The organism is Actinomadura xylanilytica (genome assembly GCF_030283145.1).
GTDB classification, from domain to species: Bacteria; Actinomycetota; Actinomycetes; order Streptosporangiales; family Streptosporangiaceae; genus Spirillospora; species Spirillospora xylanilytica.
Window position 1 is genome coordinate 57,279 of record NZ_JASNWE010000006.1, and the last position, 55,109, is coordinate 112,387.

Genomic DNA, 55,109 nt, shown 5'->3' on the forward strand with positions numbered 1-55,109 from the left:
TTGACGAGCAGCACCCAGACCTGCCCCGTGGCGAAGGGCATGGGCTTGCCGTCCGGGGTGGTGAAGGTGGTGCCCTTGTCCTCGGAGGGCCTCGACCACTTGGCGCTGTAGGCCTTGCCGTCGCGCAGCACGGTGGCGCGGCCCGTACCGGTGGTGTGGATCAGCGGGGTGTAGCTGCCGAGGAAGTCATGGAACTTGGACCGGGTGGTCTTGGCGTACTGGACGACCACGGTCCGGCCGCCCAGCACGCCGCCCTCGGCGGCGCGGTCGGGCTGCCCGCCCCAGGATGCCAGCCAGCGGCTCTGCTTGGCCGACCAGGTGAACCCCATGGTGGTGGCGGGCCACCTGGCGGTGAAGCCCTTGGTCGGCTTGCCGCCCTCGGGCGCGGGCCCGAAGTGGAAGCCGATGTCGCGCGGCGGGGCGGCCTTGGGCGCCTGCTTGAGCAGGTTCTTGGGGTCGGCGTAGAGGTTGTAGGGGATCGGCTTCGGCCCGGCCCGGAAGTAGGCCGAGCCCGCGCTCTCCTGCGAGATGTCGTACACCGGCGCCTTGCGGATGTACTTCTTCATCTTGCTCTGCACGCCGGAGAAGGCGAAGGCCGGCCGGCCGAACTGCGGCAGGATGTGCAGGTCGGAGATCCGGGCGCTGCGGACGGGGCCGACCCGCTTGGGCAGCTTGGACGAGTACACCGCCATCAACCGGGTCTCGCCGCCCTCGACCTGCTCGACGTAGACGATGTCGGCGGAGCCCACGCCGCTCTGCGGCAGCGCGGGGCGGGTGTTCTCGATCTTGACGGCGAGCACCGGGTTGCGCAGCCCGCGCTTCCCGCCAGTGAACGGGTGGGTGGCGGGCGCGGTGGGCGCGGGAGTGCCGGTGTCGCCGCCGGTGGCGCTCGGCGGCTCGGCCCTGCCGGGTCCGCCGCCGTCGGAGCAGGCCGCCAGGGCGCCACCGAGGACGGCGACGCCGAGTCCGGCGGCCATCCGTCCCCGGACGGATCGATCCCAGACGAAGCGCACGATGTACCCCTTCTGTCAGCAACCCGCCCGAGGGTAGCGAACCCGGGCCGGAGCTTTGTCCCTGTTTGAAGGCTGAAGGGGGATCAATCGACTTCTGTCCGGCCTGATCCGGGACGGAGCGCGCGGGGCGCACCGCCGGGGCGGGCCGGGGGGCCGGACAGCGGTCAGATGCCCGGCGGCGCGTCGTCGATCTCGAAGAAGCCCGGCAGCGGCGCCCTCCCGGCGAGCGGCAGCACCCGGATGAGCAGCTTGCGGCGCGCGATCCGGGCGGCGGCGACCGCGTCGTTGTAGAACCGGCGCGCGTACGCGACCTTGGCGGACGCCGACGACAGCTCCTCCAGCACCGCCTGGCCGTCGCTCTTGGCCTCCAGCGTGCTGGCGAACTCCGGCTGGTCGACCACCGCCCGCAGCGCCCGCGACAGGTCGCTCTCGGCGAACTCCCGGTTGTCGGCGTCGGCGGTGCGGGCCTCGTGCGCCGCGGTCGCCAGCACCAGGCTGGTCGCCGGGTCCAGCAGCCGGGACGCGGCCAGCTCCAGCGCCGCCGCGGCCCGGCGCACCAGCGCCGCGTCCAGCGCCGCGCGGGCGGTCTCCACCCGCACGTGCAGCCGGTCGAGCCGCGTCGCCCGCCACGACACGTAGACCGCGGCCAGGAAGGCGACCGCGACCCAGAACAGCACGTCGATGATCCAGTCTGGGAACATCCGCCCGCCCCCCTAGGCCCCGAGCCCGGACTCGACGACCACGGCACTGTCGACCGCGACCGTCTCGTACACCCGGACCACGTCGCGGGCCACCGACGACCAGTCGTAGGCGCGGACCGCCGCCCGCGCCTCGGCCGAGAGCCGCTTGCGCCGGGCCGGGTCGTCCAGCAGCGCGCCCGCCGCGGCGGCCAGCGCCGCGGCGTCGCCGACCGGGAACAGCGCCCCGGCCCGCCCGCCGAGCAGCACCCGGTCGAACGCCTCGATGTCGCTGGCCAGGATCGGGGCGCCGGCCGACATCGCCTCGGCCAGCACGATCCCGAAGCTCTCGCCGCCGAGGTTGGGCGCCACGAACACGTCCACCGAGTGGTAGGCGCGGATCTTGTCGGCCTCGCTCACCATGCCGAGCACCACCACCCGCGGGCGCAGCTCGGGCGGGACCCGGGCGATCACGTCGTCGGCGTCACCGGGCCCGGCCAGCAGCAGCCGCAGCCCCGGACGCTCGCGGCCGAGGATCTCGAACGCGCGCAGCAGCGTCTGGAGGCCCTTGCGGGGCTCGTCCATGCGGCCGAGGAAGCCGAGCGCGCCGCCGGCGTCCGGGCGGGCCGCGCCCGCGGCGGCGCGGCCCGGCCAGCCCGGCAGCGGCTCGGCCATCGCGTACCGCTCGGTGTCGACGCCGTTGGGGATCAGCACCGCGTCGCCGCCCAGATGCTCGACCAGGGTCTTGCGGGCGGCCTCCGACACCGCGATCCGGCCGGTGATCTTCTCCAGGGCGCTCTGCAGGATGGGCGCGGTCACCGACACCACCCGCGACTTCTGGTACGAGGCGTGGAAGGTGCCGACGATCGGCCCGGCCGCCGCCCAGCAGGCCAGCAGGCCGAGCGAGGGCGCCGCGGGCTCGTGCACGTGCAGCACGTCGAACCCGCCGTCGTTGATCCAGCGCCGGACCCGGGCCGAGGACAGGAATCCGAACGCCAGCCGGGCCACCGACCCGTTGTAGGGCACCGGCACGGCGCGGCCCGCCGACACCGCGTAGGACGGCAGCCGGGCGTCGTCGTCGGCCGGCGTGATCACCGAGACCTGGTGGCCGAACCCGATCAGCGCCTCGGCCAGGTCGCCGATGTGCTGCTGGACGCCGCCCGGGACGTTCCACGTGTAGGGGCAGACGATGCCGACCTTCACCGGCGCGACACCGGCGGGTCGTCCACCCAGACCCGCTGGAGCATGTGCCAGTCCTCGGGGTGCGCGGCGATGCCCTCCTCGAAGGCCCGCGCCAGCTCCTGCGTCATGGCCTGGATCTTCTCCTGTCTGCCGCCCGTGCCGGGCACCCGGACCTCCTCGTGCACCCGCGCGCCCCAGTCGTCGCCCTCATACCAGAGGGTCACCGGGATGAGCGCGGCGCCGGTCTGGACCGCCAGCGCGGCGGACACCGCCGGCATCCGCGCGGTCGCGCCGAAGAACTCCACGTCGACCCCGCTGTCGGTGAGATCCCGGTCGACGACCAGGCAGACCGCGCCGCCGGCGCGCAGCCGCTGGGCCATCCGGCCGTACGCCGAGGCGCCCTTGTGCGCCAGGACCTCCATCCCCAGGCTCTCACGGAATGCTACGAAACGGTCGAAGAGGGACTCGGGTTTGAGCCGCTCGGCCACCGTGGTGAACGGGTGCCCCTGGTGCACCAGCCAGGCGCCCGCGTGCTCGTAGTTGCCCATGTGCGGCAGCGCCAGGACGACGCCGCGGCCGGAGCCGAGGTTGGCAAAGATCTTCTCCTGCCCGGTGATCCGCATCCGGCCGACGATCCGGTCGCGGTCGTACTCGGGGAGCCGGAACACCTCCAGCCAGTAGCGGAAGTACGAGCGCAGCACCTTCTTGCTGAGGACGCGGACCTCGTCGTCGACGGCGTCCTTGCCGAGGACGCGGCACAGGTTGCGCTCGAGTTGCCGCACGCCGGGACCGTGCCGCTGCCAGGTCCGGTCAGCCAGGGCGGCGAAGGCCGCCCGGGCCGCGCGCTCGGGCATCTTGCGGACCACCGTCCACCCGAAGGCGTAGGCGGCGTCCATCACCTCGTCGCGCACCTCGGCGGGACGCGGGGCCCTCGGCCGCACGCTCACGCGCGCCGCTCCGGCTCCGACTCCTGCTCGGGGACGGGCTCGGGGCCCGGCTCTGCGGCGGCCTCCGGCCCCGGCCCGGAGGCGGGAGCGGCGGTGGACGGCGGCGCGGGCGCGGAGGGGGGCGCGGAGGGGGGCGTGGGGGCGGGGTCGGCGAGCGCCTGGGCCCGGACGGTCGCGAACCGCTGGCCCACGGTGACGGTGCTGAGGGCGGCCAGCACCCACAGCGCCAGCGCGAGGATGTAGGGCACGCCCAGCCCGTCGAACCCGGCGGCCACCAGGGCGATGATCAGCCGCTCGGCGCGCTCGGCGATGCCGACGTTGCAGGTGTAGCCCAGGCCCTCGGCGCGGGCCTTGGCGTAGGACACCACGACCCCGGCGACCAGGCAGAACAGCGCGACGCCGGCGAGGGTCTGCCGGCCGTCCCGGTAGAGCCCGATCATCAGCCCGGAGAAGATCGCCGCATCGGCGACCCGGTCCATCGTGGAGTCCAGGAACGCGCCGAACTTGGAGATCTTGCCGGTGACCCGGGCGACCGCCCCGTCCAGCATGTCGAACAGCACGAAGGCGGTGATCACCATGGTGCCCCAGAAGAACTCCCCGCGGGGGAAGAAGCCGAGGGCGCCGGCCATCACACCGGCGGTGCCGACGACGGTGATGGCGTTGGGCGAGACCCCGGTCCGCGCGACCCCCCGGCCGATGGGGGTCAGGACCCGCCCCAGGGCGGGCCGCAGTTTGTTGAGCATCGCCGTCCGTTTCTTGTGGTGTCGAGTGAGAGGGCCCGCGGGCTGCACGGCCCGCCCATCGTAGTGCGGCTGCCCGCGCCCGGTGGCGATGCCGCCGGTCCGCCCCGCCGGGGCCGCGAGACGGCGCGCGTTCGGCGTCCACCCCTTGTGATACGGGCCGGCACGAGAAAGGCTGTGGGGACACGGGTGTGACGTCGGTCACGCACGTCGCACAGGCCGGGCGCCGCACTCGGACGTCAGGGCCGGGCCCCACCGGGGTCGGGCCCCAGCCGTACGCGGGCCTCCGCGGGGAGGCCCGTCCGAGGAGGTAGTCATGGCGGACAAGGGAGGCCACCCGGGAGGCCCTGGCAGGGCACCGGAGGCCGGCTCGTGCGACAGGGTGCGCAACGTCGCGCTGGTCGGCCATTCGGGGGCGGGCAAGACGACGCTGGCCGAGGCGCTGCTCGCCGCGACCGGCACGATCCAGCGCCGCGGCCGGGTCGAGGACGGCGGCACGGTCAGCGACTTCGACGAGGTGGAGGTGCGCCAGCAGCGCTCGGTCAACCTGGCCCTGGCCCCGTTCGTGCACGACGGCGTCAAGGTCAACCTCATCGACACCCCCGGGTACGCCGACTTCGTCGGCGACCTGCGCGCCGGGCTCCGCGCCGCCGACGCCGCGCTGTTCGTGATCTCGGCGGTGGACGGCGTGGACGGCCTCACCCGGATGCTCTGGGAGGAGTGCGCGGCGGTCGGGATGCCCCGCGCGGTCGTCATCACCAAGATCGACCAGCAGCGCGGCGACTTCGACGCGGTGCTGCCGGCCTGCCAGGACGCCTTCGGCGCGGGCGTGCTCCCCTGCTACTTCCCGGTGGGCTCCGGCGACGGGCTCAGCGGCCTGATCGGGCTGCTCACCCGGCGCCGCCTCGACTACTCGTCCGGGACGCGGGCCGAGTGCGCGCCGGGCCCCGAGTTCCTGGACCGGATCGCCGAGCAGCGCGGCGCGCTGATCGAGGGGATCATCCAGGAGAGCGAGGACGAGACGCTCATGGACCGGTACCTAGCCGGCGAGGAGCTCGACGTCGAGGCGCTCATCGCAGATCTGGAGACCGCGGTGGCGCGCGGCACCTTCTTCCCCGTGCTGGCGACCTCGGTGCCGCACCGCGGCCACCCGGGCCCGGTGATCGGGATGCTGGAGCTGCTGGAGGTCGTCACCAGGGCGTTCCCGTCCCCGCTGGAGCACGGCATCCCGCCGGTGACCCCGGTGCGCGGGGGGCCGGCCGGGACCATCGGCTGCGACCCCGAGGGGCCGCTGGTCGCCGAGATCGTCAAGACCACCTCCGACCCGTACGTCGGCCGGATCTCGCTGGTGCGGGTGTTCTCGGGAACGCTGCGGCCCGACACCGTCGTGCACGTCTCCGGCCACGGCCTGGAGGACCGCGGGCACGAGGACCACGACGTGGACGAGCGGGTCGGCGCGCTCACCTCCCCGCTCGGCAAGACGCAGCGGACCATCGCCTCGTGCGGGGCCGGCGACATCTGCGCCGTGGCCAAGCTCGTCCGCGCGGAGACCGGCGACACCCTGTCCGATCCCGGCGCGCCGGTGGTGATGGCGCCCTGGTCGATGCCCGACCCGCTGCTGCCGGTGGCGATCCGGGCCCAGTCCAAGGCCGACGAGGACAAACTCGGCCAGGCCCTCGGCCGGCTGGTCGCCGAGGACCCGACGCTGCGCCTGGAGAACAATGCCGAGACCCGCCAGCTCGTGCTGTGGTGCATGGGCGAGGCGCACGCCGACGTGCTGATCGACCGGCTCGCCACCCGGTACGGCGTGGAGGTCGAGCGGATCGAGCTGCGCATCCCGCTGCGCGAGACGTTCGGCGGCAAGGCCAGCGGCCTCGGGCGGCACGTCAAGCAGAGCGGCGGGCACGGCCAGTACGGCATCTGCCACGTGGACGTGGAGCCGCTGCCGTCCGGCGGCGGCTTCGAGTTCGTCGACAAGATCGTCGGCGGGGTGGTGCCGCGCCAGTTCATCCCCTCGGTCGAGAAGGGCGTCCGGGCGCAGATGGACCGCGGCGTGCACGCGGGCTACCCGCTGGTCGACATCAGGGTGACCCTGCGCGACGGCAAGGCCCACTCGGTCGACTCCTCCGACATGGCCTTCCAGTCGGCGGGCGCGCTCGGCCTCAAGGACGCGGCGTCCGAGGTCCCGATCCTGCTGCTGGAACCGGTGGACGAACTGGGCGTGCTCATCGCCGACGAGTACGTGGGCCCGGTGATGTCCGACCTCACCTCGCGCCGCGGCCGGGTACTCGGCTCGGAGGCGGTGCCGGGCGGCCGGACCATGATCAAGGCGGAGGTGCCGGAACTGGAGATCGTCCGGTACGCGACCGACCTGCGCTCGATGTCGCAGGGCACCGGCACGTTCAACCGCGGCTTCCTGCGCTACGAGCCGCTCCCCTCGCACCTGGCGGAGAAGCTCGCCGCCGAGGCCAAGGCCGGCTGACCCCCGCCGCCCGCGCCGCCGTGCCGCGACGCCGCCCCGCGCGCGGGGCGGCGTCGCGGCGCGGCGGATGCCCCCGAGGTCGCGCCTCGGCTCATCCCTGAGAGGGACGGTGAATCGGCCCCGCGGTCGATGGTGCCCGAGCCCGGTCGGTGGAATTCTGACAAAGAGTCGGGCGGCCTGGGGGAAAGCTGATTTGGAGACCATCGGGGACGCGCCGGGGCCGGAGGGTCCGGGACGCCGCAAGGTGATCAAGAGGATCGGCCTGGCCACCGGCGGCCTGCTGGCCGGCGGCGCGGCCGGGATGGCGGCCGAGCAGGCCTGGCTGGAGCGCGACCCGCCCACCCCCGCGTCCGCGGCCTCGGTCGAGTCGTGGGAGCCGCCCGGCCGGCAGGTGGACGTGGTCTGGGCCGTCGACACCACGCGCCGGCTGATCGCCCTCACCTTCGACGACGGCCCGATGGAGCGGTGGACCCCGCGGGCGCTGGACGCGCTGGACGAGGCGGGGGTTCCCGGCACCTTCTTCGTCCTCGGCAGCCGGCTGGCGCGCAACGCCGGGCTGGTCCGCGGGCGGCTGGCCCGGCACGAGATCGGCAACCACACCTGGAAGCACGACGACCTGTCCCGGATGAGCCACCGGGACGCCTACCGGTCGATCCACCGGACGCACACCGTGATCAAGGAGGTCACCGGCACCGAGGCGACGCTGCTGCGCCCGCCCTGGGGCCGGCTCGGCGGGACCACCCTGCACGTCGCCGCCGAGCACGGCTACGACCTGGTGCTGTGGTCGCTCCTGGTGCAGGACCGCAGGCTCGGCGACCGGCCGGCCGAGATGGTCGACGCCGTCGTCGGCAACGCCCGGCCGGGCACGATCGTGCTCGCCCACGACGTCGGCGCGCCGAGCCGGGAGGAGGCCGTCCGCCAGCTCCCGGCCATGATCCGCGGGCTGCGCCGGCGGGGCTTCGAGTTCGTGACCGTGTCCCAGCTCCGCCGGGCCGCCACCGGGACGCGCAACCCGCCCGGACCGCTCCGGGCGGCGGCCGGCGGATCCGGCGCCCCCGGCGAGCCCGGCGGATCCGGGCATTGAGCGACCCGGCCACGATCGCCGGCCGTCACACGCGCGCGACGCCGTCGGGCTTAGGCTGTCCTGATGCATCAGGTGGTCTCCCGCCTGAGCCGGCGCGCCCGGCTCTGGCGGTCCCTCGTCGCGGCGGCCATGATCGGCGGCCTGTTCTACACCAGCGCCTACGGCGCCGACGACGACTTCCCCCTCGGGCCCATGACGCAGTTCGCGTTCTCGGTGAAGAACGACGGCGGCGAGATCCACTCGCACTGGCTGGAGGCCGACACCGCCGCGGGCAGGCACGTCAAGCTGTCCATGGACGCGGTCGGCTCGGGCATGAAGCGGGCCGAGATCGAGGGGCAGATGGACCGGCTCACCCGCGACCCGTCCCTGCTCCAGGGCATCGCCGACGGGCAGCGCAGGCTGCATCCCGACCAGCCCCGGTTGACCAGGATCTACATCGTGAAACAGGTCAGAACCTTGAAGCACGGCAAGGTCGTGGCGTCCACCCAGCAGAACCGCGTCGTCTGGAACGTCCGATGACGCCCCCGCCGGACCCCGCGGCCGACCCCGCGGCCGACCCCGCGGCGGACGAGACCGCGAAGACCGCCGGGCCCGCGTCCGCGGAGGCCGCCCGGCCCGCCGAGGCCCCGGAGACCGCCGCGGTCACGGCGGGGCAGGCGCAGGCGCCGCCCGCCACCTTCTGGGGACGCTGGTGGTACGGCCCGATTCCGCGGGCCCGGATCGCCTGGCTGCGGGTCATCGCCTACGTGTTCCTGCCGTTCGACATGCTGCTGCTGACCAGCAGCTCGCTGGCGCACGCGCGGCTGCCGGCCGACCTCTACCAGCCGGTGCGGCTGGCGCGCTGGCTGCACCTGCCCGCGCCCACGCCGGCCGCCATGTACACGGTGCTGGTCGTCACGATCGCCGCCGGGCTCGTCGCCGCCACCGGGCGGGTGCTCCCCCGGCTGACCGGCTACATCGCGGCGGGCGGGTACCTGTGGTGGGTCACCATCAGCATGTCCTACGGCAAGGTCGACCACGACCACCTGGCCCTGATCGTCGCGCTGTTGGTCCTGCCCTCCGTCGGGCGCGCCGGGCTCGGCGACCGAACGGGCGGCGAGGCGGCGGGCTGGTCGACGCGCATCGTCCAGGTCTCGGTGATCGCGGCCTACTTCCTGTCGGCATGGGCCAAGGTCCGCGTCGGCGGCTTCCCCGGGTGGCCGAACGGCGCCACGGTGCAGTGGGCGCTGAGCCGCCGCGGCACCGCGTTCGGCCGGAGCCTGATCCAGTTCCCGCTGATGCTGAAGGCGAGCCAGTGGTTCACCTTCTTCGCCGAGTTCTCCTCGCCCGCGCTGCTGTTCCTGCGCGGCCGGCCGCTCTACCTGGGCGTGCTGTTCTTCGCCGGGTTCCACGTGGTCACCTACGCGCTGATGACCATCCACTTCCTGCCGCACGCGATCTTCCTGGCCGCGTTCCTGCCGCTGGAGCGGCTCACCGACCGGCTGCCCCGGCGGGTGCGGGACCGGGTGGCCCATGTGCCCGAGGAGACGGCGGTTGGCGACCGCGCGACGCCGGACCAGGCGGACGACCGGCAGCCGCTCCCGTCCTGACCCCGAGCGTGCCCGCCCCTCGGTGCCGGCTCCGTGCGGGCGGTCAGTCCCGCGCGGCGGCGCCCGGACGCTGAGCGGCCGGGAGCATGCAGGCCGCGGTGCCGCCGGGCATCCGCTGCCGGTTGTCGGCGATCAGCCGGTAGACGCCGCGCGCCGCCCAGCTCACCGGGGCCACCCGGATGATCACGCCGAGCGGGCGCCAGGGCCCGCCGGCATCGGTCAGCAGCCGCCCGACCGCCTCGGCGCCGCCCGACACCCGGCCCGCCCGGTCGATCCACAGGACCTCGTGCCCGGCCCGTTCCGCGGTCGTGCCCAGCGCGTCCAGATCGGCGAACTGGAAGGCGACGGCCTCGGCCGAGGTGGGGACGTGCCGTTCCATGAACCGGACCGACGACGTGCAGAAGCCGCAGTCGCCGTCGTAGACCAGCACCGGCCGCTCTCGTCGTCCCATGCTCCTCAGCCGTCCTGCGGCCAGGCGTCGGCGAGGATCTGCCGGGTGTCGCGCAGGAGCTGCGGGAGCACCTTGGTGTGCCCGACGACCGGCATGAAGTTGGTGTCGCCGCCCCACCGGGGCACCACGTGCTGGTGCAGGTGCGCGGCGATGCCGGCGCCCGCGACCTGGCCGAGGTTCATCCCGACGTTGAAGCCCTGCGCGCCGCTGGCCTTGCGCAGCGCGGTCAGCGACCGGCGGGTCAGCACGGCCAGCTCGCCGTACTCGTCCTCGTCGAGCTCGGTGTAGTCGGCGACGTGCCGGTACGGGACGACCATCAGGTGGCCGGAGTTGTAGGGGTAGAGGTTGAGCACCGCGAACACCGAGCGGCCCCGGGCCAGGACGAGGCCCTCCTCGTCGGTCATCTCGGGGATCTCGCAGAACGGGCAGCCCTCGCCCGCGCCGGTGCCGGTGGGCTTGTTCTCGCCCTTGATGTAGGCCATCCGGTGCGGGGTCCACAGCCGCTGGAAGTTATCGGGGACGCCGGCGCCGCCCCGTTCCTCCTCGACCTGGGGGGCGCGGGCGGACCCGGCGCCCGGTTCGGGCGCGCCGTCGCGCGCCTCCTGCACCACGGGCTCGTCCGGCTCTACGCTCAAGGCGGCGCTCTCCTTTGCTCACGGCCTGACCAGCAGCATAGAGAGAGATGCCGGACGGCCTGAAGCCGGGATCCCCGGCGAGCCCCGGGATCGGAGGGTCGCGGGACACCGGGCGCGTCCCTCCGACACCATGGTCCACGAAGATCCGACCCGTGGGGAGCCGATCGATGCCCGAGCTCGACAAGGCGTACACCGGGACCGAGCCGCCGCAGCCCGAGCCCAGGTCCATGCCTTTCTTCCCCGGCCCCGCGGGCGGGCCGGGCGGGGCCCCGCCGCCGGCAGGGCCGGCCACCTCGATGCCGCCGGGTCCGGCGCTGCCCTCGGGCCTGCTGATGCCGCCGGTGCCCGCCCCGGCCGGCCGGCCGTCCGAGGGCGGGTTCGTCGAGCACCCGGGCGCGCCGTCCGAGCACGCGTCCGAGCAGTTCCCGCCGGAGGGCGGGACGGGAGTGGGGGGCCGCATCACCATCGAGGACGCGGTGATCGAGAAGATCGCCACGCTGGCGGCCCTGGAGGCGCGCGGCGTGGTCGCGCTCACCGGCCGCGACGGACGCACCGCGCCGGGCGGCGGCGGCGGCCACGGCGGCGGAGCGGGGCGCGGCCCCGAGGCGGGCGGGCCCGTGGGCGCGGCGGCGCCGGAGGGCACCGGGGTGCGGATCCAGCTCCTGGAGCACGAGGTGTCGATCACGCTCGGCGTGGTGGTGGAGTACGGCAGCGTGATCATGGAGGTGGCCGAGGCGGTGAAGGCGAACGTGGCCCGGGTGGTCGGGCTGATGCTCGGGATGCGGGTCGCCGCGGTGAACGTGGCCGTCGAGGACGTCCGGGCCTGAGGCGGGGCGGCTCAGGCCCCGGGGCGGGCGTAGCAGGACTGCATGGCCGCCCCGACCGAGACCGTGGTGACCTTGACCCGCTGGACCTGCTGCGCGGGCACGCCCTTGAAGCGGAAGACGTGCGGCTTGCCGTCCCTGACCGTCGCCTGCTGCGGGGCGGCGGAGTGGCCGCTCGCGGTGATCTCGGCGCGCACGGCCCCACTGCCCGACACGCGGACGACGACCTCGGTCCCGCCGATGGCCTGCCGGTAGAGGGCCGTCCCGGACGGGCAGGACGACAGGCCGGCGCCCGAGCCCCCCTGCCCCGGCATCGCGGGACCGCCGCCGGGCTGCTGCCCGCCGCCGGGATAGGGCTGGCCGGTGCGGTTCTGCTGGGGTGCCGGGTTGGACGGCCCCGTCGCGCCGGGAACGCCGGCCGCCGGCGCGGCCCCGCCCTCCGGAGTGGCCGCGGCACCGGTCGCGCCGGCGCCACCGCCGCGCCCCTTCTCCAACATGGGGACGAGCAGCACCACGATGGCCGCGCCCACGAGTAGGAGGGCGGCCCCGTAACCGGCGACCCGGCCCCAGACCGACCGGGGCCCCCGGGCCGATCGTGTGGACTTCATCTGCGCTGTCTCCCCGGTCGTGGCACGTGCGCGACGAGGCTACCAACGACCGGGACGGCACCGGATCCGGCCGGCGGCGCGGTCACTCGTCGGACCGCAGCGCCTCGTCGAGCCGGGCGAACATCTCGGCGGCGACCGGATCGCCGGCGTCGCAGTCGCGGCAGTAGGCGACCGCGATCGCGGCCACCCCGATGGTGTCGGGATCGAGGGGAACCGCCGCGTTGACCACGTCGCGACCTCCGCAGACGGAGCACGGCCGGGCGCCACGGGCGTCCGACCTGGCGATGAGCCTGGCCACTTCCTCGATGTAGCGATCGTCCATGACGGTGGGACCCTTCGGAGGGACTCGGCAAAGCGAGAGTCTTCCCTACCGCTGCCCGCCCCGCCCGGCGAACCGGTGAAACTCCGGCGGTCCGCCCGGACCGGACCCGCCCCCGTCCCACCCCCGGGAGGGGAGGGATCGGGAGGCGGGACGGCCACACCGCGAGGCCCCATCGCGCGCGGTCCGCGCCGCGGAGGGTCGCACCGCGGAGGGTCGCGCCGGGTCAGATCTGCACGCGCGCCTCGACCGCCTTGACGATCTCGTCGACGGCCTCGTCGATCGAGACGCCGTTCTTCTGCTCGCCGCTGCGGTAGCGGAACGACACGGCGTCCTTGGCCACGTCGTCGTCGCCCGCGAGCAGCATGTAGGGGATCTTCTGCTTCTGCGCGTTGCGGATCTTCTTCTGCATCCGGTCGGCGGAGGTGTCCACCTCGGCCCGGATCCCGCGCGCGCGCAGCCGGGCCACGACCTTCTCCAGGTGCGGGACGTGGGCGTCGCCGATCGGGACGCCGATCGCCTGCACCGGCGACAACCACGGCGGCATCGCCCCGGCGTAGTGCTCCAGCAGCACCCCGAAGAACCGCTCGATCGATCCGAACAGCGCCCGGTGGATCATCACCGGCTGCTGCCGGGAGCCGTCGGCGGCCTGGTACTCCAGCCCGAACCGCTTGGGCTGGTTGAGGTCGACCTGGATGGTGGACAGCTGCCAGGTCCGGCCGATCGCGTCCCGGGCCTGGACGGAGATCTTCGGCCCGTAGAACGCCGCGCCGCCCGGGTCGTCGGCCAGCTCCAGCCCGGACTCGGTCGCGGCCTGGCGCAGCGCCTCGGTCGCCTCGGCCCAGTCGGCCTCCTCGCCGATGAACTTGTCGGAGTCGTCGCGGGTGGACAGCTCCAGGTAGAACTCGTTCAGCCCGTAGTCGCCCAGCAGGCCCAGGACGAAGGTGAGCAGGCTCTTGATCTCGCCGTCCATCTGCTCCTTGGAGCAGTAGATGTGCGCGTCGTCCTGGGTCATCCCGCGGACCCGGGTGAGGCCGTGCACCACGCCCGACTTCTCGAACCGGTAGACGCTGCCGAACTCGAACAGGCGGAGTGGCAGCTCGCGGTAGGACCGCCCGCGCGCCTTGAAGATCAGGTTGTGCATCGGGCAGTTCATCGGCTTGAGCCGGTAGTCGGTGCCGTCCACCTCGAAGGAGGGGAACATGTCCTCGCCGTACCAGGGCAGGTGGCCGGAGGTCTCGAACAGCTCGCTCTTGGTGATGTGCGGGGTGTTGACGAACTCGTACCCCTCCTCCTCGTGCCGCTTGCGCGAGTAGTCCTCCAGCACCCGGCGGACGACGCCGCCCTTGGGGTGGAAGACCGCCAGGCCGCTGCCGATCTCGCTCGGGAAGGAGAACAGGTCGAGCTCGGCGCCGAGCTTGCGGTGGTCGCGCTTCTCGGCCTCCTCCAGCATCCGCAGGTACTCGTCCTGCTTGTCGCGGGACTCCCAGGCGGTGCCGTAGATGCGCTGGAGCTGCGGGTTCTTCTCGCTGCCGCGCCAGTAGGCGCCGCCGGAGCGCATCAGCTTGAAGGCCGGGATGACGCGGGTGGTGGGCAGGTGCGGCCCGCGGCACAGGTCCTTCCAGCACAGCTCGCCGGACTTGGCGTCGAGGTTGTCGTAGATGGTCAGCTCACCCGCGCCGACCTCCACGTCGGCGCCGTCGTCGGAGCCCGCGGCGCCCTTGATGCCGATGAGCTCCAGCTTGTAGGGCTCGGCGGCCAGCTCGGCGCGGGCCTCCTCGTCGGAGACGGGGCGGCGGGAGAACCGCTGGCCCTGCTTGACGATCTCGCGCATCCGCTTCTCGACCCGCTTGAGGTCCTCGGGGGTGAACGGCTCGGCGACGTCGAAGTCGTAGTAGAAGCCGTTCTCGACCGGCGGCCCGATGCCGAGCCGGGCGTCGGGGAACAGCTCCTGCACGGCCTGCGCCATCACGTGCGCGGCGGAGTGCCGCATGATCGCGCGGCCGTCGGCGGAGCCGATCTCGACCGGCTCGACGACGTCGCCCTCGTCCACCGGGCCGGCCAGGTCGCGCAGCTCGCCGTTGACCCGCGCGGCGACGACGGTGCGGCCGTCGGCGTCCAGGGCCTCTCCGGCGGTCGAGCCGGCGGGCACCACTCGCTCGCTTCCGTCGAGGGTGATGCGCAGCTCAGACACGGTGGACACGGGTACTCCTCGCGATGGTGATGCGGATTCGAAGGGTTCGGGTGGTAGCGATTCGGATGGTAGCGAGTCCGGGTCGGCACCGGACGCGGCAGGTCGCATGGCTGCTCCCGTCGGTCGGGCGGCGGCCCGCGAGCTCCCCGGAAAGCGGTGAGGCCCCGGGATCGCTCCCGGGGCCTCACCGCGCGCATGTCTCAGGTCATGCCGCCGTGGCGCCGGGGGAACCCCGGCGTCGTCGTCTCCAGTACGGCCAGCATGCCGTCCATGGTAACCCACCGGGCCCGTCAGCGACGGCCCGGAAGCCCGATCCGGTCCATGTCCTCCAGCTCGCGTCCCTTGGTCTCGGGCACGGCGCGGAACACGAACAGGAGCGCCAGCGCGGCGAAGAGGGTGTAGATGCCGTAGGCGAGGCCGAGGGAGAACCCGGAGATGCCGGGAAAGGTGGTGGTGATGATCCAGTTGGCGATCCACTGCGCCGCCGCGGCGACGGCCAGCGCGGACGCGCGGATGAAGTTGTTGAACATCTCGCCGAGCATCACCCAGACCACCGGGCCCCAGGTCGCCGCGAACGCGAAGACGTAGGCGTTGGCGGCGACGAGGGCGACCGGGCCCGCGACGCCGCCGAGCGAGGGCTTGCCGTCCACGATCGGCGCGGTCGCGAAGCAGACCGTCAGCAGGCCCAGGGTGAGGGTCATCCCGGCGGCGCCGGCGAGCAGCAGCGGCCTGCGGCCGATCCGGTCGACCAGCGCGATGGCCAGCAGTGTGGAGACCACGTTGACCACCGAGTTGATCACCGAGGTGAGCATCGCGTCGTTCTCGCTGAACCCGACCGCCTGCCACAGCGAGGAGGAGTAGTAGAAGATCACGTTGATCCCGACGAACTGCTGGAACACCGACAGCAGGATGCCGGTCCACACGATCGGCAGCAGGCCGAGCCGGGGCCCGCGCAGGTCGTGGAGATGCACCGGGCGGTCGACGGCGATCGACTTGACGATCTCGCCGAGCTTGACCTCCGCGTCGCCGCGGCCCATCACCTTGGCCAGCACCTCGCGGGCGCGGCCGAGCTCCTTCTTCTTGACCAGGTAGCGCGGCGACTCGGGGATGGTCGTGGCGATCACACCGTAGAACGCCGCCGGGACGATCGCGCTGGCGAACATCCAGCGCCACGCGGACCCGCCCCAGGGGAAGGTGCCGCCCGCGCCGCCGTCGGAGACCCGGGCGATGACGTAGTCGACGACCAGCGCGGCGAAGATGCCGAGGACGATCGCCATCTGCTGGAGCGAGCCGAGCCGGCCGCGCAGCCCGGCGGGCGCGATCTCGGCGATGTAGGCGGGCGCGATGACCGACGCGGCGCCGATGGCGAGGCCGCCGACCACCCGCCAGAAGGTCAGGTCGACGGCGCTGAAGGCCAGCGCCGAGCCGAGCGAGCTGAGCACGAACAGCAGCGAGGCGATCATCATCACCCGGACCCGGCCGATCCGGTCGGCCAGCGGCCCGGCGAACCAGGCGCCGACCGCGCAGCCCAGCAGGGCCGCCGACACCACGAAGCCGACCGCGACCGAGCCCAGGTGGAACCGGTGCTGGAGCGCGTCCACCGTCCCGTTGATCACCGACGAGTCGTAGCCGAACAGGAAGCCGCCCAGGGCCGCCGCGCCGGCGAGCAGCGCGGCGGTGGCGGCGGCGTGCGAGGGCCCGGGCCGGCCCGGCGGCGCGGCTCCCGGCGCCGCGCCCGGTTCTGGGCCGTCACCCTCGGTGGTCATGCTTTTTGATCTTCCCGGAACCGGCGGCCCTATGCGGAGGCCGCCGGGCGCGGGCGGGGTTCAGCCGGTGGTGCCCGGGTAGGGCAGGGCGCCGCGGCGGCGCAGCTCGGGGAGCACGCCCGCGGCGAACCAGTACGCCTCCTCCAGGTGCGGGTAGCCGGACAGGACGAACTCCTCGACGCCGAGCGCGGCGTACTCCTCGATCCGGTCGGCGACCTCGGCGTGGCTGCCGACCAGCGCGGTGCCCGCGGCGCCGCGGCTCACCAGTCAGCGGCCGACTCGGCGGTGACCTCCACCAGTTCCCCCTTCGCATCCACGTCGAAGCGGCGCATGCCGCCGAGCGGCGGCGCGTAGACGTGCACGCTCACCGCCGGGGCGTCGGAGGTGTTGCGGACGTCGTGGACGTAGTCGGGGCCGAACGAGCGCGTCTCGCCTGCGGCGATCCGCCGCCCGGCGTGCACCCGGTGCTCGTCCAGCGTGCCGAGCGCGACCGCGAAGCCCCCGGCGGAGCCGCCGTGGTCGTGGAAACCGGTCGACTGGCCGGGCAGCCAGCTGATCACCCAGATCTCGTGGTCGGCGTCCTGGTGGATCCGCTCGTACCAGCGGCCCTCCGGGCTCAACCGGACCCGGTGCAGCCACTCGCCCGGACGGGCGGCGAGCTCGGCGGCCCGTTCGGCGAGGCGCGGCGGCGCGAAGGCGTCCCGGCCCGCGCCGCTGTCGGCGGGCGGGCCGGCCTGGGCGGGCAGGCCGGTGTCGGCGGTGACGGTCATGCGTTCTCCTCATGGCGGGTGCCGGATCTGGTCGTGCGCGTCAGCGGGACCGGCGCCGACACAGGGCGCTCGCCTGCCTGCGGAGATCGACATGGCGGCGCTCGTGCAGAGGATTACGGAACGTCACGCTCCCGAGGATGGACCAAAATCCCTATTAAGTCAATCGGAAATACCGTGATCGTGTCCGGTACCGGCCGGGCCGGGCTGATACCCAGGGGGCGGATGGGATCTCCCTCCGGGGGGTCAGGCGGCCGGGACCTCGCGCACCCTAGGCTCACAGTCAAATGAACGACCCAGACCTGCTCGAACACCACGGCCGCCCGCGCCTGCTCAGGGGCATGTGGGCCGCCGCCGTCCCGGGCCCCCGCGACCCCGTCGCCACGATGCTGCCGGGCCGGAACCTGCTGCGCGTCCCGATCGTGATCGCGCTGGTCGGGATGACGATCGGCTTCACCGCCGGGAGCATCGCGATCCTGATCAATGTCGAGCATGTCAACACCGGGCTGTCATGGCCGCTCGGCGTCATGCAGGCGGGCCCGCTGCTGTTCGCCGCCCGCTGGCCGCTCCAGGCCTGGCGGGTCGCGGCGGCCGGGCTGCTGGCCGGGGTGGTGGTCAACAGCGGCGGCCTCTGGCCGTGGCCGGTGACCGGGTTCCTCGCGCTGGTGGTCATCCTGTTCTTCAACGGCGTCGGCTGCGACCGCGAGACCACCATCGGCGTCGGGGCCGTCACCATCGCCGGGACGCTGGTCCCCGCGGTGCTGCGCGGCATGCCGGGCTGGTTCGCGATGATCCTGGCCGGCATCGTCATCGTGGTGCTGACCTTCGGCGACGCCGTCGGCGGGCGCTACTCGCTGGAGGAGGAGCTGCGCCGCCGGGCCGAGCAGCACCGGCAGGACCTCGCCCGGCAGGCGGTGCTGGAGGAGCGGGCCCGCATCGCCCGCGAGCTGCACGACGTGGTGGCCCACCACATGTCGGTGATCGCGATGCAGGCCGAGGCGGCGCCGTACAAGATCCCCGACCTGCCGGACGACGCCAAGCAGACCTTCGGGGTCGTCCGGGACGCCGCCCGCGAGGCGCTCACCGAGACCCGCCGCGTCGTCGGCCTGCTCCGGGCCGACGACGAGGGCGCCGAGCGCGCGCCGCAGCCGGGACTGGACCGGCTGGACGAACTGGCCGGCGCGACCCGCCGGTCCGGCCTGTCGGTCACGGTCACGGTCGTCGGGCTGCCCCGGCCGCTGAACGCCGGGGTGGACCTGTCGGCCTACCGGATCGTCCAGGAGTCGCTGAGCAACGCCTCCCGGTACGCGCCGGGCGCCCGGGTGGGCGTCGAGATCAGGTACGGGCCGAAGCGCCTGAGGGTGTCGGTCGACGACGACGGCGCCCGCACCACCCCCGGCCGGTCGGACGGCGGCGGGCACGGGCTGGTCGGCATGCGCGAGCGGGTGACCATGCTCGGCGGCACCCTGACCGCGGGCCCCGCCGACGGGGCCGGCTGGTCGGTCGTGGCCGAACTGCCCTACGGCGACCCGGCCTGAGACCCGCCGGGGGGCCGTAAGGTTCTCACGTGACGATTCGGGTGTTGATCGCTGACGACCAGGTGATGATCCGCGATGGGCTGGCGGCGCTGCTGTCCTCCGACCCCGAGATCGAGGTGATCGGCCAGGCGGGCAATGGCCTGGAGGCCGTGGAGATGGGCCGCGCGCTCGACCCGGACGTCATCGTGATGGACATCCGGATGCCGGAGATGGACGGGCTGGCCGCCACCGCCGAACTGGTCGGCGAGCCGCTCTCCGCCGACGGCGACCCGGCCGGGCTGCGCCCCAAGGTGCTGGTGCTGACCACCTTCGACCTCGACGAGTACGTCTACGAGGCGCTCGGCGCCGGGGCCAGCGGCTTCCTGCTCAAGGACGCCTCGGCCGCCGACCTGGTCAACGGGGTGCGGGTGGTCGCCTCCGGCGACGCGCTGCTGGCCCCGTCCATCACCCGCCGGCTGATCGGCGACTTCGCCCGCCGCCGCCGGCACCAGCGGCCGTCCCCGGGGGCGACCGCCGGCCTCACCCCCCGCGAGCTGGACGTGCTGCGGCTCATCGCGCGCGGCCTGTCCAACGCCGAGATCGCCGCCGAGCTGGTCCTGGCCGAGCAGACGGTCAAGACCCATGTCGGCCACGTGCTCACCAAGCTCGCCCTGCGCGACCGCACCCAGGCCGTCGTCTACGCCTACGAGAACGGCCTGGTGGGCTGAGCCTCCGGCCCCGGCGACCGCGGGTCAGTCCTTGGCCGGCCGCGGGTCGAGCACCCGCGGCGGCCGACCGGGGTCGAGCTTCAGGACCGGCACCAGGTGGTCGGGACCTCCCCTCATGTCCAGCAGGGTGTCGCCGACCTGCCGCCACCGTCCGGAGTCACTGCCGGTGTCGGCGAGCACCAGCCGGATGCGCGGCCTGTCGACCCCCGCGAACAGGACTATCCCGGTGGCGAACTGGCATGTCCCGGCCACCCCGGGACCTTGACATCACCGTCCGGGCGGATCAGCGGGCCGGGTCGAGGACGAGTTTGCCGACGCTGCGGCGGGAGCGGAGGTCCTCATGCGCCCGGCGGACCTCGGCCAGGCCGTACTCGCCGCCGCCGATCACCCGGAGCCGGCCGTCGGCGGCCAGCCCGAACAGCTCGCTCAGCGCGGCGCCCATCACGTCGCCGGGGAGCTGGAAGACGTGCGCCAGCCACATGCCCGCGATCGTGGTGGAGTGCGCCATGAGCGCGGCGGGCTGCACCGGGGTGGGCGGGGTGCGGGACGCCATCCCGTAGAAGGCCAGGCGGCCGAAGGGGGCCAGCACCCGGAGGCTCTGGTCGGTGACCCGGCCGCCGGTCATCTCCAGGACCACGTCGACGCGCCGGCCGCCGTTGGCCTCGATGAGCGCGCTCTTCAGGTCGGGCTCGTTGGCGTCGACCGCGACGTCGGCGCCGAGCTCCAGGGCCAGGTCGCGCTTGTCCTTGGACGAGGCGGTGGCGATGACGCGTCCCGCGCCCCACGCCTTGGCCAGCTGCACCGCGAGCGTGCCGACCCCGCCGGCGGCGGCGTGCACGACGACCGACTCGCCCTCGGCGAGGTGGACGCTGCGGCGCAGCAGCAGCCACGCCGAGGCGCCCTGGACGATCAGGCCGAGCGCGGTGACGTCGTCGATGGCGTCGGGCACGTCCCAGGCCATCGCCTCGGACGCGACGGCCTTCTCGGCGTAGCCGCCGGTGCCGAGCAGCGCGACGAGGCGGCGGCCGTCCGGCGTCAGGCCGACGGCCTCGCCGCCCGGGACGAGGGGCAGGGCGGCCTCGGCGAGGTAGCTGTTCTCGGCCTGGTGGGTGTCGGCGTAGTTGATGCCGGCGCGGGACACCTCCAGGAGGGTCTGCCCCGGACCGGCGACCGGGTCGGGCAGCTCGGCGACGTTCAGCACCTCGGGGCCGCCGAACTCGGTGATCTGGATCGCGCGCATGGTCTGCGGTCCTCTCTCAGCGGGGTCCGGGAACGCCGCGGAACCGGAACGGCTCGGGCGTGCGGCCGGGGACGACGTACCAGGCCTCACCGGCACCTTCCCCGGCGAGGACGGACATGAACGCCTCGACGACGACGTCCACCTCCAGGACGGGGAAGCCGGTCTCGGCCAGGTGGTCCTTCAGCGGGACCAGGATCTCGGTGTCGGCGAACGAGGGGCACAGGGCGTTCACTCGGACCCCGTCGCCCGCGCAGGAGGGGCCGAGGGCGCGCACCAGGCCGACCACCGCCGCCTTGTTGGCGCCGTAGACGGGGTCGAACGGGGTGGCGGTGAGCCCGGCCATGCTGGCGGTCGCGATGATGTCGCCGCCGCCGCGGGCGCGCAGCGCGGGCAGCGCCGCGTGCACGCCGTAGACGACGCCGTCGAGGTTGATGGCCATCGCGCGGCGGTACAGCCCGGGGTCGAAGTCGCCGTCGACGCCGCAGCCGCTGGCGATGCCCGCGTTCAGGAAGGCCAGGTCGAGCCCGCCGAAGCGGTCCACGGCGGCGGCGACCGCCGCCGCGCTGTCGGCGGGCTCGCGCACGTCGCAGTGGACGAACGCGCCGTCCAACTCCGCGGCGAGGGCCTCGCCGCGGTCGGCGTCGATGTCGGCGAGGACCGGCCGGACCCCCTCGCCGGCCAGCCGGCGGGCGACGGCCGCGCCGATCCCGTTCGACCCGCCCGTGATCAGGGCGACCTTGCCCGCGCCCTCGAACGCTCCCATGCCACTCCCCTGCACAAGTAACTGACTCGTCAGTTACTGTAGCGGAATGGACTTCGGTTTGAGCGCGCGAGCCCAGGATCATCTCGGCCGCCTCCAGGACTTCATGAACTCCCACGTCTACGCCGCCGAGCCGGTGTACGCCGCGCAGCGGCGCGAGCTGCGCGCGGACGGGCGCGAGCACACCGTCCCGCAGGTGGTCGAGGACCTCAAGGCCGAGGCGCGCGGACGCGGCCTGTGGAACCTCTTCCTGCCCGACAACGCGGACCCGGCGCACGGGCTGTCGGTCACCGACTACGCCTCGCTCGCCGAGATCACCGGCCGCTCCCCCCAGCTCGCGCCCGAGGCCATCAACTGCGCCGCGCCCGACACCGGCAACATGGAGGTCCTGCACCTGTTCGGCACCCCCGAGCAGAAGGAGCGGTGGCTCACCCCGCTGCTGGACGGCGAGATCCGCAGCGCGTTCGCGATGACCGAGCCGGACGTGGCCAGCTCCGACGCCACCAACATCTCCACCAGCATCGTGCGGGACGGCGACCACTACATCGTCAACGGGCGCAAGTGGTGGATCAGCGGCACGGCCGACCCGCGCTGCAAGGTCATGATCGTGATGGGCAAGACCGACCCGGACGGGCACCCGTACCGGCAGCAGTCCATGGTGCTGGTGCCGATGGACGCCCCGGGCGTGCAGATCGTCCGGCCGCTGCCCGTCTTCGGCTACCAGGACCAGCACGGCCACTGCGAGATCACCTTCACCGACGTGCGGGTCCCGGTGGAGAACCTGGTCGGCGAGGAGGGCGGCGGGTTCGCCATCGCGCAGGCCCGGCTCGGGCCCGGCCGCATCCACCACTGCATGCGCGCGATCGGCATGGCCGAGCGGGCGCTGGAGCTGATGTGCGAGCGCGCGGTGTCGCGGGTGGCGTTCGGCGGGCCGCTGGCCAGGCAGGGTGTGGTCCGGCAGCAGATCGCCGAGTCCCGGATGGCGATCGAGCAGGCCCGGCTGCTGACCCTCAAGACCGCGTGGCTGATCGACAAGGAGGGCGTGCAGGCCGCCCGGTCGGAGGTCGCCGCGATCAAGGTGATCGCCCCGCGGGTCGCGCTGGAGGTGGTCGACCGGGCCATCCAGGTGCACGGCGGCGCCGGGGTCTCCGACGACACCCCGCTGGCCGCGATGTGGGCCGGGCTGCGCACGCTGCGGCTGGCCGACGGCCCGGACGAGGTGCACGTCCGGTCGGTCGCCCGCGCCGAGCTGGGCGGGTACCTCGGCAAATGACCGATCTCACGGGGGACGCGGAACCGGGTGTGCGGCGGCGGATGCCGTACGCCCGGCGGCGCGAGCAGCTGCTCCAGGTGGCGCTGGAGGAGTTCGGACGGCGCGGCTACCACCTGACCCAGATGGAGCACGTGGCGGCGGCGGCGCAGGTGTCCAAGGCGCTGCTCTACCAGCACTTCGTCTCCAAGGAGGAGCTGTTCGCCGAGGTGACCGAGGCGGTCGTCGCCGAGCTCACCGCGCGGCTGAACGCGGCCGTGCTCGCCGAGCAGGACTCGATGGAGGGCATCCGGGCGATGATCCGGGTGCTGTTCGACTACGCCACCGCCGAGCCGGACGCCTGGGCGCTGGTGATACGGCATCTGGACAAGCCCGAGGTCGGGCTCGAGCTGCGCGAACTGCGGGAACGGCTCGGCACCGCGTTCGCCGACCTGCTGCTGCGCCGCCGCCGCGCCGACCCGGCGCTGTCGCCCGCCGCGCTCGCGGTCAACGAGAGCCGGGCGCGACTGCTGGTGCCGCTGATGTACGGCTCGATGCTGTCGATGGTGTCGTGGTGGCTGGAGCACCCCGACACCGCCCGCGACCGCGCCGAGCAGATGGCGGTGGAGTTCATCTGGCTCGGCCTGGACCGGCTCCGCACGGGCGAGCGCCTCGACCGGCCGCAGCACACCTAGCGCGGGTCGGCAAAGACTCGGCCACGCGGCTCCCGCTGGTCACGGTGCTGCCGGTGAGATGACCTGCCCGGAACAATCGTGCGCGGGGTGATCATGCCTCGTGCGGCGGTCCGCACACGGCCGTTTCCCTCAAACGAGAGCGGCGGCCGGGGACGCAATGCGTCCCCGGCCGCCGTCGCGAAGCCACGTGAGGCTTAGAGCGGGTAAACGCCCTCGGCCTGCGGGCCCTTGGCGCCCTGGGTGGTCTCGAACCCGACGCGCTGGTTCTCCTCCAGGCTGCGGTAGCCGCTGCTGGCGATCGCCGAGTAGTGCACGAACACGTCGGGACCGCCGCCGTCCGGGGCGATGAACCCGAAGCCCTTCTCGGCGTTGAACCACTTCACGGTGCCCTCTTGGGCCATGATCTCTTCTCCTTCGGTGAAGCTCACCGGCCACCACTGCGGTGACCGGGGCTGCATGCGGACCTTGTCCCACATTCACCGGATCTTCCGGAGAAGTAGAAAACGCCCGCTGTCAAGAAACTTCCGCGGGCGCTTCGTTGAGCAAACGTTCGAGGAAACTACGACTGCAACACTCCTATCGTAACCGATGGGCACCGGGTGTGGCATCCAACACGCCTTTCCCTTTCGCTCACCGCGACCGCTCCCCCGTCCCCCCGGTGAGCGCGTCCAGGGCCGCCGCCGCGCGGTGGCAGTCGTGGAAGGTGCAGTAGAGCGGGACGGGCGCGAACCGCACCACGTCGGGCTCGCGGGCGTCGGCGATCACGCCCGCCGCCGCGGCCAGCCGCGCGACCAGTCCGCCGGCGTCCGGGACGCGGATCGACAGCTGCGCGCCGCGCGCCGCCGGGTCCGCCGGGGTGATCATCCGGACACCCCGGGCGGCCGCGAGCCGGGCCGCCAGGTACCCGGTGAGGCGCTCGCTCTTGGCCCGCAGCGCGGCCATCCCGGCCCGGTCGAAGATCTCCAGGGAGGCCAGCACCGGCGCCAGCGCCAGGATCGGCGGGTTGGACACCTGCCAGGCGTCGGCGGAGGCGGGCGGCCGGATGCCGGGCTCCATCCGGAACCGGACGGCCCGTTCGGTCCCCCACCAGCCCGACAGCCTGGGCACCGAGGCGTCCCGCACGTGCCGTTCGTGGACGAAGCACCCGGCGACCGCGCCGGGCCCGGAGTTGAGGTACTTGTAGGTGCACCAGGCGGCGAAGTCGACGTCCCAGTCGTGCAGGCGCAGCGGCACGTTCCCGGCGGCGTGCGCGAGGTCCCAGCCGACCACCGCGCCGGCGGCCCGGCCCGCCTTGGTGATCTCCGGGATGTCCATGAGCTGGCCGGTCAGGTAGTTGACGCCGCCGAGCAGGAGCAGCGCGACGCGGTCGCCCTCGCGTTCGAGGAGGTCCGCGACGTCCTCGGTGCGCAGGTGCTCCTCACCGTCGCGGGGGCGCAGCCGCACCACGGTCTGCGCCGGGTCCAGGCCGTGGTGCACGGCCTGGCTCGCCACCGCGTACGAGTCGGACGGGAACGCGCTGTCCTCGATGACGATGCGGGTGCGCGTCCCGGCGGGCCGGTAGAAGCTGGCCATCATCATGTGCAGGTTGACCGTCAGGGTGTTCATCGCGACGACCTCGTGCGGCAGGGCGCCGACGAGGCGGGCGGCGGGCTCCCGGAGCAGCTCGTGGTAGTCGACCCACGGACGGCGTGCCCGGGTGTGGCCCTCGACGCCCAGCCCGGCCCAGTCCTCGAGCTCCTCCCGCAGCAGCCCGGCGACCGTCCTCGGCTGGAGGCCGAGGGAGTTGCCGGCGAGGTAGGCCGACTCCGCGTACGTCCCGCCGGGCGCGGGCGGGACGAGGAACTCCCCGCGCCGCGTGGGCAGCGGGTCGGTCTCGTCGAGCCGCAGCGCCTCCTGTTCCGCCGTCATGCCGGGGTCCCCTCCTTCGTGCGGGCCGGTTCGAAGAACGCGCGGGCGTTGCCGCCCAGCAGGAGCGCGCGTTCGGCGTCGTCCAGCCCGGGGCAGGCGCGGATGGCCGCGCCCGGGTCCTTCTCCCCCAGCGGGAACGGGTAGTCGGTGCCGAGCATGACCCGGCCCGTGCCCATCACCTCGACCAGCAGCCGCAGCGCCCGCGGGTCGAAGACCGCCGAGTCGACGTGGAAGCGGTGGGTGTACTCCGACGGGGGGCGCGGCGAGTCGGCGCGGACGATGTCGCGGTTGTGCCAGGCGTTGTCGGCGCGGCCGAGGAGGAAGGCGAAGCTGCCGCCGCCGTGGCAGAAGCACAGCCGCAGCGACGCGGGGATGCGCTCGAACGCGCCCGACAGCATCAGTCCGAGGATGCTGAGCTGCGTCTCGGCGGGCATCCCGGCGAGCCAGGGCAGCATGTGGCCGCGCATCCGGTCGGCGCCCAGCATGTCCCACGGGTGGGCCAGGACGGGCAGCCCGATGCGGGCGCAGTGCGCGAGGAACTCCACGATCCCCGGGTCGTCGAGGTTGCGGTCGCCGACGTGGTTGCCGATGTGCACGCCGCGGTGCCCGGCGGCGGCGGCCCGGGTGGCGGCCTCGCAGGCGAGCCGGGTGTCCTGGAGCGGCACCTGGCACAGCGGCAGCAGCCGGTCCGGGGCGTCCGCGCAGTAGGCGAGGATCCGGTCGTTCACCAGGTCGCACCAGTCGGCGGCGCGGGACGGCGGGGCGGCGTACCCGAACATCAGCGGGGTGGACGAGACGGCCTGCGCGTCGACGCCGGAGGCGTCCATGTCGGCCAGCCGCCGGGCCGGGTCCCAGAGCCCCGGGTCGACCGGGCGGTACTCGTCGTCGCCGCTCATCATCATCCCGGTGCCGTCGCGGTGGACGCGCAGCCATGGCGCGCCGGCGTCGGCGATCATGCTTCCCTCAGCGCGGGTGAGCCGGGGGAAGACGTGCGCGTGGACGTCGAAGACGGTCACGGGGTCCTCCTTGATCGGGCATGCTCCGCGGTCCCGCGGGCCCCGGCGGGGCCGGTGGGCGGTGCGGGGCGGGTCGTGCGGGACGGGTCAGCCGCGGGGCAGCGCCACGGGCGTCATGGTGTCGGGCCACTGCTTGCCCGGGTGCGTGGCGCCGCAGTTCGGGCAGGTGCGGTCGCCGTCGTAGAAGCCCTGGAAGACCGGCGGCAGGTCGTCGACGATCGACCGGACCTGGAGCTCGGCGCGGTGCACCAGGTGGTGGCATCCGGTGCAGTACCACTCGAACGCCTCGCGGGTGCCCTCGGGCCGCGGGATCTCCACGACCAGGCCGATCGAGCCGGGGACCGGGCGCTGCGGGGAGTGCCGCACGTGCGGCGGGAGCAGGAAGACGTCGCCCTCGTTGATCTGCACGTCGACCGGCGGGCGGCCCTCCTCCTCCATCACGCGCAGCACCATGCCGCCCTCGACCTGGTAGAAGAACTCCTCGGTCGGGTCGTCGTGGAAGTCGGTGCGCTGGTTGGGGCCGCCGACCACCATCACGATCAGGCCCGACTCGTCCCAGACCTGGACGTTGCCCACCGGCGGCCTGAGCAGGTGGCGGTGCTCGTCGATCCACGCCTCGAAGTTGAAGGGCCGCCCGAACGACAGCCCCGGCAGGGTGGTACCGGTCATGCCTCGTGCTCCTCACCGGTGGACGGGGCCTGCGGGACGTGCGCCACGCAGGCGATCTCGACGAGCAGGTGCGGGTGCGGGAGCTGGTGGACGGCGACGGTGGTGCGGGCCGGGCCGGTCTCGTCGAAGTACTCGCCGTAGACCTCGTTGTAACCGCCGAAGTCGTTCATGCTGACCAGGTAGGCGGTGACGTTGACGACGTCGGACAGGTCGCCGCCGGCGGCGCGCAGCAGGTCGCGGACGTTCTCGATGACGGCGCGGGTCTGCGCGCGGACGTCCAGGTCGGTGACGCCCATCGCGTCGGCGGCGGCCCCGGCGAACGTGCCGTCGGGGCGGCGCGAGCTCGTCCCGGACACGAACAGCAGGTCTCCCGCCCGCTTGACGTGCGGGAAGCGCCCGCGCGGCGCGGCCATGCCCTCCACCCGGATCGCGTCGCTCACCGCGTCGTCACCTCCGCGGCGCCGAGGCCGGCGGCGGTGACCCGCACGTGCGCGTCCTTGGGCAGCGGGACGGCGGCGGTGGCCGCGCCCGCGAGGACGACCCAGCCGGGTTCCAGGGCGATCCCGGCGTCGTGGGCGAGCCGCGCGGCGGCACGCAACGACCGGACCGGGTCGCCGAGGATCGCGGCGGACGAGCCGGTCTGGACGACCCGGCCGTCGATCTCCATGATCATCCCGAGGTTGGACAGATCGCCCGCCGCGCGCGGGTCGTGCCAGCCGCCCAAGCCGAACCCGGCCGCGGACGCGTTGTCGGCGATCACGTCGGGGAGGGTGAACTCGAAGCCCTCGTAGCGCGAGTCGAGCACCTCGAAGCCGACCGCGACGCCGGCGACCGCCGCGTCCACGTCGGCGGGCGAGCGGACCTCGCGGCCGATGAGGAAGGCGATCTCCGGCTCGATCCGGGGGTGGACGAGACCGGACACCTCCAGGACGGGCCCGGCCAGCATCGCGTCGGTGAGCAGCCCCCAGATGACGTCGTCGACGCCCATCTGGATCATCTTGGCGCGGCTGGTGAAGCCCATCTTGACGCCCGCGAGGCGCTCGCCGCGGGCGCACCGGCGGCCGATCACGTCGCGCTGCACCCGGTAGGCGGTGCCGACGTCCAGCGGCTCGGACGCGGTCAGCTTGGGGATCGCGCGGGCGTCCCGCGCCGCCGCGTCGAGGGCGGCGGCCAGGGCTCCGACACTGCGCCTCATCGGTCCTCCTCTTTGGCGAACGCGACGCGCACGTCGCCGAGCCCGCCGATGCGGGCCTCCAGCACGTCGCCCGGGACGACCGGCACCACGGGGCCGAGCGCGCCGGTCAGGACGGTGTCGCCCGCGCGCAGCGGGCGGCCGACGCGGACGAGGGTGTCGGCGAGCCACAGCGCGGCGTTCAGCGGGTGGCCGAGGCAGGCGGCGCCGGTGCCGGTCGAGACCTGCTCGCCGCGGCGCTCCAGCACCATGCCGCAACCCCGCAGGTCGACGTCCCCGAGCGCGGTGGGGCGGTTGCCGAGCACGTACATGCCGGAGGAGGCGTTGTCGGCGACGGTGTCGGCGAGCGTGATGTCCCAGTCGCGGACGCGGCTGCCCACCACCTCGACGGCGGGCAGCGCGAACGCGGTCGCGCGGATCAGGTCGGCGGCGGTGTGCCGCTCGTGGGTCAGGTCGCGGTCCAGCACGAGCGCGACCTCCGCCTCGGCCCTCGGCTGGAGGACGGCGCCGGCCGGGATCTCCGCGCCGTCCGGGACGGCCATGTCGGCGAACAGCATGCCGAAGTCGGGGCTGCCGACGCCGAGCTGGGCCTGCACCGCGCGCGAGGTGAGCCCGATCTTGCGTCCGGTGAGCCTGCGGCCCTCGCCGAGCCAGTGCCCGGTGAGGCGCTCCTGGACGGCGTAGGCGGCGTCCGCCGTGCCGATCAGGTCGCGGACGGGCGGGCACGGGACGCCCGAGGCGTAGGCCCCGAGGATGCGGTCGGCCGCCGCGCCGATCGCGGAGGTCTGTGTCTCTGCCGTGGTCACTGGCTCGCTCTCAGATCTGGATGCAGACGTTGACGGGTTCGGAGAAGAAGTCCAGCGAGTACTCTCCTCCCTCCCGGCCGATCCCGGACGCCTTGACACCGCCGAACGGGGTGCGCAGGTCGCGCAGGTTCCAGCAGTTCACCCAGACGATGCCGGTCTGGACCCGCGGGGCGACGCGGTGGGCGCGGGACAGGTCGCGGGTCCACACCGTGGACGCCAGTCCGTAGGGGCTGTCGTTGGCGAGCCGGAGCGCCTCGTCCTCGGTGTCGAACGGGGCGAGATGGCAGACCGGGCCGAAGATCTCCTCGCGGACAGCGCGGGCGGTCTCGGGGAGCCCGGTCAGCACGGTCGGCTCGACGTAGAAGCCGCCGTCACGCGCGTCGCCGAACTCCGGGACGCCGCCGCCCGCGAGCACCGTGGCGCCCTCCTCGCGGGCCAGCCGGTAGTACGACAGCACCTTGTCGCGGTGCCCGGCGGAGATCATCGGCCCGTAGCCGGCCAGCGCGCGGGCGCGCTCGCCGAGCCGGGCCGCGAACTCCTCGAACACCGGGCGCTCGACGTACACGCGCTCGGTGCACAGGCAGATCTGCCCGGAGTGGGTGAAGGAGGACCGGACGGTGCCCTCGACCGCCGCGTCGAGGTCGGCGTCGGCGAAGACCAGCGCGGGGTTCTTGCCGCCGAGCTCGAACGAGACGGGGGTGACGTGGTCGGCGGCGTTGCGCATGATGGCCGCGCCGGTGGCCGACTCGCCGGTGAACGCGATCGCGTCGACGCCCGGATGGCCGGTGAGGAACTCTCCCGCCGCGCCCGCGCCGTGCCCGTGCACCAGGTTGAACGCGCCGGCCGGGAGCCCGGCCTCGTCGATCACCCGGGCGAGCAGGGTGGCGGTGGAGGGGGTCTCCTCCGACGGCTTGGCGACCACCGCGTTCCCCGCCGCGAGGGCCGGGGCGACCTTCCAGGTGAGCAGCAGCAGCGGCAGGTTCCACGGGGAGATGACCGCCACGACGCCGAGCGGGCGCCGGACGGTGTAGTTCAGCGCCTGGCCGGTGCCGGCGCTCCAGCCCGGGATCTGCGTGGTGTAGGCGCGTTCGGGCCGCCCGTACAGCAGGTCGGCGTAGGCGCGGAAGTTGCCGACGGCGCGGGGGACGTCGACGGTTGCGGCCAGCTCGCGGGGCTTGCCGGTGTCGGCGGTCTCGGCGTCGACGAACTCCTCGAAGCGGGCCTCGATCCCGTCGGCGACGCGGCGCAGGGCCGCGGCGCGGTCCTCGGGGGACGTCCCGCCCCAGGGGCCGTCCAGCGCGGCGCGGGCGGCGGTCACGGCGGCGCCGACGACCTCGCGGGTGGCCTCGGGGACGGCGCCGGCCTCGGTGCCGTCGGCGGGGGCGATCAGGGGGAAGGACGGGCCGTCCGAGCGGAAGACCCCGCCGACGTAGTGCTCGGCCTTCATCCGCGTCCCCCATCGTGTCGGCCTCTCCGGCACTGCGATCCTCCCGCCCTCGAGCTATGCCTGGCAAATACCAATTCGCGTTTGCGATATAACAAAATGGAGATATCGGCCTGGTTCGGGACGGAGGGCGGCGTGCACGCGATCGACCTGCTCGACGGGCGGCTCAAGCTGCGGCACCTGGTGCTGGTGGTGGCCATCGCCGACCACGGCAGCGTGCTGGGCGCCGCCCGGCACCTGCGGCTCGCGCAGCCCGCGGTGACGCGCGGCCTGCGCGAGGCCGAGCGCGTCCTCGGGGTGGAGCTGTTCGCCCGCGGGCCGCGCGGCGTGACGCCGACGCTGTTCGGGGACGCGTTCGTCGAGCACGCCCGCGCGGTGCTCGCCGAGCTGCGCCGGGCGGGCGACCGGATCGCCGGGCTGGCCGACGCGGAGGTCGGCACGGTCACCATCGGCACGCTGCTGGCCGGGTCGAACGTGCTGCTGCCGCGCGCGATCGCCACGCTGAAGCGGAGCCGTCCCGGGATCACGGTGATCGTCCACGAGGCGACGTTCGACGCGCAGGTGCCCCGGCTGCTGGACGGCGAGATCGACCTCGTCCTCGGCCGCCTCAACCCGATCGGGGAGCTGCCCGGGGTCCGCCAGATCACCCTGTACAGCGAACCGGTGCTGCTGGTCGCGCGGCACGGCCACCCGGCCAGGGGACGCCCCGGCCTGACGCTGGCCGACCTGCTCGGCTACCCGTGGGTGCTGCCGCTGGAGCAGACCGCGCTGCGGCACGAGCTGGAACAGGTGTTCCGCGCCGAGGGGCTGGCGCCGCCGGGGAACCTGGTGGAGTGCACGTCGGTGCTGACCGTCCGCACACTGGTCCGCGACACCGACATGATCGCGGCGCTGCCCGAGCTGGTGGCCCGCACCGACGCCGAGATCGCGCCCCTGCCGGTGCCGCTGGAGACCGTCCGGCGGCAGGTCGGCGTCACGCTGCCCGCCCACCGGGCGCCCACCCCGTCGGCGCGGCTGATGCTGGAGCACCTGCGGGCGCGGGCCGCGGAGGTGGGCGACCTGACCGGCTGAGCGTCACAGCGAGCCGATCAGGCCCAGCAGCGCGCGAGTGACCGGGCTCGCGGGGTCGGCCAGGCCGAGGACGACGTCGAAGTGGTCGCGGTCCGGCACGACCATCAGCTCGCTCGCGCCCCAGTGCGCGTGGAAGCGGCGCGACTGCGCGAGGAAGCCGGCGCCGTCGTGCTCGGCGACCGCGACCACCGCCGGGAGGCGCCGTGCGGCGGGGAGCAGCGCGGGGCTGAGCGACGCCGCGCGCGGCACGTCCAGGCCGACCCACTGGTTGACGTAGACGCGGGTCAGCGGGCGGATGTCGAACAGCCCGCTGAACGGCATCGCCGCCTTGACCGCGTCGCCGGGCAGCCCGAGCGGGGCCTGCCAGCCGTCCACCATGGTCATCCCGGTCAGGTGCCCGCCGGCGGAGCTGCCGCCCACCACGATCCGGTCGGGGTCCAGACCGTGCTCGCGGCCGTGCCGGTGGATCCAGGCGATCGACGCCCGGACCTGCCGGACGATCTCCTCCAGCGTCGCGGCGGGCGCCAGCGTGTAGTCGGGCACGACGGTCGCCACGCCCCGCTCGTGCAGCGTCCGGGCCATGAAGGACGACTCGCGCCGCGACAGCGCCATCCAGTAGCCGCCGTGGAGGAAGACGAACACGGGGCGCGGGCCGTCCTCGCCGGCGCCCCACACGTCCAGGCGCTCGCCGCTCGCCTCGTCGTAGACGACGCCCGGACGGCCCGGCAGCCCGTCGACCGCCTGCACCGATTCGTCCAGGTAGCGGGCGAGGTGCCGGTCGAACAGCTCGGGACCCGCCTTCCGCCGGACGTTGTAGGCGACGTCCAGCTCCTCGTCGGTGAGCTCGTGGCCCGGCCAGTCGTCCTGGTTCATCGGCGTCCCTCCGCGATCGGTGTCACCCGCCAGTGTCACCCACCGGCCCGTGTCACCCGCCGGCCGGGCTCGGCGGGGTCCGGCCCGCGGGGAGCAGGCCGGGGAGGTCGGCGGCGTGGGCGGCGAGATAGGCGGTGAGGACGTCGGGGATCAGCGCGACGCCGCCGAGCGCCTCGGGGGCGCACCTGAAGCGGTCGACGTCGTAGCGGCCGTTGGCGGGGTCGTCGAACTCGGGGCCGTGCCGCCGGGACAGGTCCATCGAGACGAGCCCGCACACGTAGAAGGTGTCGAGGCGGTGCCGCTCGCCGGTCTGCTCGCCGCAGGCGAAGACCTGGCGCATCGGGCCCGCGACGGCGCCGAGCTCCTCGTCGAGCTCACGGCGGAGGGCCTCCTCGGGTCCGGCGTCGTACGGCTCGATCCCGCCGCCGGGCGTCGTCCAGTAGACGGGCCGGCCCGGACGGGTCCGGCGGAGCAGGACCAGGTCGGAGCCGTCCAGCAGGAGGGCGCGGACCGCGCGGCGGACCTCCACCTCAGGAGTTGAGGTAGGCGAGGACGGCCAGGACGCGGCGGTGGCCGCTGTCGCTCGGCGGCAGGCCGAGCTTGAGGAACACCGCGCCGATGTGCTTGCTGACCGACCGCTCGGTGATGACCAGGGTGGTCGCGATGGTGGCGTTGTCGAGGCCCTGCGCCATCAGCGACAGCACCTCGCGCTCGCGGGGCGTGAGAGCCTGCAACGGGTCGCGGCGGGCCGTCATGAGCTGCGAGACCACCTCGGGGTCGAGGGCGGTACCGCCGGCCGCGACGCGCTCGAGCGCGTCGAGGAACTCGTCGACCCGGCTGACCCGGTCCTTCAGCAGGTAGCCGATGCCCCCGGCGCCGCCCGCCAGGAGCTCGGCGGCGTAGGTCTCCTCGACGTACTGCGACAGGACCAGGACGGGCAGCCCGGGCAGCGCCCTGCGGGCCTCGATCGCGGCCCGCAGCCCCTCGTCGCGGAACCCCGGGGGGAGCCGGACGTCGAGGACGGCGACGTCGGGACGGTGCTCCATCAGCGCGGGCAGTACGTCGGGCCCGGTGCCCGCGACCGCGACGACCTCGTGGCCGTCGCTGGTCACCAGCAGGACCAGCCCCTCGCGCAGGAGGACGTTGTCCTCGGCGATCACGATCCGCATGGCAGGTCCACGTCGAGGGTCGTCCCTTCACCGTCGGGGCTGTCGATCTCGGTGACGCCGTCGAGCGCCGCCACCCGGCGGCCGATCCCGGCCAGCCCGCTGCCGCGGGTCAGGTCGGCGCCGCCCTTGCCATCATCGCGCACCCTGATGCGCAGCCGGGCCTCCGCGCGGCGGACCGACACCTCGGCGCGGGTCGCGCCGCTGTGCTTGGCGATGTTGGTGAGCGCCTCGGCCACCACGAAGTAGGCGGCGGCCTCGACCGCCGCCGGAACGTCGCGGGCGTCGTCGGCGACGTCCATCTCGACCGGGATCGGCAGCCCGGCGGTGAGCGTGCGCAGCGCGCCGGGCAGGCCGCGGTCGGACAGGATCGGCGGGTAGATGGCGCGGATCACCGTGCGGAGCTGGACGAGCGCCTCCTCGATGCCGTCCCGGGCGTCCAGGAACAGCGCGCGGGCGGCGGCCGGGTCGGCGTCGAAGCGGCGGTCGGCGAGGCCGAGCCGGAGCGCGACCGACACGAGCTGCGCCTGCGTGCCGTCGTGCAGGTCGCGCTCGATGCGGCGCAGCTCGGCGCCGTGCGCCTCCAGGGCCTCGGCGCGGGTCGCGGAGAGCCGCTCGACCCGTTCGGTGAGGCTGGTGCGCCGGGTCGGGCGCAGCAGCATCTCGGCGAACCGCGGCTGGAAGCGCGCGAGCGCGGGCACTCCCCACCAGAGCACCGCCCCGTTCAGGCCGGCCTGGACGAACGGCATGGTCAGCGCCTTGGGCCAGCTGTCGACCGTGATGATCGCAGCGGGCGCGCCCTCGGGCGCGGCCCACCACCACAGCGGCATCGAGAGCGCGACCACGATCGAGGGCCACAGCGACACCGCGAGGATGGCCGCGACCAGGCCGCCGAACCCGTGTCCCGCCATCCAGGCCGCGTCCCGCCAGGTGGAGGGCGACCTCATCAGCCGGACGCCCTGCTCGAAGGACGTGCCCCGGGGCGGCGGGTACGGCACGGGGATCTCGCGGCCGAGGATGCGGCCCGACCGGATCCGCTCGGTGTTGGCGAGGGCGCGCATCGGCCGTACCGCCTCGGGCAGCCACGGCAGGCTGACCAGCAGCAGCGAGAGGAACGCCGCGAGTGGGAGCAGGATCGCGCCGGCGAGCGCGGGAAGGGCGGTGCGCAGGTTGCCGACCAGGAAGACGGTGGCCTCGCCACTGCGCTTCAGAACCTGCCTCAATTCCGCCTCCCGGATCACCGTAGAGCACTGCGTGACCGGCCGCATCCGCTCCTGGAACAGGCCGCCCGGCTCCCGCCGGGACCGCCGCGGAACGAGGTCCGGGGATCATCGGCCGGAGGCCGAACATGGCTGCGGGTCCCCCTGGCGCCGCCGACGCCGTTACCATCTCGGAGTGCCAAGATCCCGTTGGCACGATCTGTACCGGAAACGGCGTGAGATGGATGACCTCGAGGTCCGGCGGCACCTGCCGGGCAACCTGCCGCAGCTGTTCGCCGACGACGTCGAGCGGACGCTGCCGGTGCCGCTGCCCGAGGGCGACGTGGTGTGGCCCGATCCCGGCTATCCGCAGCGGCAACTCCTCATGCGTCCCGCGTTCTGGGTGAGCGACCAGCCGGTGCGCGGCGAGCTGTGGGCCAGGATCCGCGCCGAGCACGGCCGGTCCGGGCTGTGGCCGCTGCTGCTGGACGACTCCGACCAGCCGTGGGCCGCGGGCCAGGTCGCCCCCGAGCCGGTGGCCGACATCGGGAACTACGCTCCCACGGCGTTCATGTCCGAGGTGTGGGCCGACTGGGCGGAGCAGGCGGCCGACGCCGACCATGACGACCTGGCGCCGTACGGGCGGCACTGCCCCGGCCCCGCGCCGCGCGGGTCCAAGATGGACGACCCGGACGCCATGGCCGGCCGCTACGCCCGCACCCTCGCCGCACGCGGCCTGTCCCTCGGGCTGGCGGCGGTGGACCGCGGCGCCGACGCGCTGGCCGCCGTGGGCTGGCAGGGCGCGCTGAACCACAACGAGTGGACCGCGCCCCTCGCCGCCGTCGTGCGGAGCTGGGAGGACCGCTTCGGGGCCCGCGTCGTCGGACTCGGCTTCAACACCCTGGAGCTCAGCGTCGCCGCCCCGCCGGTGACGATCCGGCATGCCACGCACGTGGCGGCCGAGCACTGGGCCTTCTGCCCCGACATCCTCTTCCAGGGCCCCGGCACCCTCGCCGGCTACGCCGAGGAGATCCGTGGCAAGACCTGGTGGTCGTTCTGGTGGGACTGACCGCAGGGACCGTCCGCACGGCGGGCGGGGTCAGCCCTGATCGGCGGCGCGGACGATCCGCAGCGCCAGATGGGCGTTGAGGGCGCCGATCTCCTCGGGTGAGGTCGGGCCCTCGGGGCGGTACCAGCGGCAGACGTCGATGGCCAGGGACGCCAGGGCGCGGCTGGTGCCGGCCACGTCGGCGACGTCGAACTCGCCGGCGGCGGCGCCAGCCTGCACCTCGTCGTGGATCAGCGCGCGCACGCGGCGGCGCCGGACGGCGATCTCGCGGGCGTGCCCGGCCTCCAGCGCGCCCAGCTCGTTCTGGATGACGCGGGCGGCCCGGTGGTGGCGGGCGTGCCAGCGGGCGAAGGCGTACATGAGGGCCCGGAGCCGGGCGGGGTGGCCGGTGACGCCCGCCAGCGAGTCCTGGAGGGTCTCCAGCACCGAGTCGTGCACCAGGGCGGCGATCTGGAACAGCAGGTCGGTCTTGGTCCGGTAGTGGACGTAGAGGGCGCCGGCGCTCATCCCCGCGCCCGCCGCGATGTGCCGGGTCGAGGTGCCGTGGTAGCCGAGCTCGGCGAACGCGTCGACGGCGGCCGTCAGCAGCCGCCGGGACGCCTCGGGCGTGACGGCGGCCCACATCGCGTCGCTGGGGCTCACCCGGCCATCCTAAGCGATCGCTCAGTAGACTGGCGGGCAGTTCGCCAGATCTCAGGAGGAACCGCATGCGCCGCACCGTCTACGAGGCCGATCACGAGCTGTTCAGGGCGTCCGTCCGGGAGTTCATCGACCGCACGCTGCGGCCCCTGGACGAGGACATCCGTACTGAGCGAATGCTCAGGCGCGAGGTGTGGCTGGAGGCGGGCCGCCAGGGGTTCCTCGGCATGCAGGTGCCCGCGGAGTACGGGGGCCAGGACGCCGGCGACTTCCGGTTCAACGCCGTCATCGGCGAGGAGCTGGCCCGGGTCGCGGCGGCCTACAACTCGATCGTCAGCATCCATGTCGACGTCTGCGCCCCCTACCTGCTGGAGCTGGCCACCGAGGAGGCCCGCAAGCGGTGGCTGCCCGGGTTCTGCACCGGCGAGCTGATCACCGCGATCGGGATGACCGAGCCGTCCGGCGGATCGGACCTGGCCGCGCTGAAGACCACGGCGGTGCGCGACGGCGACTCCTGGGTGATCAACGGGTCCAAGACGTTCATCACCAACGGCGGCCACGCCGACCTGGTCATCGTGGCGGCCAAGACGGCCCCCGAGCGCGGCGCCAAGGGCATCACGCTGTTCGGGGTGGAGGCCGGCACCCCCGGGTTCACCCGCGGCACCAAGCTCGACAAGGTGGGGCAGCCCGAGGCCGACACCTCCGAGCTGTTCTTCGACAACGTCCGCGTTCCCGCCGCGCATCAGATCGGGGAGCTGGACCGGGGTTTCGTCCACATGATGGAGCGCCTCCCCCAGGAGCGGCTGTCGTGCGCGGTCGCCAACGTCGCGCACGCGCGCGGCGTGCTGGAGGAGACGGTCGAGTACGTCAAGCAGCGCACCGCGTTCGGGCAGCCGATCGGCGGCTTCCAGCACAACAAGTTCCTGGTCGCCGAGCTGATCACCAAGCTCGACGTGGCGCAGGCGTTCACCGACCAGTGCCTGGCCGCGCACGTCGGCGGCGAGCTGAACACGGTCGACGCCTCCAAGGCCAAGTGGTGGACCTCCGACGCGCAGAACCAGATCATCGACGGCTGCGTCCAGCTCTTCGGCGGCTACGGCTACATGCGCGAGTACCGCGTCGCGCGGGCCTGGATGGACGCGCGCGTGACCCGCATCTGGGCCGGCTCCAACGAGATCATGAAGGAGATCATCGGCCGGTCGGCTGGTCTCTAGCCTGACCTGTATCTTCATGGACTCGCTAGTGCCGCCCGCAAACATCAAGTTAGCGAGCTTCATGCTCGCTCCATGCGTGGCGACGAGTGGAGATTCGTGCAGGCGACCCTGTGCGGAGTGACGTAAATGACGCCACCCGCAGTTGCCTGCCTCGTGCCTGACGGCTTCGAGACGATGCCAGCGGCACTCCGAGTACCGGCCACCGCTCGCAGCCAAGACATGAACCGAGACGGAGCCGGCCAGCTACTCGCAGCCGGCCCGTAGCTGATCCGGAGCGGTCGGCTCTCCCTCCACCCGAAGGGGGGACCGCTCACACCCGGCCGAGGAAAGTTCCACCCGTATCGGCGTGCGGCTGCAAGTGCAGAGCGAGATGCACCGCACAGAGAAGCGTGGACGACCCGGCCGGAGTCGTCTCGCCGATGGGCGCGAAGCCTCGCAGACGACCTTGTAGCTGGTCAGGACGACACGACCTCTTTGGCCAGACGTACTGCCGCCGTCGCGACTCTGCGCTCCTCGGCAATGCCGCAGTCTGGGGAGTAGAGGCCGTTGATGATCAGCAGGATCCGGTCGACCAGCTGGTCCGGGTCGGCCGTGGAGGTACGCGTGGCCAGGTCGCGGAGCTGGTTGCGGACCATCTCGAGGTGCTCGATGACGAACCGATGTGCGGGATGGTCGCGGTCGGGGTACTCGGCGAGGGTGTTGCGCAGGCCGCAGCCCCGGGTCCCGGGCACACTGTCACCCACGACGCGCACCAGCTCGACGAGCTGCTCTTCCGGCGTCGCAGCGGCGGCGAGCGCGCGGGCGAGCGTGGCGTTCCAGTGGGTGCTGCCCCGCTGCAGGTAGGCCACCACCAGCTCGTCCTTGCTGCTGAACTCGCGGTAGAGCAGGTTCTTTCCGCAGGCCGCCTCGTCGATGATCCGCTGCATGCCCACGGCGTGCACGCCGTATCGATCGAACAGGTCGGTCGCAGCGTCCAGGATGCGTTCGCGCGTCAGAGGTGAGGGCCTTCGGGCCATGCTGACACGGTAGCAGACCGATCGGTCCGTTGGATCATCCCTGTTGACAGGGCGGCACTCAAGCAAGAACGATGCACTCAGAGCGTGGACCGATCGGTCCGCCATCATGGGACCGATCGGTCCACCAACAACGGTTCGGGAAAGGCCTTGCTGAATGGACACCAAGACCGCGCTATCCGACAGGCCCGGCACCGACGTGCCGTACCCACGCCGGTGGGCGGCGATGGTCGTACTGATCATCGCCTTCATGCTGGACCTGCTGAACGTCACGATCGTGAACGTCGCGCTGCCCGCCATCCAGCAAGATCTGCGAGCCGATCCCACCGACCTGGAGTGGATCTCGGCCGCCTACCTGCTCGCCTTCGCCGCGGCGCTGATCACATTCGCCCGGGTCGGCGATCTCCTGGGCCGCAAGCGGGTCTTCCTGTGCGCGGTGGCCGCCTTCGCCGTGACCGGCCTGTGGTCCGGCCTCGCGAACAACGTGGAGATGCTGATCATCTCGCGCGCGGCTCAAGGGCTGGCCGCCGCCGCGATCGCCCCGCAGGTGATGAGCATCCTCTACAGCATGTTCAGCGGACGCGAGCGGGGCACGGTCTTCAGCATGTTCGGCCTGGTCTCCGGGGTCGCCCAGGCGGGTGGGCTGGCGCTCGGCGGCGTGCTGATCACCGCGGATCTCGGCGGGCTGGGCTGGCACATGATCTTTATGGTCACCGTGCCGGTCGCCGTCGTGCTGGTCGCCCTGGGTGCATGGCTGGTGCCCGAGAGCCGGGTCGCCGGCGGAGTGCGCCCCCGGTGGCTCGCCGCCGGAGTGCTCACCGCCGGGCTGGTCGCCATCGTGTTCCCGCTCCTGGAGGGCCGCACCTTCGGCTGGTCGGCCTGGATCTGGATCTGCCTGATCGCGGGCATCGTGGCCGTGGCCGGACTGGCCGTCATCGAGAATCGTCGTCCGGAGCGCAGGGCGGGCGCACTACTGCCCATGGAGTTGTTCCGCAAGCGGGTCGTCACCGCCGCGCTGGCCGTCGAACTGGTCGCCTTCGCGGCTTTCAGCGGCTTCAATCTGGTGACCCTGGTGTGGATGCAGAGCGGTCTGGGTTATTCGGCCCTCGACGCGGGGCTGGTCTCCATCGCGCTCATCGCCGGAGCCCTGCTCCTGACCTCATTCGTCGGCCGTCTCACCCACCGCTTCGGCTACCGCGTGATCCTGGTCGGCTCCCTCGCGGGCGCGGCGGGCAGTGCCGCCGTGCTGGTCGCCGCCGAGTCCGGTTCGGCCGACACGACCGGTTGGGCCCTGGTGCCCGGCCTGTTCCTGCTCGGCGTCGGGACGGTCCTGATCATGCCACCGCTCACCACGATGTTCCTCGCGGCCGTCCCCGTCGAGCACGCCGGTTCCGCCTCGGGCATCTGGAGCACCGGCCAGCAGTTCGGCGCCACGCTGGGCGTCGCCGGCGTGGGCACCGTCTTCTTCGCGGCCGCGGACGACGGCGGCTACGGCTCCGCGATATCGGTCGCCATGTACGTCATCACAGCGGCCCTGGTTCTCGCAGCCGGGCTCACCTTCACCCTCAAGTCACGGTCACAGGGAGAGAGAGCATGAAGAACATCGTCATCCCGGGCGGCACCGCCGGTCTGGGGAAGGCACTCGCCCGTACCTATATCGAGCGCGGCGACAACGTCCTGGCCATCGGCCACGACCCGGCCAACGGGGAGAGGTTCGTCAAGGACGGCGGAGAGTTTCTTCTGGCCGACCTCAGCCTGATCGGCGAGAACAAGCGGGTCATCAGGGAGATCGCGACCCGGTTCTCCTTCATTGACGCGCTCGTCCTGTGTACCCGTTTCTTCCGTTCGCACCGCCGCGAGACCTCAGACGGCTTCGAGCACCAGTTCGCCCTGTACTACCTCAGCCGCTATCTGCTCGGGCACGGCCTCGCCGGCCTGCTGGACAAGGCCCCAGGGCCGGTCATCGTGAACGTCGCTGGGCCGGGCGTGCCCGTCGGGCGGATCCACTGGGACGACCTCGAGCTGAAACGCGGTTACGACGGTTTCGAGGCCCTGCTCCAGGGCGGCAAGCTCAACGACCTGCTCGGCGTCTCCTACGCCGACGCTCACTCCGGCAGCCGGATCCGCTATGCGCTCGTGTTCCCCGGCAATGTGGCGGGCAACCTCGCGGGAGAGTTCGATCCGAAGACGGCGGCCCAAGTCGAGCGGATGAAGGCCGGTGGACTGCCGGTCGCGGTGGGCATCGCCCCGATCGTCGACATCATCGACGGCCCGCCGGACGAACCACTGAGCGCATTCTTCGAAGGCCGGCGGCTCAGCCTGACCGGCCCGTCCTTCGACCGGGGCGACGCGACACGATTGGAGTCCATCACCAAAAGGCTCCTGGGCGAAGGAGGCTAGAGAGGTGAACCGGACCTTTCGGACAGGTCCCCAACTAAAATGGGGGAGAACCGAAAGGGAAGGTCGTTGGCACGACAGAGGCGGCATTTCATCCAGGAGCACAAGGACGAGATCGTCCGCATGGTCCTGGACGGCCCGCACCCCATCGCCCATGTGGCCTGTGAGGTCGGTATCCACGACACCGCCTCGGGTAACCGGGTCAGGGACTACCGCAGACGGCACGGCGGCGACGCGTCGACGGGAAGCACCGGCGGCGAGAAGAATGCAGTACATCGAGGGCTTCCACAATCGACGCAGGCTTCATTCCGCGAACAGGTATCGGACCCCTCTTGAGGTGTACACCGAGTACCTGAACCGGCAGCAAGCAGCGTAGATCTGCCCGCAGATCACCCATCAGCCAGCTGTCCGGAAGACGCGGGCCCCTCAGGTCCGGAGAGCAAGTGATCTACGGGCAGTGCATCTGGGCCGGCTCCAACGAGATCATGAAGGAGATCATCGGCCGCGACGCCGGGCTCTGAGCCGCACCGCGCCCGGCCGGTCGGCCATCGGCGTCCTTCCGCCCGCACACGTCGCGGAGCGTCCCGCGCTTCGCGCGCTTCGGCGCGTCAGGCGGGGCGGTCCTCGGTGCCGGCCCGGGTGCGGCGCGGGTCGGGGAGCCGGCGCCCGCGCCGCACCTCGGCGTCCGCGGCCGGCCGCGTTTCGCCGCACCGTTCGCATTCCATCTTCAACATGACCCGCCCACCGCAGCCCACGTGCTCGTAGAAGACCGACCGGTCCTCCGGCGGCGCCCAGCTGTCGCCCCATTCTGTGAGCGCGACGATGACCGGTTGCAGGTCCCGGCCTTTGCGGGTCAGCACGTACTCGGCGCGCCCGCCGTCGGCATCGGGCCGCAGCTCGAAGATCCCGGCCTCGACGAACTCGCCCAGCCTCTTGGCCAGGATGTTCGACGCGATACCCAAATTGCGCTGAAAATCCATGAAGCGAGTCATTCCGGAGAACATCGAATTCCGAATGATCAATAGGCTCCACCGTTCGCCAACGATCTCCAGCGTCCGCGCCACAGAACAGGCCTGACCTGAATAAAGGCGTCCCAGCATGAATCAATGCTGACACACCACCTTGTATGATGCAAGGGATTATACTAGCGTGACGCAAGTGAGTGTGCGCCACATCGCGGCCCCTTTCGCGCGGGACGGAACCATTCGAACGCCGTTCCGGGAGCCGGACCTTCCACACCGGCGGCGCCTTCCCGGGCACGAAACGTCGATAAAGATCATCAAACGGGCAGAACCTCTGTAGGAGGGACCACGGCGTCATGACGACGACCACGGACGCACCGGCACGATTCACCGGCCGACAACGGATGACCGTAATCCTGCTGCTCGGCGCGGGGTTCATGCTCTCCGTCGACTACTCGATCCTGAACGTCGCGCTGCCCCGGCTGGGCGCCGGCGTCGGCCTCGCGCCGTCCGAGCTGCCGTGGGTGGTCTCGGCGTTCGCGCTGCCGGCCGCCGGGTTCACGCTGCTGTTCGGGCGGATCGCCGACATGTACGGCCGGCGCCGACTGTTCCTCATCGGCGTCACACTCCTGGCCCTGTCGTCCCTCGTCGGCGCGATGGCGACGAACCCCACGATGCTGCTGACCGCCCGCGTGCTCCAGGGCTTCGCCACCGCGATCGCCACGCCGGCGGCCCTGGCACTGCTGGTCACCTCGTTCAGCGACGAGAAGCAGCGGGCCCGGGTACTCGGGCTCAACGGCGCGCTGCTGTCGGGCGGGTTCACCGTCGGCGCGCTGGTCGGCGGCACCCTCGTGGGCGTGCTGAGCTGGCGCTGGGCGTTCCTGATCAACGTGCCGGTGGCCGTGCTCATCCTGGTGGCCACGCCGTTCCTGGTGCGCGCGAGCAGCGCCCCGGCGGGCGTCAGGCTGGACGTGCCGGGCGCGGTCACGGTGACCCTCGGCCTGCTGGCGTTCGTCTTCGGCGTCATCAACGAGAACGTGTACTCCCTGCTCGGCGGGGTGGCGCTGCTGGTGATCTTCTGGATGATCGAACGGCGGGCGCGGGCGCCGCTCGCCGCGGTGGACATCCTGACCAGGCCCACCATCAAATGGGGCAACGTCGCCGGCCTGGTGGTGTTCGCGATGGAGCCCGGAGCCATCTTCCTGATGACGCTGTACCTCCAGGACGTGCTGCACTTCGCGCCGCTGACCACCGGGCTGATCTTCGGGGTGCCCGGCCTGGCCTCGGTCGTCGCGGGCGTGGTCGCCGGCCGCTTCATCGCCAAGTACGGCCCGCGCAAGGTGCTGGCCGTGGGGCTGCTCGGGCAGGCCGCCTTCACCGCCCCGCTGATCGCGCTCGGCACCGGCCAGGTGTGGCTCTCGGTGCTGATCCCCGCGCTGTTCTTCGGGTTCTTCGCGCACGTGACGGCGATCGTGTCCTTCATGGTGACCGCGACCACGGGCCTGCCCGACTCCGAGCAGGGGCTGGCCACCGGCCTCGCCACGCTGACCCAGCAGGTCGGCATCACCATCGGCGTCCCGATCCTGTCCGCGGTCATGACGACCCAGGCGGTCATGCTCGACGGCCTTCACCTGGCACTCGGCGTCAACGTCCTGATCACCGTGGTCGCCACGGCGCTCATCTGGATCGGGCTGCGCCCCCGGATCCAGCCCGCCGCCGGCGACGCGGGCGCGCGCGACACGCTCGAGGCGAGCGCAGGATAGGAAGGCCCCGGGCCGGGCGGTCCGGCGGACGCCTGCGGTCCGCCGGACTTCGCACGTGCAGAGAAGACATGCCCCTTCTTTCTGGGATGGACTTGCTCCAGCTCCCAAGCAGGAAGGCAGGTTATGTCGAAGCTCAACGGAAAGGTCGCGGTGATCACCGGAGGCACCTCCGGGATGGCGCTGGCGACCGCCGGGCTCTTCGTCCGGGAGGGCGCCCATGTCTTCGTCACCGGCCGGCGCAAGGACAGGCTGGACGAGGCCGTCGCCGCGATCGGCCGGAACGTCACCGGGGTGCGGGGCGACGTCGCCGACCTGGACGATCTGGACCGCCTGGTCGAGGCCGTGGCCGCGGAGAAGGGCCGGGTCGACGTCCTGTTCGCCAACGCCGGCGTCAGCGTCCATGGCGAGCCGCTCGGCACGGTCACCGAGCACTCCTTCGACAGCGTCTTCGACGTGAACGTGCGCGGCACCCTGTTCACCGCGCAGAAGCTGCTGCCGCTGATGGCGGACGGCGCCTCGATCATCCTCACCGGCTCGGCCACCGCGGTGAAGGGCTTCCCCGGCAGCCTGGTCTACAGCGCCAGCAAGGCCGCGCTGCGGTCGTTCGCGCGCACCTGGACCGCGGACCTGAAGGACCGCCGCATCCGGGTCAACCTGCTCAGTCCGGGCCCGATCGACACCCCGGCGACCGAGGGCGTCCCGCCGGAGTTCAGAGAGCGCCTCATCGGCATGCTGCCGAGCGGGCGCTTCGGTGCCGACACCGAGGTCGCGACCGCCGCGCTGTTCCTCGCGTCCGGTGACTCCGCCTTCGTCACCGGGACCGAGCTGTTCGTGGACGGCGGCATGGCCCAGGTCTAGCCCGTGTTTCAAAGCCCGGCCCGGCGTCCTCGCCTGGCGGCTCGGACGCCGACCTGGCTTGGGCGAGGAGGCCCGCTGCACCTCGCCTGGCGGCGCGGGGCAGGCGGGCCTCCGCCGCCCCGGACCGGGCGTGCGGGCCTCCCGGCGGTGAACGCCGGGAGGCCCGGTCCGCCTTCGGCGGCGCTACGCGACGCAGTTCGCGAGTGCCGGCGACGGCGCGGGAACCCCGGCCGGGCCGAAGAAGAGCTTCGCGCAGTCGATCACGAACTGCGGGTTCTCCTCCTGGGGCCAGTGGCCGGCGTCGGGGACCACCACGCCGCGCACGTTGCCCGCCACGTGCCGGAATGACTTCGCGACGTCCAGGGCCAGCATGTGCTCGCCCCCGATCGCCAGCACCGGCTGGCTCAGCCGCTTGGACTCGGCGTTCGCCCGGATGTCCTCGGCGTTCGCCGCCCACGAGCGGTAGATCTTGTATCCGGCGCTGCGGCGGGCCGGGTCCATGTACGCGTCGATGTAGTGCTGGATGTCGATCCGCTCGGGGTGCCGGGCGAACTTCCGGAAGACGTTGCCGTGGAACATGGCGACGCTCGCGTCGGTGATGATCTCCTCGGGGACCGGATGGGGCTCCATGTTCAGCAGGAAATGGAAGTCCTTGCCGTACAGGTCCTCCAGGCCGAACCCGTTCAGCACCGAGTCGAGCACGACCAGGCGGGTCACCTCCCCCGGGTGGTCCCGGGCCCAGACGTAGCCCGTCACCGCGCCCTGGTCGTGCGCCAGCAGCTTGACCTCGCCGAAGCCGAGCCGGTTGAGCGCGAGGTGCATCCGCGCGGCCTGGGTCTTGGTGTCGTACCCGTCCGCCTGGACCGAGGAGTCCCCCATGCCCGGCATGTCAAAGGCGATCACCGTGTGGGTCCGGGCCAGCTCGGGCATGACCTTGCGGAACTCCCACCAGGTCTCCGGCCAGCCGTGCATCATCACCAGGGCCGGGCCCGTGCCCCCGATGACGTAGTGCAGGAAGCCGTCGTCGATCGGGACGGTCCCGTGCAGGAAAGACGGGTCGAACACCGCTGGACCTTCCAATGGTTCAGGCTCGACCGGCATGCCGAACTCCCTCTCTCGCGGGGTTACAGGGCAATTGCACCATATCCACAAGGCGGATTCGGCCGTTCTTTCAGGATGCTCGATCCACCAGGCCGCGTTCCGTGCACCGCACCGTGGGCCCCGGAGTCCCCCGACCATTCACCGGGTAGACGTGAATCAAATACAGACCCGAGCAATTTGGGAGATGTGCTCGACTCCGGCCCATGTCAAGGTTGGCACGACTGGTGAGGCGGGCGCCCACGAGAACGGCGGGGCGGTCCAGTCGAACGCCTTTGTCCGAACCGCCGCCAGCGCGGAAGTCCCATCCATTTTCACTGTCCCTGCGATCTCACCGAGGAGCACAGATGACGATCATCGAGGCGCCGCCGCGGCCCGACCTCGTCGGCCGGGCGACGGAGCTGGTCGACCTGATCCGCAAGCACGCCCCATGGCAGGAGGAGAACCGGACCCTGCACGAGGAGGTCCTCCGCGGGCTCGTGGACTCCGGTCTGCTGAGGATGACGGTTCCGGCGCACTTCGGGGGCAGCGTGCCGGACGCGCGCACCGTGTGCGACGTGGTCGCCGAGCTCGGCCGCGGCGACGGCTCCGTCGGCTGGACCATGAGCACGTGGACGATCGGCGCGTGGATGGCCGGGCTGTTCCCGGACGAGGCGCAGGACGAGATATTCGCCGACCCGGAGGTCCGGATCTGCGGCTCCATCGGCCCGAACGGGCTGGCCGTGCCGACCGACGGCGGCTACGTCCTCAACGGCAAGTGGCACTTCAACACCGGCAGCCCGCAGAGCCAGTGGGCCGTCCACGCCTCGCTGATGGAGACGGGCGACGGCCAGATCGCCCCGGCCACGATCGCGGTCCCCATGTCGGAGCTGACGGTCGTCGACGACTGGCACACCTCGGGCCTGCGCGCCACCGGCAGCGTGACGACCATCGCCGAGAACCTCTTCGTCCCGCAGGCGCGCGTCCTGCCGATGCTCCCGGTGATCCTCAACAACCAGCACCTGTCGGAGCGGAACGCCGACTACCAGGCCTGGCGGATGCCGTTCCTGCCGTTCGCGGTCGCGGTGGCCGGCTCGCCCGCGCTGGGCATGGCGCAGGCCGCCCGGGAGGCGTTCTTCGAGCGGCTGCCCGGCCGCAAGATCACCTACACCGGCTACGAACTCCAGGTCGAAGCACCCCTCACCCACCTCCAGGTCGCCGAAGCCGCCGTCAAACTCGACGAAGCCGAGTTCCACCTGAACCGCCAAGCCGAACGCCTCGACACCAAGGCCCAGAACGGCGAAACCTGGACCCTGCAAGAGCGCGCCCTCGCACGCATGGACGCCGGCGCCGTCTGCCAGCGCGCCAAGGAGTCCGTCGACGTCCTCAACACCGCCAGCGGCGGATCGTCCATCTACTCCCACGTGCCGATGCAGCGCATCGAGCGGGACGTCCAGGCGATCAATCTCCACGGGGTCATGCACCCGAACACCAACGCGGAGACGTACGGGCGCGTGCTGTGCGGCCTGGAGCCCAACACCGACTTCCTGTAGACGCCGCCCGACCTCGAACCAACGCTGAGCGAGGAGCACAAATGACGAACACCGAGGCCCCGCCGCGACCCGACCTCGTCGGCCGCGCGGCAGAACTGGTCGGTCTGATCCGCAAGCACGCCGGATGGCAGGACGAGAACCGCGTCCTGCACGACGAAGTCCTCCAGGGGCTGGCCGACACCGGTCTGCTGAAGATGCGGATCCCGGTACGCTACGGCGGCTACGAGTCCGACACCCGCACCGTGTGCGACGTGGTCGCCGAGCTCGGCCGCGGCGACGGCTCCGTGGGGTGGACCGTCAGCACCTGGATGATCGGCTGCTGGCTGGTCGGGCTGTTCCCGGACGAGGTCCAGGACGAGGTCTTCGCCGACCCGAACGTGCGGATCTGCGGCAGCGTCAGCCCGAACGGGATGGCCGTGCCGACCGACGGCGGCGTGACGCTGAACGGCAAGTGGCACTTCAACACCGGAGCGCCGCAGAGCCAGTGGGACGTCCACTCCGTGCTGCTGGCCACCGACGACGGCAACTACGTCCCGGCGGCGGTCGTGGTCCCCATGTCGGAGCTGACGGTCGTCGACGACTGGCACACCTCGGGCCTGCGCGCCACCGGCAGCGTGACGACCATCGCCGAGAACCTCTTCGTCCCGCAGGCGCGCGTCCTGCCGATGCTGCCCGTGCTCCTCCAGGGGCAGCACCTGTCGGAGCGGAACGCCGACTCCCCGGTGTGGAGGACGCCGTTCCTGCCGTTCGCGGCCACGGTGGGCGCCTCGCCCGCGCTGGGCATGGCGCAGGCCGCCCGGGAGGCGTTCTTCGAGCGGCTGCCCGGCCGCAAGATCACCTACACCGGCTACGAACTCCAGGTCGAAGCACCCCTCACCCACCTCCAGGTCGCCGAAGCCGCCGTCAAACTCGACGAAGCCGAGTTCCACCTGAACCGCCAAGCCGAGCATCTCGACACCAAGGCCCAGAACGGCGAAACCTGGACCCTGCAAGAGCGCGCCCTCGCACGCATGGACGCCGGCGCCGTCTGCCAGCGCGCCAAGGAGTCCGTCGACGTCCTCAACACCGCCAGCGGCGGATCGTCCATCTACTCCCACGTGCCGATGCAGCGCATCGAGCGGGACGTCCAGGCGATCAACCTGAACGGGATCATGCACCCCGACACCAACGCGGAGACGTACGGGCGCGTGCTGTGCGGCCTGGAGCCCAACACCGACTTCCTGTAGACGCCGCCCGACCTCGAACCAACGCTGAGCGAGGAGCACAGATGACAAACACCGAGGCGCCGCCGCGGCCCGAACTCGCCGGCCGCGCGACGGAACTGGTCGACCTGATCCGCAAGCACGCCGGATGGCAGGAGGAGAACCGCCTCCTGCACGAGGAGGTCCTCCAGGGGCTTCGCGACACCGGTCTGCTGAAGATGCGGGTCCCGGTGCGCTATGGCGGCTACGAGTCCGATACGAGCACCGTGTGCGACGTGATCGCCGAACTCGCCCGCGCGGACGTCTCCGTCGGGTGGACCATGAACACCTGGATGATCGGCTGCTGGCTGGCCGGGCTGTTCCCGGACGAGGTCCAGGACGAGATCTTCGCCGATCCCGATGTCCGGATCGGCAACAGCGTCAGCCCGAACGGGATGGCCGTGCCGACCGACGGCGGCTATCTCCTCAACGGCAGGTGGCCCTTCAGCACCGGCATCCTGCACAGCCAGTGGTTCGCCCACTCCGCCGTGATGGCCGTCGAGGGCGGCGACCCGGTGCCGGTCGTGATCGCGATCCCGGCGGCGGACCTGACGATCGTCGACGACTGGCACACCGTCGGCATGCGCGGCACCGGCAGCGTGACGACCATCGCCGAGAACCTCTTCGTCCCGCAGGCGCGCGTCCTGCCGATGCTCCCCCTGATCCTCCAGAACCAGCACCTGTCGGAGCGAAACGCCGACTCCGCGGTGTGGAGGGTCCCGTTCTCGCCGTCGGCGGCGGCGCTGGCCGGCGCGGTCGCGCTCGGCACGGCGCGGGCGGCGCGGGAGGCGTTCTTCGAGCGGCTGCCCGGCCGCAAGATCACCTACACCGGCTACGAACTCCAGGTCGAAGCACCCCTCACCCACCTCCAGGTCGCCGAAGCCGCCGTCAAACTCGACGAAGCCGAGTTCCACGTGCGCCGCGCCGCCGGGCGCCTGGACGCCAAGGCCCGGACCGGCGAGCCCTGGACGATGGAGGAGCGGGCCGCCGCGCGGATGGACATGGGCGCGGCCACGCTGCGGGCCAAGGAGTCGGTGGACGTCCTGAACACCGCCAGCGGCGGATCGTCGATCTACTCCCACGTGCCGATGCAGCGCATCGAACGGGACATGCAGACGATCAGTCTCCACGGGGTCCTGCACCCCAACACCAATCTCGAACTCTACGGGCGCGTGCTGTGCGGCCTGGAGCCCAACACGTACCTGATCTAGAGCGGCACGGAGATCGGCTCATGCGGCCGGGGCCCGATGGTCCCGGCCGCAGGCGTGCGCGGCGGCGGCGCACGGCCCCGCCGCTCTCCGGCGCTACGCCGGCTCGGCCGCCTGGGGCGCGCCGGGGCCGGGCACCGCAACGATCTCGGTCACGGCGGGCGTCCGGCCGCACTCCCGGCAGGTGGCCGACAGGTGCACCGGGCCGCCGCACCCGTCGTGTTCGAAGAGGACCGGCGGTCCCTGCGGCGCGGCCCACCGGTCGCCCCATTCGGTCAGCGCCATGATCACCAGTGCGAGCTCGCGGCCCTTCGGAGTGAGGACGTACTCGCTGGCGCCCACCATCTCACCGGTCGGCCGCGACTCCATCAGCCCGTCGGACACGAAGCCGTCCAGTCGCTTGGCGAGAATGTTCGGGGCGATGCCGAGGCGGCGCTCGAACTCCGAGAAGCGGGTCATGCCGCTGAAGACGGCATTGCGGATGATCAGCAGGCTCCAGCGCTCGCCGACCAGTTCGAGGGCGCGCGCCGCGGAACAGTTCTCGCGTTCGTACATACGACCCAGCACAACCCAATCCTACCGAGAAAAAACCGTAGTGACGCAGGTCATGTTAGGCTGCTTGCATCATGCAAGCCAGGGAGGAGAGCGAGACCAGATGAATCTTCCACAGGTCGTCTCACCCGACGAGTGGCTCGCGGCGCGCAAGGAACTGCTCCGCCGCGAGAAGGAGTTCACCCGCGCCCGCGACGCGCTCAACGCCGACCGGCGGCGGCTGCCGATGGTGCGGATCGAGAAGGACTACACCTTCACCGGCCCGGGCGGCGAGGTCGCGCTGCTCGACCTGTTCGACGGCCGCCGGCAGCTCATCGTCCAGCACCTCATGCTCGAGTCGGCGGACGAGGCCCTCTGCAGCGGCTGCACCAGCATGGCCGAGTCGCTCAACGACGGAGTCCTCGCACACCTGGGCCGGCTCGACACGGCGTTCGCCGCCGTGTCGCGCGCGCCGTACCCGGAGGTGCGGAAGGTCGGCGAGGCGCAGGGGTGGACGTTCCCCTGGTACTCGTCCTCCGGCAGCGGTTTCAACCGCGACTTCCACGTCACGCTCGACCCGGCGGTCGCGCCCCCCTACTACAACTTCCGGGACGCCGGCGAGCTGGCCGCGGCGGGCTTCGACTGGATGAAGGACTACGTCGGCGAGCAGCCCGGCATCAGCTGCTTCCTGCGCAGCGGCGACGAGGTCTTCCACACGTACTCGACGTACGCCAGGGGCCTTGAGGCCATGATGACCAGCCTCCACCTCCTCGACCTCACGGCCCTGGGCCGGCAGGAGGACTGGGAGGAGCCGAAGGGCCGGACGGCCGCCTCACCGCAGGACGACGCCGGCCTGCCGTCCTGACCGGAGCCACCCGGGACCGGACGTCAGCCGCCCTGCCGGCGGTATCCGCCGGCAGGGCGGTGCGCGCGTGCCCGCTACCCGGAAGCGGGGCGCACGTTCATCGGCAGGCCGCCGCGCACGCGCAGGGACAGCATGGCCTCCGGCCGCACCCGGTGGCCCGGTAGCGCGGCCAGGCGCAGGTCCCTGCTGACCAGCGCGAGGACGAAGACCGCCTCGATCAGGCCCAGGTTCTTGCCGACGCAGAAGCGCGGCCCCGCGCCGAACGGGATGTAGGAGTAGGCCGGCCGTTCGCCCGGCCTGCCGGTGTCGAAGCGGTCCGGGTCGAACCGGTCCGGGTCGGCCCAGTACCGGGGGTCCCGGTGCAGGGTGTACGGGCAGATCATGACCTTGGCCCCGGCGGGCACGTGGTAGCCGCCGATCTCGTCCTCCCCGAGCGACAGCCGGGGCAGGATCCAGACCGGCGGATAGAGCCGCATGACCTCCTCGATGACCCTCCCCGTGTAGGTCAGCCGGTGCAGGTCGGCGTACTCGGGCAGGCGGTCGCCCAGCACCTCCCGGGCCTCCGCACGGAGCCGCGCGGCGACCTCGGGGTGCCGGTCGATCAGGTGGAACGCCCAGCTCAGCGTGCTGGCGGTGGTCTCGTGGCCGGCGAGCAGCAGCGTGACCAGCTCGTCCCGCAGCCGGCTCTTGATGACGCGCCCGTCGACCGCGCTGCGGACCGACCCGAGGAGCCGCGCCATGACGTCGTCGCCGCCCGCGTGCGCGCCGGCCTGGGTGATCAGCTCGCCGACGACGCGGTCCAGGTACCCGCGGGCGCGCCGGTAGCGCCGCTGCTTCGGCAGCGGGAGCCAGGACGGCACCGAGCTGAGCGACATCATCTCGAAGATCGCCTGGTCCTGGACGGACTCGAACGCCTCGCCGACGGAGCCGAACGCGCCGAGGTCGGCGTCCAGCAGGGCGCGGCCCAGCACACCGAGGGTGAGCCCGGTCATCTCGGCGCGGACGTCCACCGGGCCCTGGCCGGCCTTCGCCCGCAGCCGCTCGACCAGTCCCGCGGCCTCCTCCGCGATGGCCGTCGCCTGCCCGGCCATCCGCCTGGCGTGGAACACCGGCTGGATGGCCTTGCGCTGGCGGCGCCACAGTTCGCCCTCGCTGGTCAGCAGCCCGTCGCCGAGGGCCCGGCGGGCGTGCGTGAGCCCGATCCCCTTCCGGTAGTTGACACTGTTGTCGGCGAGCACGTGCTTGGCGTGGTCGGGATGGTTGAAGAAGTACAGCGTCGTCGGGCCCAGCGGCAGCCGCACGGCGTCGCCGTAGCGCGCCGCGGCGTCCCGCATCACCGCCAGCCGGTCCCGGGCCAACCCGGCGAGCAGGATCGGCATGGCGGTCCGGGGAGGGCCGGGCGGGCGGCGCCGTCCCGTGCCGCCGCCGCGCGGGCCGGGCGGAGGCCGGACGTCCTGGTCGGGGAGGGTCACGACGCCACCTCGCTCCCCTCCGGGACGAGCCGCCGGAAGCCGCCGTCGAAGAACAGCAGCCCCTCGTCCTCCTCGCTCCGCTCGGCCGACAGCAGCCGCCCGAGGAAGATCGTGTGGTCGCCGGCGTCGTGCCGGCGCCAGACCTCGCACTCGAAGCCCGCGAGGGCGCCGCCGATCATCGGCACCCCGGTGAGCCGCCCCGGGACGCAGTCGACGCCCTCGAACTGGGCGGTGCCGAGCGGACGCCGGCGGTCGGCGAAGTGCCGGGCGACCCCCTCCTGGTGCTCGGCCAGGACCGACACCCCGAAGCAGCGCGCCGTGTCGAGCCCGCGATGCATGATCGCGGAGTGGTCCACGCAGATGAGCACGAGCGGTGGGTCGAGCGAGACCGAGCTGAACGCGTTGGCGGTCATCGCGTGCGGGCTCTCGCCGCCGATGGTCACGACCGTGACGCCGGTCGCGAAGGCGCCGAGTGCCCGGCGCAGGAACCTGGTGTCGGCGATCTCCGGGGCGGGCTGCGGCTGGACCGTCATGCCGGCCTCCCCGCTTCGACGAGGGTCGCCGGGGCGTACGGCCGCAGGGCGTCCACCAGGACGCCGGGCACCCGTGCCGGGACGGTCCGCGTGTTCGGTCCGCGCATGCAGGCGACGCGCTGGCGTCCGCGGGCGATCAGCGTGCCGGGCCCGACGGGGTCCAGCCGGAGGTAGTCGAAGCCGAACTCGAGCTGCGTCTGCGCCAGCTCGATCAGCCGCATCCGCACCGACAGCTCGTCGAACGCGGTGATCTCCGCGAAGAACTCGCAGTCGACCTTGAGCGTGAACAGCTTCAGGTCGTCCTGGAGGTCGGCCAGGACGGCCGGGGCCTTCTGCTTGAGAAACAGCTCCCGGCACCGGCCCTGCCATCGGAGGTAGTTGACGTAGTAGACGTTGCCGACGAGGTTGGTCTCCTCGAATCCGACCGTGTGGAGGTACTCGAAGTAGTCCGCCATGGTGGTCTACGACCGCCCTTCAGTGAGGATTGCGAACACGGCCGGCTCGGCGCGGCCGTTGAGCGACGTGGCGAACGTCGCGATGAGCAGGTCCCCGGAGGCCAGGACCGCCCAGCCGCTCCGGGACCTTGGTGCCAGGGCGAGCGGGGCGTCCATCGGGAGCCCGGCCTTGCGCAGGCACTCGATGGCCGTCCACACCCGCGTGCCGGCGACGGCGGCGTCCTCGTCGAGTTCCTTGGCGACCAGTGCGGCCAGGTCCCCGTACCGGCCCAGCAGGCCGGCCCAGTCCGCGGCGGTCCGCTCGGTCGCACTCTCGACGTCGCAGCCGACGGTCGTCCCGGCGACGGCGCACAGCGTCACCCCGGCGCCGTGCGAGGCCGAGAGCAGCCGATCGCCGTCGATCTCCGGGCGGCCGTCGGGGCGGTACCGGATGTCGAGGCCGGCGCCGGCGTCGAGCGCCCGGCGCGCGGCGACCGCGGTGCGGCGCCGGCGTTCCCCGGTGTCGCCCGCGTCGCCCGCCCCCGCGCCGGCGCCCGCGCTCTGCTCGTCGGGCTCCACGGCCAGGGCGACGCGGGTCCCGGTGATGTCCTCCACGGCCCGTTCGAGGAACGGCCCGAGCAGCGGAGCCGCCCACGGCCCGCGGCCGTCGCCCTTGCGGACGGCCTGGAGGTGGAGCCCCTCCCACCGTTCGACGACCTCGCCCGCGCCGTTCCTGACGGCGATGTCGTAGACGTAGGTGTCGCCCTCGTGGAGACGCTCGGTGGCGCAGTAGCGCAGAGTCCCGCCGGTGCCCAGCCCCGCGCCGCCGGGATGGATCCGCTCGATCCCGGTCGGCAGCAGCGTGGCGTCCGGAACGCAGACCTGGTTGCCGTGCATCAGGGCGTCGCGGACGCCCGGGTCGCCCAGCAGCAGCCCGCCCGGCAGGTAGCCGGCGAACCAGTCGGTCTCGACGGCCGCGACCTCGGCGTCGACGTGCCGCGAGGCCGCCCGGTGGTAGCGGCGCAGGCGCTGGAACCGGCCGCCCTGGAACAGGACCGGCCCGTACAGGTCCGCGGCCGGGTCAAGCGGCACCGCCGGCAGCCCCGCCCCGGTCTGCTCCGGCGGGCCGTCCGGAGCCGCGCCCTGACCGAACCGCAGCCTGGCGCGGAAGTGCTCGGCGGCGAACCCCGTCTCCGCGCTGCGGATCGACGCCTGGACGGTGTCGTCGTCGGTGACGACCGCGGCGACGCGGATCACCGTGCTCCCCTCCGGGGGGACGACGATGGGCCGGACGAACTCCGCGTCCTCGATGACGGGCGCCCCCGGGCGGCCGGTGACCGCCGCGGCGGCCTGGGCCATCGCCTCCATCCCGAACACGGCCGGGAACAGCAGGTTCCCGTCCAGCAGGTGATCGGCCAGGTACAGGTCGGTGCCCGCGTTCAGCTCCACCTCGGTGACGAGCTCGACCC

The 55,109-nt window shown here is 72.7% G+C and carries 57 protein-coding genes and 2 pseudogenes (2 of these 59 cut by a window edge); 21 read left to right on the forward strand and 38 right to left on the reverse strand.

The window, feature by feature from the left end; all coding sequences use genetic code 11:
- From QP090_RS34470 to pgsA, 5 genes and pseudogenes are all read right to left on the reverse strand, one after another.
- Positions 1–1,013, reverse strand: the 5' portion of a protein-coding gene (locus tag QP090_RS34470; protein ID WP_285943919.1) for a DUF3048 domain-containing protein. It extends 25 nt beyond the left edge of the window; 1,013 of the gene's 1,038 nt are visible here — the first part of the coding sequence; the start codon lies at positions 1,011–1,013; the stop codon falls past the left edge of the window.
- 164 nt (positions 1,014–1,177) lie between these two features.
- Entirely contained in the window at positions 1,178–1,714 is a 537-nt protein-coding gene (locus QP090_RS34475; RefSeq protein ID WP_285943921.1) for a LemA family protein, read from the reverse strand.
- 12 nt (positions 1,715–1,726) lie between these two features.
- Entirely contained in the window at positions 1,727–2,893 is a 1,167-nt protein-coding gene (locus QP090_RS34480; RefSeq protein ID WP_285943923.1) for a glycosyltransferase family 4 protein, read from the reverse strand.
- The gene (locus tag QP090_RS34485; RefSeq protein ID WP_285943925.1) at positions 2,890–3,819 is read right to left on the reverse strand and encodes a phosphatidylinositol mannoside acyltransferase; all 930 of its coding nucleotides are present in this window, start codon (positions 3,817–3,819) and stop codon (positions 2,890–2,892) included. Before QP090_RS34485 ends, QP090_RS34480 begins: the two co-directional genes overlap by 4 nt.
- A gap of 131 nt (positions 3,820–3,950) precedes the next feature.
- Positions 3,951–4,562: pseudogene (pgsA, locus tag QP090_RS34490) on the reverse strand (phosphatidylinositol phosphate synthase); the annotation flags it as partial.
- Between the two features lie 313 nt (positions 4,563–4,875).
- Here pgsA and QP090_RS34495 point away from each other — a divergent pair.
- The 4 genes from QP090_RS34495 to QP090_RS34510 all read left to right on the forward strand — a co-directional run bounded on the left by QP090_RS34495 (position 4,876) and on the right by QP090_RS34510 (position 9,714).
- On the forward strand, positions 4,876–7,041 hold the full coding sequence (locus QP090_RS34495; RefSeq protein WP_285943929.1) for an elongation factor G-like protein EF-G2: 2,166 nt from the start codon (positions 4,876–4,878) through the stop codon (positions 7,039–7,041).
- A 193-nt stretch (positions 7,042–7,234) separates the two neighbouring features.
- Positions 7,235–8,125: a polysaccharide deacetylase family protein gene (locus QP090_RS34500; RefSeq protein ID WP_285943930.1), complete on the forward strand. Its 891-nt coding sequence runs from the start codon at positions 7,235–7,237 to the stop codon at positions 8,123–8,125.
- Between the two features lie 63 nt (positions 8,126–8,188).
- Positions 8,189–8,644, forward strand: a complete 456-nt coding sequence (locus QP090_RS34505; RefSeq protein WP_285943932.1) for a hypothetical protein — start codon at positions 8,189–8,191, stop codon at positions 8,642–8,644.
- Positions 8,641–9,714, forward strand: a complete 1,074-nt coding sequence (locus tag QP090_RS34510; RefSeq protein ID WP_285943934.1) for an HTTM domain-containing protein — start codon at positions 8,641–8,643, stop codon at positions 9,712–9,714. Before QP090_RS34505 ends, QP090_RS34510 begins: the two co-directional genes overlap by 4 nt.
- 43 nt (positions 9,715–9,757) lie before the next feature.
- On the opposite strand, the gene QP090_RS34515 is transcribed toward QP090_RS34510, so the two are convergent.
- Complete coding sequence (locus QP090_RS34515; protein WP_285943935.1) at positions 9,758–10,165, reverse strand: thiol-disulfide oxidoreductase DCC family protein; 408 nt, start codon at positions 10,163–10,165, stop codon at positions 9,758–9,760.
- A gap of 5 nt (positions 10,166–10,170) precedes the next feature.
- On the reverse strand, positions 10,171–10,800 hold the full coding sequence (locus QP090_RS34520; protein ID WP_432763108.1) for an HIT family protein: 630 nt from the start codon (positions 10,798–10,800) through the stop codon (positions 10,171–10,173).
- A gap of 167 nt (positions 10,801–10,967) precedes the next feature.
- On the opposite strand from QP090_RS34520, the gene QP090_RS34525 reads away from it, so the two are divergent.
- On the forward strand, positions 10,968–11,627 hold the full coding sequence (locus tag QP090_RS34525; protein WP_285943937.1) for an Asp23/Gls24 family envelope stress response protein: 660 nt from the start codon (positions 10,968–10,970) through the stop codon (positions 11,625–11,627).
- Between the two features lie 11 nt (positions 11,628–11,638).
- Here QP090_RS34525 and QP090_RS34530 read toward each other — a convergent pair whose 3' ends face one another.
- From QP090_RS34530 to QP090_RS37800, 7 genes and pseudogenes are all read right to left on the reverse strand, one after another.
- Positions 11,639–12,232 carry a hypothetical protein gene (locus tag QP090_RS34530; RefSeq protein WP_285943938.1) on the reverse strand — a complete coding sequence of 198 codons (594 nt, stop codon included), beginning with the start codon at positions 12,230–12,232 and terminating at the stop codon, positions 11,639–11,641.
- 82 nt (positions 12,233–12,314) lie between these two features.
- Positions 12,315–12,554 carry a hypothetical protein gene (locus tag QP090_RS34535; RefSeq protein ID WP_285943940.1) on the reverse strand — a complete coding sequence of 80 codons (240 nt, stop codon included), beginning with the start codon at positions 12,552–12,554 and terminating at the stop codon, positions 12,315–12,317.
- A 223-nt stretch (positions 12,555–12,777) separates the two neighbouring features.
- On the reverse strand, positions 12,778–14,754 hold the full coding sequence (thrS, locus tag QP090_RS34540; RefSeq protein WP_285943941.1) for a threonine--tRNA ligase: 1,977 nt from the start codon (positions 14,752–14,754) through the stop codon (positions 12,778–12,780).
- Positions 14,755–15,035: 281 nt separating this feature from the next.
- Positions 15,036–16,511 carry a sugar porter family MFS transporter gene (locus tag QP090_RS34545; protein WP_285943942.1) on the reverse strand — a complete coding sequence of 492 codons (1,476 nt, stop codon included), beginning with the start codon at positions 16,509–16,511 and terminating at the stop codon, positions 15,036–15,038.
- Between the two features lie 60 nt (positions 16,512–16,571).
- Positions 16,572–16,769 (reverse strand): annotated as a pseudogene (locus QP090_RS34550) (LLM class flavin-dependent oxidoreductase); the annotation flags it as partial.
- Positions 16,770–16,771: 2 nt separating this feature from the next.
- Positions 16,772–17,281, reverse strand: a complete 510-nt coding sequence (locus QP090_RS34555; protein WP_285943943.1) for a cysteine dioxygenase — start codon at positions 17,279–17,281, stop codon at positions 16,772–16,774.
- A 40-nt stretch (positions 17,282–17,321) separates the two neighbouring features.
- A complete protein-coding gene (locus QP090_RS37800; protein ID WP_432763110.1) occupies positions 17,322–17,408 on the reverse strand; it encodes a putative leader peptide in 87 nt (28 codons plus the stop codon).
- A gap of 157 nt (positions 17,409–17,565) precedes the next feature.
- Between QP090_RS37800 and QP090_RS34560 the strand changes: the two genes are divergently transcribed.
- Together QP090_RS34560 and QP090_RS34565 are read left to right on the forward strand one after the other, a co-directional pair.
- Positions 17,566–18,816, forward strand: coding sequence for a sensor histidine kinase (locus QP090_RS34560; protein WP_285943944.1), 1,251 nt, complete (start codon positions 17,566–17,568; stop codon positions 18,814–18,816).
- 41 nt (positions 18,817–18,857) lie between these two features.
- Complete coding sequence (locus QP090_RS34565; protein WP_285944067.1) at positions 18,858–19,523, forward strand: response regulator; 666 nt, start codon at positions 18,858–18,860, stop codon at positions 19,521–19,523.
- A gap of 24 nt (positions 19,524–19,547) precedes the next feature.
- On the opposite strand, the gene QP090_RS34570 is transcribed toward QP090_RS34565, so the two are convergent.
- From QP090_RS34570 to QP090_RS34580, 3 genes are read right to left on the reverse strand one after another with little or no spacing between them, the layout of a single operon-like run.
- Entirely contained in the window at positions 19,548–19,775 is a 228-nt protein-coding gene (locus tag QP090_RS34570) for a hypothetical protein (RefSeq protein WP_285943945.1), read from the reverse strand.
- A 31-nt stretch (positions 19,776–19,806) separates the two neighbouring features.
- Complete coding sequence (locus QP090_RS34575) at positions 19,807–20,763, reverse strand: quinone oxidoreductase family protein (RefSeq protein ID WP_285943946.1); 957 nt, start codon at positions 20,761–20,763, stop codon at positions 19,807–19,809.
- Between the two features lie 16 nt (positions 20,764–20,779).
- Positions 20,780–21,526, reverse strand: a complete 747-nt coding sequence (locus tag QP090_RS34580) for an SDR family oxidoreductase (protein WP_285943947.1) — start codon at positions 21,524–21,526, stop codon at positions 20,780–20,782.
- A gap of 46 nt (positions 21,527–21,572) precedes the next feature.
- On the opposite strand from QP090_RS34580, the gene QP090_RS34585 reads away from it, so the two are divergent.
- Together QP090_RS34585 and QP090_RS34590 are read left to right on the forward strand one after the other, a co-directional pair.
- Complete coding sequence (locus QP090_RS34585) at positions 21,573–22,796, forward strand: acyl-CoA dehydrogenase family protein (protein ID WP_285943948.1); 1,224 nt, start codon at positions 21,573–21,575, stop codon at positions 22,794–22,796.
- Positions 22,793–23,467, forward strand: a complete 675-nt coding sequence (locus QP090_RS34590) for a TetR/AcrR family transcriptional regulator (RefSeq protein WP_285943949.1) — start codon at positions 22,793–22,795, stop codon at positions 23,465–23,467. Before QP090_RS34585 ends, QP090_RS34590 begins: the two co-directional genes overlap by 4 nt.
- 194 nt (positions 23,468–23,661) lie before the next feature.
- Here the strand turns inward: QP090_RS34590 and QP090_RS34595 are convergent, their stop codons facing one another.
- The 8 genes from QP090_RS34595 to QP090_RS34630 form a co-directional block, all read right to left on the reverse strand.
- On the reverse strand, positions 23,662–23,868 hold the full coding sequence (locus QP090_RS34595; protein WP_285944068.1) for a cold-shock protein: 207 nt from the start codon (positions 23,866–23,868) through the stop codon (positions 23,662–23,664).
- Positions 23,869–24,097: 229 nt separating this feature from the next.
- A complete protein-coding gene (gene kynU / locus QP090_RS34600; RefSeq protein ID WP_285943950.1) occupies positions 24,098–25,375 on the reverse strand; it encodes a kynureninase in 1,278 nt (425 codons plus the stop codon).
- Positions 25,372–26,391 (reverse strand): amidohydrolase family protein, encoded by a 1,020-nt coding sequence (locus QP090_RS34605; protein ID WP_285943951.1) that lies wholly within the window; start codon positions 26,389–26,391, stop codon positions 25,372–25,374. Before QP090_RS34605 ends, kynU begins: the two co-directional genes overlap by 4 nt.
- Positions 26,392–26,478: 87 nt before the next feature.
- Positions 26,479–27,060, reverse strand: coding sequence for a 3-hydroxyanthranilate 3,4-dioxygenase (locus tag QP090_RS34610; RefSeq protein WP_285943952.1), 582 nt, complete (start codon positions 27,058–27,060; stop codon positions 26,479–26,481).
- On the reverse strand, positions 27,057–27,500 hold the full coding sequence (locus tag QP090_RS34615; RefSeq protein WP_285943953.1) for a RidA family protein: 444 nt from the start codon (positions 27,498–27,500) through the stop codon (positions 27,057–27,059). The genes QP090_RS34610 and QP090_RS34615 overlap by 4 nt, the downstream gene beginning before the upstream one ends.
- Entirely contained in the window at positions 27,497–28,255 is a 759-nt protein-coding gene (locus tag QP090_RS34620) for a 2-keto-4-pentenoate hydratase (RefSeq protein WP_285943954.1), read from the reverse strand. Before QP090_RS34620 ends, QP090_RS34615 begins: the two co-directional genes overlap by 4 nt.
- Positions 28,252–29,058 carry a 2-keto-4-pentenoate hydratase gene (locus tag QP090_RS34625; RefSeq protein ID WP_285943955.1) on the reverse strand — a complete coding sequence of 269 codons (807 nt, stop codon included), beginning with the start codon at positions 29,056–29,058 and terminating at the stop codon, positions 28,252–28,254. Before QP090_RS34625 ends, QP090_RS34620 begins: the two co-directional genes overlap by 4 nt.
- Before the next feature lie 10 nt (positions 29,059–29,068).
- Positions 29,069–30,505, reverse strand: coding sequence for a 2-hydroxymuconic semialdehyde dehydrogenase (locus QP090_RS34630; RefSeq protein ID WP_285943956.1), 1,437 nt, complete (start codon positions 30,503–30,505; stop codon positions 29,069–29,071).
- A gap of 96 nt (positions 30,506–30,601) precedes the next feature.
- On the opposite strand from QP090_RS34630, the gene QP090_RS34635 reads away from it, so the two are divergent.
- Positions 30,602–31,573: a LysR family transcriptional regulator gene (locus tag QP090_RS34635; protein WP_285943957.1), complete on the forward strand. Its 972-nt coding sequence runs from the start codon at positions 30,602–30,604 to the stop codon at positions 31,571–31,573.
- A gap of 3 nt (positions 31,574–31,576) precedes the next feature.
- Here the strand turns inward: QP090_RS34635 and QP090_RS34640 are convergent, their stop codons facing one another.
- From QP090_RS34640 to QP090_RS34655, 4 genes are read right to left on the reverse strand one after another with little or no spacing between them, the layout of a single operon-like run.
- Positions 31,577–32,446 carry an alpha/beta hydrolase gene (locus tag QP090_RS34640; RefSeq protein WP_285943958.1) on the reverse strand — a complete coding sequence of 290 codons (870 nt, stop codon included), beginning with the start codon at positions 32,444–32,446 and terminating at the stop codon, positions 31,577–31,579.
- A 52-nt stretch (positions 32,447–32,498) separates the two neighbouring features.
- Positions 32,499–32,975 carry an NUDIX domain-containing protein gene (locus tag QP090_RS34645; protein ID WP_285943959.1) on the reverse strand — a complete coding sequence of 159 codons (477 nt, stop codon included), beginning with the start codon at positions 32,973–32,975 and terminating at the stop codon, positions 32,499–32,501.
- A 1-nt stretch (position 32,976) separates the two neighbouring features.
- A complete protein-coding gene (locus QP090_RS34650) occupies positions 32,977–33,615 on the reverse strand; it encodes a response regulator transcription factor (RefSeq protein ID WP_285943960.1) in 639 nt (212 codons plus the stop codon).
- Positions 33,603–34,835: a sensor histidine kinase gene (locus QP090_RS34655; protein ID WP_285943961.1), complete on the reverse strand. Its 1,233-nt coding sequence runs from the start codon at positions 34,833–34,835 to the stop codon at positions 33,603–33,605. The genes QP090_RS34650 and QP090_RS34655 overlap by 13 nt, the downstream gene beginning before the upstream one ends.
- Positions 34,836–35,052: 217 nt before the next feature.
- On the opposite strand from QP090_RS34655, the gene QP090_RS34660 reads away from it, so the two are divergent.
- Positions 35,053–35,880 (forward strand): DUF4253 domain-containing protein, encoded by an 828-nt coding sequence (locus QP090_RS34660; protein WP_285943962.1) that lies wholly within the window; start codon positions 35,053–35,055, stop codon positions 35,878–35,880.
- Positions 35,881–35,910: 30 nt separating this feature from the next.
- On the opposite strand, the gene QP090_RS34665 is transcribed toward QP090_RS34660, so the two are convergent.
- Positions 35,911–36,522 carry a TetR/AcrR family transcriptional regulator gene (locus tag QP090_RS34665; protein WP_285943963.1) on the reverse strand — a complete coding sequence of 204 codons (612 nt, stop codon included), beginning with the start codon at positions 36,520–36,522 and terminating at the stop codon, positions 35,911–35,913.
- Positions 36,523–36,587: 65 nt separating this feature from the next.
- On the opposite strand from QP090_RS34665, the gene QP090_RS34670 reads away from it, so the two are divergent.
- Complete coding sequence (locus QP090_RS34670; protein WP_285943964.1) at positions 36,588–37,733, forward strand: acyl-CoA dehydrogenase family protein; 1,146 nt, start codon at positions 36,588–36,590, stop codon at positions 37,731–37,733.
- A 455-nt stretch (positions 37,734–38,188) separates the two neighbouring features.
- On the opposite strand, the gene QP090_RS34675 is transcribed toward QP090_RS34670, so the two are convergent.
- On the reverse strand, positions 38,189–38,749 hold the full coding sequence (locus QP090_RS34675; protein WP_285943965.1) for a TetR/AcrR family transcriptional regulator: 561 nt from the start codon (positions 38,747–38,749) through the stop codon (positions 38,189–38,191).
- A gap of 154 nt (positions 38,750–38,903) precedes the next feature.
- On the opposite strand from QP090_RS34675, the gene QP090_RS34680 reads away from it, so the two are divergent.
- The 3 genes from QP090_RS34680 (at position 38,904) to QP090_RS34690 (ending at position 41,479) form a co-directional block, all read left to right on the forward strand.
- The gene (locus QP090_RS34680) at positions 38,904–40,343 is read left to right on the forward strand and encodes an MFS transporter (RefSeq protein WP_285943966.1); all 1,440 of its coding nucleotides are present in this window, start codon (positions 38,904–38,906) and stop codon (positions 40,341–40,343) included.
- Positions 40,340–41,146, forward strand: coding sequence for an SDR family NAD(P)-dependent oxidoreductase (locus QP090_RS34685; RefSeq protein ID WP_285943967.1), 807 nt, complete (start codon positions 40,340–40,342; stop codon positions 41,144–41,146). The genes QP090_RS34680 and QP090_RS34685 overlap by 4 nt, the downstream gene beginning before the upstream one ends.
- Positions 41,147–41,212: 66 nt before the next feature.
- On the forward strand, positions 41,213–41,479 hold the full coding sequence (locus QP090_RS34690) for a transposase (protein ID WP_285943968.1): 267 nt from the start codon (positions 41,213–41,215) through the stop codon (positions 41,477–41,479).
- A 272-nt stretch (positions 41,480–41,751) separates the two neighbouring features.
- Here the strand turns inward: QP090_RS34690 and QP090_RS34695 are convergent, their stop codons facing one another.
- Positions 41,752–42,243, reverse strand: coding sequence for a winged helix-turn-helix transcriptional regulator (locus tag QP090_RS34695; protein WP_285943969.1), 492 nt, complete (start codon positions 42,241–42,243; stop codon positions 41,752–41,754).
- A 218-nt stretch (positions 42,244–42,461) separates the two neighbouring features.
- On the opposite strand from QP090_RS34695, the gene QP090_RS34700 reads away from it, so the two are divergent.
- Positions 42,462–43,868 (forward strand): MFS transporter, encoded by a 1,407-nt coding sequence (locus tag QP090_RS34700; protein WP_285943970.1) that lies wholly within the window; start codon positions 42,462–42,464, stop codon positions 43,866–43,868.
- A gap of 123 nt (positions 43,869–43,991) precedes the next feature.
- Positions 43,992–44,726: an SDR family oxidoreductase gene (locus tag QP090_RS34705; RefSeq protein WP_285943971.1), complete on the forward strand. Its 735-nt coding sequence runs from the start codon at positions 43,992–43,994 to the stop codon at positions 44,724–44,726.
- 183 nt (positions 44,727–44,909) lie between these two features.
- On the opposite strand, the gene QP090_RS34710 is transcribed toward QP090_RS34705, so the two are convergent.
- Positions 44,910–45,791: an alpha/beta fold hydrolase gene (locus QP090_RS34710; protein WP_285943972.1), complete on the reverse strand. Its 882-nt coding sequence runs from the start codon at positions 45,789–45,791 to the stop codon at positions 44,910–44,912.
- A gap of 380 nt (positions 45,792–46,171) precedes the next feature.
- On the opposite strand from QP090_RS34710, the gene QP090_RS34715 reads away from it, so the two are divergent.
- The 3 genes from QP090_RS34715 to QP090_RS34725 are packed head-to-tail and all read left to right on the forward strand — an operon-like array spanning position 46,172 to position 49,808.
- A complete protein-coding gene (locus QP090_RS34715; RefSeq protein ID WP_285943973.1) occupies positions 46,172–47,356 on the forward strand; it encodes an acyl-CoA dehydrogenase family protein in 1,185 nt (394 codons plus the stop codon).
- Between the two features lie 41 nt (positions 47,357–47,397).
- Positions 47,398–48,582, forward strand: a complete 1,185-nt coding sequence (locus QP090_RS34720) for an acyl-CoA dehydrogenase family protein (RefSeq protein WP_285943974.1) — start codon at positions 47,398–47,400, stop codon at positions 48,580–48,582.
- A gap of 41 nt (positions 48,583–48,623) precedes the next feature.
- Positions 48,624–49,808: an acyl-CoA dehydrogenase family protein gene (locus QP090_RS34725; protein WP_285943975.1), complete on the forward strand. Its 1,185-nt coding sequence runs from the start codon at positions 48,624–48,626 to the stop codon at positions 49,806–49,808.
- Positions 49,809–49,901: 93 nt separating this feature from the next.
- On the opposite strand, the gene QP090_RS34730 is transcribed toward QP090_RS34725, so the two are convergent.
- Positions 49,902–50,372 carry a winged helix-turn-helix transcriptional regulator gene (locus QP090_RS34730; RefSeq protein ID WP_285943976.1) on the reverse strand — a complete coding sequence of 157 codons (471 nt, stop codon included), beginning with the start codon at positions 50,370–50,372 and terminating at the stop codon, positions 49,902–49,904.
- 88 nt (positions 50,373–50,460) lie between these two features.
- Here QP090_RS34730 and QP090_RS34735 point away from each other — a divergent pair, with 88 nt between their 5' ends.
- Positions 50,461–51,201, forward strand: a complete 741-nt coding sequence (locus QP090_RS34735; protein ID WP_285943977.1) for a DUF899 domain-containing protein — start codon at positions 50,461–50,463, stop codon at positions 51,199–51,201.
- A 74-nt stretch (positions 51,202–51,275) separates the two neighbouring features.
- On the opposite strand, the gene QP090_RS34740 is transcribed toward QP090_RS34735, so the two are convergent.
- The 4 genes in view from QP090_RS34740 to QP090_RS34755 are tightly spaced (at most 6 nt apart) and all read right to left on the reverse strand, a layout consistent with a single transcriptional unit that may run on beyond the window.
- On the reverse strand, positions 51,276–52,673 hold the full coding sequence (locus QP090_RS34740) for a cytochrome P450 (protein WP_285943978.1): 1,398 nt from the start codon (positions 52,671–52,673) through the stop codon (positions 51,276–51,278).
- Entirely contained in the window at positions 52,670–53,206 is a 537-nt protein-coding gene (locus tag QP090_RS34745) for a flavin reductase family protein (RefSeq protein WP_285943979.1), read from the reverse strand. Before QP090_RS34745 ends, QP090_RS34740 begins: the two co-directional genes overlap by 4 nt.
- The gene (locus QP090_RS34750) at positions 53,203–53,661 is read right to left on the reverse strand and encodes an acyl-CoA thioesterase (RefSeq protein ID WP_285943980.1); all 459 of its coding nucleotides are present in this window, start codon (positions 53,659–53,661) and stop codon (positions 53,203–53,205) included. Before QP090_RS34750 ends, QP090_RS34745 begins: the two co-directional genes overlap by 4 nt.
- Before the next feature lie 6 nt (positions 53,662–53,667).
- Positions 53,668–55,109, reverse strand: the 3' end of a protein-coding gene (locus QP090_RS34755; RefSeq protein WP_285943981.1) for a type I polyketide synthase. Its footprint extends 4,438 nt past the window's final position; 1,442 of the gene's 5,880 nt are visible here — the last part of the coding sequence; the start codon falls outside the window, past its right edge; its stop codon occupies positions 53,668–53,670.

Excerpts from the sequence above, each read along its gene's own strand:
- kynU (WP_285943950.1), bottom strand. The coding sequence starts at position 25,375 with ATGACGGCGGAACAGGAGGCGCTGCGGCTCGACGAGACCGACCCGCTG.
- QP090_RS34715 (WP_285943973.1), top strand. The coding sequence starts at position 46,172 with ATGACGATCATCGAGGCGCCGCCGCGGCCCGACCTCGTCGGCCGGGCG.
- QP090_RS34545 (WP_285943942.1), bottom strand. The coding sequence starts at position 16,511 with ATGACCACCGAGGGTGACGGCCCAGAACCGGGCGCGGCGCCGGGAGCC.
- QP090_RS34475 (WP_285943921.1), bottom strand. The coding sequence starts at position 1,714 with ATGTTCCCAGACTGGATCATCGACGTGCTGTTCTGGGTCGCGGTCGCC.
- QP090_RS34585 (WP_285943948.1), top strand. The coding sequence starts at position 21,573 with ATGGACTTCGGTTTGAGCGCGCGAGCCCAGGATCATCTCGGCCGCCTC.
- QP090_RS34575 (WP_285943946.1), bottom strand. The coding sequence starts at position 20,763 with ATGCGCGCGATCCAGATCACCGAGTTCGGCGGCCCCGAGGTGCTGAAC.
- QP090_RS34495 (WP_285943929.1), top strand. The coding sequence starts at position 4,876 with ATGGCGGACAAGGGAGGCCACCCGGGAGGCCCTGGCAGGGCACCGGAG.
- QP090_RS34745 (WP_285943979.1), bottom strand. The coding sequence starts at position 53,206 with ATGACGGTCCAGCCGCAGCCCGCCCCGGAGATCGCCGACACCAGGTTC.
- QP090_RS34580 (WP_285943947.1), bottom strand. The coding sequence starts at position 21,526 with ATGGGAGCGTTCGAGGGCGCGGGCAAGGTCGCCCTGATCACGGGCGGG.
- QP090_RS34560 (WP_285943944.1), top strand. The coding sequence starts at position 17,566 with ATGAACGACCCAGACCTGCTCGAACACCACGGCCGCCCGCGCCTGCTC.
- QP090_RS34660 (WP_285943962.1), top strand. The coding sequence starts at position 35,053 with ATGGATGACCTCGAGGTCCGGCGGCACCTGCCGGGCAACCTGCCGCAG.
- QP090_RS34640 (WP_285943958.1), bottom strand. The coding sequence starts at position 32,446 with ATGAACCAGGACGACTGGCCGGGCCACGAGCTCACCGACGAGGAGCTG.
- QP090_RS34670 (WP_285943964.1), top strand. The coding sequence starts at position 36,588 with ATGCGCCGCACCGTCTACGAGGCCGATCACGAGCTGTTCAGGGCGTCC.
- QP090_RS34555 (WP_285943943.1), bottom strand. The coding sequence starts at position 17,281 with ATGACCGTCACCGCCGACACCGGCCTGCCCGCCCAGGCCGGCCCGCCC.
- QP090_RS34720 (WP_285943974.1), top strand. The coding sequence starts at position 47,398 with ATGACGAACACCGAGGCCCCGCCGCGACCCGACCTCGTCGGCCGCGCG.
- QP090_RS34510 (WP_285943934.1), top strand. The coding sequence starts at position 8,641 with ATGACGCCCCCGCCGGACCCCGCGGCCGACCCCGCGGCCGACCCCGCG.
- QP090_RS34750 (WP_285943980.1), bottom strand. The coding sequence starts at position 53,661 with ATGGCGGACTACTTCGAGTACCTCCACACGGTCGGATTCGAGGAGACC.
- QP090_RS34695 (WP_285943969.1), bottom strand. The coding sequence starts at position 42,243 with ATGCTGGGACGCCTTTATTCAGGTCAGGCCTGTTCTGTGGCGCGGACG.
- QP090_RS34610 (WP_285943952.1), bottom strand. The coding sequence starts at position 27,060 with ATGACCGGTACCACCCTGCCGGGGCTGTCGTTCGGGCGGCCCTTCAAC.
- QP090_RS34675 (WP_285943965.1), bottom strand. The coding sequence starts at position 38,749 with ATGGCCCGAAGGCCCTCACCTCTGACGCGCGAACGCATCCTGGACGCT.
- QP090_RS34535 (WP_285943940.1), bottom strand. The coding sequence starts at position 12,554 with ATGGACGATCGCTACATCGAGGAAGTGGCCAGGCTCATCGCCAGGTCG.
- QP090_RS34590 (WP_285943949.1), top strand. The coding sequence starts at position 22,793 with ATGACCGATCTCACGGGGGACGCGGAACCGGGTGTGCGGCGGCGGATG.
- QP090_RS34505 (WP_285943932.1), top strand. The coding sequence starts at position 8,189 with ATGCATCAGGTGGTCTCCCGCCTGAGCCGGCGCGCCCGGCTCTGGCGG.
- QP090_RS34650 (WP_285943960.1), bottom strand. The coding sequence starts at position 33,615 with ATGCGGATCGTGATCGCCGAGGACAACGTCCTCCTGCGCGAGGGGCTG.
- QP090_RS34680 (WP_285943966.1), top strand. The coding sequence starts at position 38,904 with ATGGACACCAAGACCGCGCTATCCGACAGGCCCGGCACCGACGTGCCG.
- QP090_RS34630 (WP_285943956.1), bottom strand. The coding sequence starts at position 30,505 with ATGAAGGCCGAGCACTACGTCGGCGGGGTCTTCCGCTCGGACGGCCCG.
- QP090_RS34635 (WP_285943957.1), top strand. The coding sequence starts at position 30,602 with ATGGAGATATCGGCCTGGTTCGGGACGGAGGGCGGCGTGCACGCGATC.
- QP090_RS34700 (WP_285943970.1), top strand. The coding sequence starts at position 42,462 with ATGACGACGACCACGGACGCACCGGCACGATTCACCGGCCGACAACGG.
- QP090_RS34525 (WP_285943937.1), top strand. The coding sequence starts at position 10,968 with ATGCCCGAGCTCGACAAGGCGTACACCGGGACCGAGCCGCCGCAGCCC.
- QP090_RS34620 (WP_285943954.1), bottom strand. The coding sequence starts at position 28,255 with ATGAGGCGCAGTGTCGGAGCCCTGGCCGCCGCCCTCGACGCGGCGGCG.
- QP090_RS34735 (WP_285943977.1), top strand. The coding sequence starts at position 50,461 with ATGAATCTTCCACAGGTCGTCTCACCCGACGAGTGGCTCGCGGCGCGC.
- QP090_RS34530 (WP_285943938.1), bottom strand. The coding sequence starts at position 12,232 with ATGAAGTCCACACGATCGGCCCGGGGGCCCCGGTCGGTCTGGGGCCGG.
- QP090_RS34725 (WP_285943975.1), top strand. The coding sequence starts at position 48,624 with ATGACAAACACCGAGGCGCCGCCGCGGCCCGAACTCGCCGGCCGCGCG.
- QP090_RS34705 (WP_285943971.1), top strand. The coding sequence starts at position 43,992 with ATGTCGAAGCTCAACGGAAAGGTCGCGGTGATCACCGGAGGCACCTCC.
- QP090_RS34515 (WP_285943935.1), bottom strand. The coding sequence starts at position 10,165 with ATGGGACGACGAGAGCGGCCGGTGCTGGTCTACGACGGCGACTGCGGC.
- QP090_RS34595 (WP_285944068.1), bottom strand. The coding sequence starts at position 23,868 with ATGGCCCAAGAGGGCACCGTGAAGTGGTTCAACGCCGAGAAGGGCTTC.
- QP090_RS34685 (WP_285943967.1), top strand. The coding sequence starts at position 40,340 with ATGAAGAACATCGTCATCCCGGGCGGCACCGCCGGTCTGGGGAAGGCA.